Raw genomic sequence first — 54,055 nt, forward strand, 5'->3', positions numbered from 1 at the left:
AGCACGACCCGGTGATCACATGCGGCATGAATCCGCTCTCTGCCGGTCAGGCGGCCGGCACCGAGGCCAGGCGGCTGCGCTGCGGCTCGCTGCGGTACCGCGAGGGCTTGCCGTCGATTCTGCAGATCCGCCACATCAGCCGGGCAGATCTGCTTTTCATCAGGCCGGTGTCGTAGGCCAGCATCCGGACGTCGGAGAACATGTCGCGCAACCACTTCCGCGATTCCGGTGACCTGAAGAACACTTCCTTCTTTACGGTCCGGGGAACGCCGAATTCCTGCCAGAACGCCTTGGGCGGGATCAGTATCGCGTTGGCCAGCACCCGCATGGTGACCGGGAACCACATCGAAACCCAGAACCGCTGCCACCTGGTCAGTCGTGGTAGGCGCTTGCGCAGGAATTCGTGGGCGAACGAAATGTGGCGAGCCTCCTCGGCAACGTGGATGGCCATCACCCGCTCCATGATCGGGTGCAGCACCTTGCCCTCGCGCAGAATCTGCTTCTGGGTGTGGTCGATGGGCTCCTCGCCGGCGAGGACCCCGATGAAGAACGGCACCGGCAGCGGGCCGGCCACCAGGGGAATCAGCGGGGAAATCCAGCGCAGCCGCCGCGGCATCCCGGGCACGTCGGCGCCGATGCGGTTGACCATCTCCTGGAACATCATGGTGTGATTGCACTCTTCGACCGACTCGTGCACGCAGTACCGATATTCCGGTGACCCGTTGGGCATCCAGAAGGTGTAGTTCATCAATCCGCGAATCAGGATGGACTCGAAGTGCAATCCCACCTTGGCCACGTTGGCTTGGCGCCACATCCCGATCTTGATCTTCGATTCGTCAGGCTGGGCCTGATACCACCGGTGCCGGCCCAGCGGATCCGTGGCGGGCAGAATCCACCGGGGATCGTTGTCGACGACGGCGAACTCCGGTGAATCCCAGTCGATATCGGTGTACGGGTTGAAGTTGCGCCGGACCGACCCGTCGGAAAGCGTGGTGAGCATCTCGACGTATTCGGCGTCGTCGCGAACTTCCATGCCGCGGCGCCAGCGGCGAACCATGCGCGTCCTAGCCATTTGAGCCTCCCCGTCGAGGTACCCACCGGACGTATCAATTAATACGGTACCGCCGGTACTGGGAATTATCCAGACCCGCGCCCGGCAGTACCCGAACCGCCTCACAGCGCGCCGGTGGGCGCTCACTACCCTTGGTGCCCATGGCCGAACAACTTTCTACTCCCCTCGATATTCCCGCCGACCTCAAACCGCGCGACGGCCGCTTCGGCTGTGGCCCGTCCAAGGTGCGGCCCGAGCAGCTCCAGGCCCTCAGCGCCACCGGCAACAAGGGCTGGGCGGACGTGTTCGGCACCTCGCACCGGCAGGCGCCCGTCAAGAACCTGGTGGGCCGGGTACGACAGGGGCTGTCCGAACTCTTTTCGGTGCCCGACGGCTACCAGGTCATCCTCGGCAACGGCGGCGCCACCGCCTTCTGGGATGCCGCCGCCTTCGGCCTGATCGACAAGCGTTCCCTGCACCTGGCCTTCGGGGAGTTCAGCGCCAAGTTCGCCGCCGGCGTGGCCAAGAACCCGTTCGTCGGCGACCCCATCGTCATCAAGTCGGACCCGGGCACCGCGCCCGCACCGCGGAGCGACCCGTCCGTCGACGTCATCGCCTGGGCCCACAACGAGACATCGACCGGCGTCGCGGTGCCGGTGCAACGTCCCGCCGACTCCGGGGACGCACTGGTGGTCATCGACGCCACCTCCGGCGCCGGCGGGCTGCCCGTCGACATCACCGACGTCGACACCTACTACTTCGCGCCGCAGAAGAGCTTCGCCAGCGACGGCGGGCTGTGGCTGGCCGTCATGAGCCCGGCGGCACTCGCACGCGTCGACGCCATCGCCGCATCCGGCCGCTGGGTCCCGGACTTCCTGTCGCTGCCCATCGCGGTGGAGAACAGCGTCAAGAACCAGACCTACAACACCCCGGCGATAGCAACCCTGGCGCTGCTCGCCGAACAACTCGACTGGCTCCTGGGCAACGGCGGGTTGGATTGGGCGGTCAAGCGCACCGCGGACTCCGCGCAACGGCTGTATTCGTGGGCTGAGGATCGGCCCTTCACCAGCCCGTTCGTCACCGATCCCGCGCTGCGATCGCAGGTGGTGGGCACCATCGACTTCGCCGACGGCGTGGACGCCGCCGCAGTCGCCAAGACGCTGCGCGCCAACGGAATCGTCGACACCGAGCCGTACCGCAAACTCGGCCGCAACCAACTGCGCATCGCAATGTTCCCGGCAGTGGATCCCGACGACATCAGCGCCCTGACCGCCTGCATCGACTGGGTGGTCGAGCGGCTCTGAGAATCGCCGGCCGGCCGACGCCGGGCGTGTCAGCGCGGTCATCGCCGGTCGGCACATTAGAGTGCGGACTACCGGGTCCGGCGCCGGCCTGCACGGATCCTGCGAGGAGAAGGCATGCGGGACCTCAAAGTCGTCGAGCTCGACGCGGACGGCAAACACATCCTCTGCGAGGACGCGGACTCGACCGAAAAGTTCACCCTCCCGGTCGACGACCGGCTGCGGGCCGCAATGGACGGCGAGCCGATTCCCCCCGAACAGTCAACGCTCGACATCGACCTGGCGAACCTGCTCAGCCCCAAGGAGATTCAGGCCCGCATCCGCGCCGGAGCCACCGTCGAACAGGTGGCGGCCACCTCGGGCTCAAGCATCGACAGAGTCCAGCGGTTCGCCAACCCGGTGCTCCTGGAACGTTTCCGCGCCGCCGAGCTCGCGGCCGCGGCCCATCCGGTCCTGACCGACGGACCCGCGGTGTCGACGTTGCGGGACATCGTGACGGCCGCGCTGCACGCACGGGGCCTCGGCGCCGACCGGCTGAGCTGGGATGCCTGGCGCGACCCGGACAACCGCTGGACTGTGCAGATGGGGTGGCAGGCGGGCCGGTCGGACAACCTCGCGCATTTCCGCTTCACTCCCGGTTCACACGGCGGCACCGTCACCGCCCTCGACGACGCGGCCAGCGAACTGATCGACCCCGCCTTCAAGCCCCGCCAGCTGGCGCCGGTAGCCCGCCTGACATCCGATCCCACCGCGCAACCGGTGCCTTCGACGGCACCGGCTCCGGCACCCGGCGCTACGGTCGAAGCGGCAGATCCGCACCCGGAGAATCGCCGGGGCAAGCCGGTCGTTCCGGCGTGGGAAGAGGTGCTGCTCGGCGTGCGTTCGAGCGGCCAGCGCTAACCCGCGCCGCCCGCGCTAGCCGGCGCCGCCCGCGATCAGGACCAACAGGGCCACCCACGCGGCGGTCACGCCGACACCGGCCCCCAGCACAAACCACCGCCGGACCAGGGTTCGCCGCCATCCCCACACCGTCGGCGCCAGGCCGCCGACAGCCACAACGTTCAGGCCGACGGCCAACAGTGGATGCACCCGGATCAGGCCGAGGCTCAGTACCACGATCACCGCCCCGACCACCGCGGCAACGAAGCCGGCGACCGCCAAACCCGTTCCCCACGGGACGGACTCGTCGTTCACGCCGGGAGTCTAACTCGACGCCGCCACCCTGCCCCGCTCGTAGAACGCCACCGCGGCCGCGGTGGCGACGTTCAGCGAGTCGGTGCCCCGCGACATCGGTATGCGTACCGCCATGTCGGCGATCCGCAATGCTGCCGCAGTCAGGCCGGGCCCTTCGGCGCCGACGAGTAACGCCACCGGGTCCCCGGCGACGGCGGCCATGGCGTCCGGGAGCGAATGCGCGTCGGCCCGCGGAGTCATGGCCAGCAACCGAAAGCCGAGTTCCCTGATCCGCACCAGGTCGGCCGGCCAATCGGCGGCCCGGGCAAAAGGCACCAGCAGCGCATGACCCATGGACACCCGAACCGCGCGGCGGTAGAGCGGATCGGCGCAGCCACTGCCGAAGATCACCGCGTCCACCCCCAGGGCGGCCGCGTTGCGAAAAATCGAACCCAGGTTCTCGTGGTCGTTGACGCCTTCGAGTACGACGACGGTACGGGTGCCGGCGAGCACTTGGGCGACGGTGGGTTCGGCGACGCGGCTCGCCGCGGCCAGCACGCCACGGTTGAGGTGGAACCCGACGGCCTGCGCCATCACCTGCGCCGACGTCCGGTAGTAGGGCGCGCGGGTGCCCGCCAGGGAGTCTTTGAGCTCGGACAACCGGCGATCGGTGCCCAGCAGTGCGCGCGGAGAGAACCGCGATGCCAGCATCCGTTGGACCACCAGGACGCCCTCGGCGATCACCAGGGCTTTGCCGGTCGGCAAATCCGGGCGGCGGTCGATGCTGTTCAGGTCACGAAAATCATCTAGACGCGGATCATCGGGGTCGCAGACGTCCTGGACGTCGATGTCCGGGCCGGTCACGGGCTTTCATCGACCAGCGTCGACATCAGATCGGCGGCGGCGCGCAGGGTTTCCCGCTGTGCGCCGCTCAGCGTCGCCAGTCGCTCGGTCAGCCATTCCTGGCGCGCCCGCCTAGCCGCCCTGACCAGTTCGGCCCCGGCCGTCGATACCGAGACCAGCACTTGCCGGCCGTCGCCGGGGTGCGGCGCGCGATCGACGAGGCCTTCGTCTACCAGGGACGCGATCACCCGGGTCATCGAGGGCGGCCGGACCCGTTCCCGGACAGCCAGGGAGCCGGGGGTCATCGCGCCCTCGTGTGCCAGCGTCGTCAGCGCCGACAGCTGGGACAACGAAATCGGGGCTGACGGGTTCCGGAATCGGAGCCGACGTGCCAGCCGCATGACGGCCAGCGACAGGTCGGCGGCCAGCCGCGCATCGCTATCGGGCACAGCGTGAGGCTACAACGGAAGCCGGGCGGCCGACCGCGAGCGCCCCGAACCGTCGGCGCGCTATGTTGAACGGCGATGAGTGCAGAGTCCACCGACGCTGCGGGAGCGGCAGCTGCCCCGGCACCTCCGGCGTTGCCGCGGGTACTGCTGGAAGTGTGGCCGGTGGTGGTGGCCGGCGCTGTCGGCTGGGTGGTCGCCGCGGCACTGGCCTTCCTGGTGCCCGGCCTGCAGAGTTGGCGCCCGGTCACGCTCGCCGGCCTGGGTGTCGGATTGCTCGGCACCGGAATCTTCACCTGGCAACTGGCCGCCGCCCGCCGCGGCTCCCGCGGCGCTCAGGCCGGACTTGAAACCTATCTCGACTAGACCCCGGAGGACCCATGGCAAGCCCGCTCCTACAAGCCTCTATCGACATCGACGCTCCCCCCTCGAAAGTCTGGGCGCTGGTGTCCGACTTGCGCCGAATGCCGCAGTGGAGCCCGCAGTGCCGTTGGATGCGCCAGTTCGGCCCGTTGCGGGCCGGCGCGCGCACATTCAACCTCAACCGTCGCAACCGGCTGTTCTGGCCCACCACCAGCACGGTGCTCGAGGTCGTCCCGGAGAAGAAGCTGGCATTCCGGGTCAACACCAATCGAAGTGTCTGGACCTACGAGCTCGAACCCCTCGGCAAGGGCACCCGCCTCACTGAAAGCCGGCACGCGGAGAACGGTGTCTCGGCAGTCTCGGCCTTGACGGTCAAGGCGGTGATGGGCGGAACCGATATTTTCGAACACGAATTGGTCGACGGTATGAACACGTCGCTGGCCCGGATCAAGGCCGCGGCCGAGGACGGGTAGAAGGTACGCGGAGCGGAGCAGGTGCGTTCACTCTGCGCCCAGGGCGCGGCCTACCCGCACTTCTGCGCCACCAGCGCAGAATCAGTGGCCAAGGCTCGCGTCCAACGGTGTAGCCTCGTCGGTCGCGTCTTCGGTCGCGTCTTCGGCGGCCGGCTCGACCTCGGCGGGCGCCGGTGCCGGACCCTGCTCGACGTCGAATAGGCCGTCGTCGTACGGCTCGTACATCGGCGATCCGATAGTCGGCGGGGCCGGCGTGTCGGAGTGGGCGCCGCACCCGTAGCGCTTGTCGACGACGTGTCCGTCCGCGGAAAATTCGTTGCCGCACACCCCGAACATCGCGCCCAGGGATCCCGCGAGCGGCAGAAAGAAGCCGCAGTCCGCGCAGATTCGCTTGGTCGATCTCGACATCGCCGTGTCCGGGCCGTAGTCGCCCTCGTGCCACCGTTCGGCAGCATCCGCGCGTCCCAGGGCGCTCAGCACCCAGCGCTTGCCCAACCCCAGTTCGGCGGCGGTTTCGTCCACCTGCGGATCGCCGCTGGCGATGTAGCCCGGCACCAGTCGCGGGTCGTCGGCGGCGGGCGCCAGCAAGTCTCCGGGACCGAGGTCGCCCGGACGCATCCGCTGCTCCCACGGCAGCCATTCGGGTGCCAGCAGAGCCGTCGGCCCGGGTATCAGCGCGATCTCGCTGACGGTGGCACGGCCGGCGCCGGAACAGGTGGCGACGACGACCGCCCACTGCCACCCTCGATATCCCGGCAGCTGCGCGGCGAACCGATGCGAGGCGGTGTTCCGGTCTTCGACGTCCACACCGAGGTGTTCGCCGACGGCTTCGGCGCTGCTGAACTCCACGGCAGCAACCCTGGCCTGCTCGGCCGCGTCCCTGAGCACCCCCGCGAGCTCATCGGGCCAGTCGGCCAGGACGGCCCGAGCCGCCAGGGCTGCTGGAGCCGTCGGGGCTGCTGAGGAGGACTCTTCGACAGGTCCGGTCACGCTGTCACCTCGGTGTCACCCCGCTCATCGATGGTTGCTTCAGTGTTGCTTCGGTGTTGCTTCGGCGTCGCGCGGATGGATTTCCTACGGTGCCGACACCCAATACTGCACGAAGACACGTCCGACGAGCCACACCGGATGCCTCCACCGGGGCCCGGCATAGGACAGAATCGAACTGTGCCCGGTCCGCGACGTGATCACCCGGGCCGCATGGCTCCGTTTCCGGGCCGGCGGCCGGGCAATGGTGCACGCGGCGCATCCGGTGCGCGCGGATCGCACGGGCCCGTTCGGGACCACCCCGGCAGGGCTGGTCATCAGGCCGGCGATCCCGGCCAGCGTCGATACCGCCGCCCACCGCCGATGCCCAGCTCGAACCGGTATTTGCCGCCGCTGGAGGACGAGGAGCCGGTCGGCGACGACACGCCGACGCCGCCGCGGGGGTTCGCCGGTGGCGAACGCATCACCGTCACCCGCGCCGCCGCGATGCGCAGCCGCGAGATGGGTTCGCGGATGTACTCGATGGTCCAGCGAGCCGCGACCGCCGACGGTGCCGACAAATCCGGGCTCACCGCGCTGACCTGGCCGGTCGTCGCCAAGTCCGCCGTGGACGCCGCCATGGCGGTCGCCCTGGCCAATACGCTCTTCTTCGCCGCTGCCAGCGGCGAAAGCAAGTCCAAGGTCGCGCTGTACCTGCTGATCACCATCGCACCGTTCGCCGTGATCGCCCCGCTGATCGGTCCGGCGCTGGACAAGCTGCAGCACGGCCGGCGAGTCGCTTTGGCGTTCTCATTCGCCCTGCGCACCGTGCTGGCACTGGTGCTGATCATGAATTACGACGGCGCCCACGGCAGCTTTCCCTCGTGGGTGCTGTATCCCTGCGCGCTGGCGATGATGGTGTTCTCGAAATCGTTCAGCGTGTTGCGCAGCGCGGTCACCCCCCGGGTGATGCCGCCGACCATCGATCTGGTGCGGGTCAATTCCCGGCTGACGATGTTCGGCCTGCTCGGCGGCACCATCGGGTTCGGCGCACTCGCCGCCGGTGTCGAGTTCGCGGGTACTCACCTGTTCGAACTCCCGGGGGCGCTGTTCGTCGTCGTCGGGGTCACCGTCGCGGGAGCCCTGCTGGCGATGCGGATTCCGAGCTGGGTCGAGGTGACCGCCGGCGAGGTCCCGGCCACCCTGAGCTACCACCGGGACAGCGATTCAATGCGGCACCGGGTCCCCGACGAACCCCGAAGGCCCGCGGGAAAGCTCCGTCAGCCGTTGGGCCGCAACATCATTACGTCGCTCTGGGGTAACTGCACCATCAAGGTGATGGTGGGCTTCCTGTTCCTCTACCCGGCGTTCGTCGCCAAGGCCCACGACGCCGGCAGCTGGGTGCAGCTGGCCATGCTGGGGACCATCGGCGCGGCCGCGGCGGTCGGCAACTTCGCCGGCAACTTCGCCAGCGCGCGGCTGAAACTGGGCCGGCCGGCCGTGCTGGTGGTGCGCTGCACCCTGCTGGTCACCGCGTTCGCACTCGCCGCCGCAGTGGCCGGCAACCTAATCGCGACCGCCGTCGCAACCCTGATCACCTCCGGGGCTAGCGCCATCGCGAAGGCTTCCCTGGACGCGTCGTTGCAACACGATTTGCCCGAGGAGTCGAGGGCGTCGGGGTTCGGTCGATCCGAATCGACCCTGCAGTTGGCCTGGGTGCTGGGCGGGGCGGTCGGCGTGCTGGTCTACACCGAACTCTGGGCGGGCTTCACCGTGGTCAGTTCGATTTTGATTCTGGGTCTGGCCCAGACCCTCGTCAGTTTCCGGGGCCATTCGTTGATCCCGGGCCTCGGCGGCAACCGTCCCGTCATGGTCGCCAGGGAGGGCACCCGCCGCGGCCCGGCGGTGGTTCGCCGATGACGCGGCGCAAAGCGGTGCTGCTCGCGGTGGTCACCGCGCTGGTGGCAGTCGCTGCGGGCACCGGGGTTTGGTCAGCGGTATACCGGCCCGGGCCGCACTTCCCGGAGATCAGCGTCTATTCCAACGGGCACTCGACGCGCGTCGGGCCGTACCTGTACTGCAATGTGCTCAACCTCGATGACTGCCACTCTCCGATGACCCAGGGCGAATTGCGGGCCAGCAAGCGCCATCCGGTGCAATTGTCGGTGCCCGAGTCCATCGCCGGCGCACCGTGGCGCCTGCTGCGGATCTACCAGGACCCGACGGCCACCGCCGACACGCTGTTCGGGCCCAACTCCAGGCGTGCCGTCACCATCCCCACCGTGGATCCGCACCGCGGCCAACTGACCGGGATCGTCGTGCAACTGCTGACCCTGGTAGTCGACAACGGCGGCCTGCGCGAGGTGCCGCACGCCGAATGGTCGGTCGCCCTGAGCTACTGAGCCGCTACCGGCGATCCGGTTTCGTACGGCATCGTCGGCTAAACCCCGCTCCCAGCCGGCACCCGCTCCCCCTCGACGGGCGGACCCGGCGGCGTTCCCGCACCGAACGGACTGCCCCCCAACGCCTCTCGGTCATGCGGAGTCAGCCAGCACGCCGGCTCCGGACCCTTTGGCACGATGGCGGTCGGATTGATGTCGGTGTGCACCATGTAGTAGTGCCGCTTGATCTGGACGAAGTCCACGGTGTCACCAAAACCCGGCGTCTGGAACAGGTCTCGGGCATAGGCCCAGAGCACCGGCATCTCCGACAGCTTCGTTCGATTGCACTTGAAGTGCCCGTGGTACACCGGATCGAAACGGACCAGCGTGGTGAACAGCCGGACATCGGCCTCGGTGATGGTGTCGCCGACCAGATAGCGCTGATCCGCCAACCGATCGCTCACCCAGGCCAGGGCGGCGAACAGCCGGTCGTATGCCGTGTCGTAGGCCTGCTGCGATCCCGCGAAGCCGCACCGGTACACACCGTTGTTGATCTCGGTGTAGACCCGCTTACTCACCTCGTCGATCTCGTCCCGACGGCCTTCGGGATACAGCTGAGGCGCACCCTCGCGGTGATACGCGGCCCACTCGGTGGAGAAGTCAAGAGTCATCTGCGCGAAGTCGTTGGTGACCACGGCCCCGGTAGCCACGTCGACGATCGCCGGGACGGTGATGCCCTTGGGGTAGTCGGAGTCCCGCTTGAAGTAGGCGTCCTGCAGGCGCGGGATCCGCAGCACCGGGTCGAGACCGCCCGGGTCCAGATCGAACGTCCAGCTCCGCCGATCATGGGTCGGGCCGCAAAAACCAATGGAGAGAACCGGTTCCAACCCCAGTAGGCGCCGGACGATGATCGCCCGATTCGCCCACGGGCAAGCCCGAGCAACCACCAGCCGGTAGCGCCCCGGCGCTACCCCGAAGCCGTCACGCCCGTCAGCGGTGATGCGGGTGGTGATGTAGTTGGTGTCGCGATTGAATTCGCCCTTGCCCACGTAGTCGGCCCTACCCACCATCCTGCCCTCGCCGCCTACCCGCTGTCCCAGGCCTGGCCCGCCGGAGCAGTTGATTTCATTCTGCGCTCACGGCGTAGCCCACTCGCACTTTTACGCCCAGGGCGCAGAGTCAACGGCCAAGGCGCACACCCCTACGCCTCGAATTCGCGCGCCACGGCCTTGACCACCTCGGAGATCTGGCGGGCGGTCTTGCGGTCCGGGTAGCGCCCCTTGCGCAGCTCCGGTTGGACCGTGCTTTCCAGCAGGGTGATCATGTCCTCGACCATCCCGTGCAGTTCGTCGGGGCTGTGTTTGTGTTCGGCCGGTGCTTCCCGGCGCGACGCCTCGCGCCTGGTCCTCGACAGACTCGGCGGCGGGTCGATCAAGGTCAGGCTCAGCGCCTGCGGTCCGCGTCGACCCGAGGCCACGCCGAACTCGACACGCTGGCCGGCTTTGAGGCCCTCGACTCCATCGGGCAACGCCGATGAGCGGACGTAAACGTCCTCGCCGTCCTCCTGCGACAGGAAGCCGAACCCCTTCTCGGGGTCGTACCACTTCACTTTGCCGGTTGGCACTACTCTCACCTGCTTGTCTGACGAATGGGGTAGAGCACAGAGACGCGCCCCGCCTGCACAGGACGCGATGACGATCACAGATCCTACTCGGCCGTACGCGGATCGGCTTACCCATTGGCCGGTAGGCTGGCAACGATATGCGTCGCGCCCTGAACGTTATTCGGCTGGCACTCAGTCGCCTGTGGCCGGCCCCGGGTTACCTGCGGGCCGCGCTGGGTTCGGAGATCGGCCCGGCCGACCCGCAAGATTGGCGGACCCCATGACGCTGACCGCCTTGGGCATACCGGCCATGCCGGGACCCACCCGAGTGCGTCCTGGCGCCACGGCCCCGGCAGACGGCCCCTTGATCGACACCTACGGCCGGGTCGCCACCGACCTGCGGGTCTCGCTGACCGACCGCTGCAACCTGCGATGCAGCTACTGCATGCCCGAAGAGGGGTTGAACTGGTTGCCCGGCAGGGAATTGCTGCGATCCGGCGAACTGGCCAGGCTCATCCAGATCGCGGTGATCCGGCTGGGCGTCACCAATGTGCGGTTCACCGGCGGGGAACCGCTGCTCGCCCGCCATCTCGAAGAGGCGATTGCCACCGCGGCCGCTCTCACACCGCGCCCGGAGATCTCGCTGACCACCAATGGCGTCGGGCTCGCCCAACGGGCTACCGCTCTGGCCGCGGCCGGCCTGGACCGGGTGAACGTGTCGCTGGACAGCATCGACCCCGCGCACTTCGCCGCCATCACCCGCCGCGACCGCCTCGGAGACGTCCTGGACGGCCTGGCCGCGGCGAAGCAGGCCGGTCTGACACCGGTGAAGGTCAACGCCGTCCTCGACCCCACCACCGGCCGCGAGGATCTAGTCGAGCTGCTGCGCTTCTGCCTGCACCACGGCTACCAGTTGCGGATCATCGAGCAGATGCCGCTCGACGCGGGGCACCGGTGGAGTCGCGACGCCTCGGTGAGTGCCGACGACGTGCTGGCGACGCTGCGACCGCACTTCCGCCTACAACCCGATCCGGCACCTCGCGGCTCGGCGCCGGCCGAACTGTGGCTCGTCGACTCGGGGCCCGGTACACCGGCCGGAAAGGTCGGGATCATCGCCTCGGTTTCGCATGCCTTCTGCTCCACGTGCGACCGCACGCGGCTTACCGCCGACGGCCAGATTCGCAGCTGCCTGTTCTCCACCGAGGAGACCGATCTTCGCGGGCTGTTACGAGGCGGCGCCGACGACGACGCGATTGAGGCCGCCTGGCGTGCGGCGATGTGGGCCAAGCCAGCCGGCCACGGCATCAACGACCCGAGTTTCATCCAGCCCGACCGCCCGATGAGCGCCATCGGTGGCTGACGAATCCGCCCCCGTCGAGGTGACGGTCCGCTACTTCGCAGCCGCACAAACGGCCGCCGGGCTGGAGTCGGAAATCGTGCCGGTAACAGCCGGGAACACGGTGGCAGATTTGACAGCGATCCTGGCCAAACGCAGCACGAAAATGGCGACGGTCCTGGACCGCTGCTGCTACCTGCGCAATGGATTTGCCGTTCAAGACGACACCGCAGTGTTATCCGCCGGCGATACTGTTGACGTACTTCCACCGTTCGCCGGTGGCTAACAAACGTGATATGCGTCACATAACGGATCGATAACAACCAGGACACAACCGCATCTCAGGTGCTATGACCAGCGGAAACGCTGGCTCTTTCTGGTGCTTTTCCCGTCGTCGGTGACCAAAGCGCGAGTTTTTTCCATGCGTGACGGGACCGCTGGAAACCGCTACCTTCTTCACAGGCCCGTCAGCCACACCCGAACGACGAGCCCTCCCCTCACTCAGATCGCGCCTAGCTCCATCCAGTGAGTCGGGGGATTCCGACCCGCGGATGGAGGCGGGGGACCCACCAGGTCCACCGAGTTCGGCCCCGGGGCCTTACCGGCCCCTGGGGTGAAGCCATGCCGCGCAATGGAGTGCGTCGTGGCCGGGTGACCTCTCTTACCCGAACCCGACAGCTGACCCCGCAGGCGTAGACACGAGAGGAAATTCCACCAGCATGAGCGGACGGCATCGCAAACCCACCAGCTCCGGCGTCAGCGTCGCCAAGATCGCCCTCACCGGCACAGTGCTCAGCGGTGGCGCAGTCGCCATGGCCGCGCAGGCCTCCGCGGCAACCGACGCCGAATGGGACGCAGTAGCCCGCTGCGAGTCCGGCGGCAACTGGGCCATCAACACCGGCAACGGCTACTACGGCGGCGTGCAGTTCGCGGCCGGCACCTGGGCGTCGCACGGTGGCGGGGAGTTCGCCCCGTCGGCACAGCTGGCCACCAAGGAACAACAAATCGCGGTGGCGGAGCGGGTGCTGGCCACCCAGGGCCGCGGCGCATGGCCGGTGTGCGGCACCGGGCTGTCCGGCCCGACCCCCCGCAACGTGCTCCCCGAACCGGCCGACTTCGAGCCCGGTGACGAGCCGATCGACGCCCCGGCCGACATGCCGCCGGCCGACCTCCCGGCTCCCGAGGTAGAGCCGGCCGGCTTTGAGATGGCCCCCGAGGACCTGCCGCCCGCGCCCGAAGACCTGGCACCAGCGCCCGAGGACCTGCCCCCGGCGCCCGAAGACCTGGCACCAGCGCCCGAGGACCTGCCGCCCGCGCCCGAAGACCTGGCACCGGCGCCCGAGGACCTGCCCCCGGCGCCCGCGGTAGAGCCGGCGGGCTTCGACATGGCGCCCGAAGACCTGGCACCAGCGCCCGAGGACCTGCCCCCGGCGCCCGAAGACCTGGCACCAGCGCCCGAGGACCTTCCTCCGGCGCCTGAGGATGTTGCGCCCCTGCCCGAGCTAGAGGCGGTTGGCTACGACAACTCGCCCGCCCCCGAAGAACTCATCGTCACCTCCGAGGACCTACCCGGCCCGGTGGACCTGGTTCCGGTGCCCGAGGACCTGCCCGCGAACATCGCCGAGGGTGTTCAGCCGGGTGATGTGCCGGAGTCCGATGACGTCGCCGGCCGGCCGGTGGAAATCACCGATACCTCGACCGTGGGCTACCACGAGGAGCTCTGGCAGGCGATCGTCGGACAGGAAATCACTGGCAACGACGCGCTCGATGCGTTCGCCGCCGGCCCCGAGGCCTGAGACTTCGGAACCCGAACCCCCGATAAACCGACCGGTCATCGACTTCCCGGGTACCGATGACCGCTGGGTCTGTTTGAGCATTGCCGCTGGGTCTGTTCGAGCGTCGCCGCGTTGGAGCCCCGCGCCGGTTATTTCATCTAGCCTCGGCGCGAGCTCGCCGCTTCGCACACTACCGAACATCCGTTCGAGTCGAATATTCTGGATCCGCCGCAATTGCGGGCGGCCGATGATGCCGCACTGGTGGCGGCGATAGCGGGGTCCGCGCGGGTGGAGGCCGCGGTTGCTGCTACGGCACACCGATCCCCTCTGCACCCTCAACGACCCAGAGCCGGTTCTGCTGGCACCCGGGAGCATGAAGTCCGTGAAGTCACCGCGGCCCCCGCCGGCCGTGAAACCAGGGCGTTGACTGTGAATCGTCGGCATTGACTGTGACGCTACGGCTTTCACTGTGAAGCCAGGGCGGAAAATTTGCGAAAATCCCGCCGTAGACTCACTCTCAACGCCATGTGTTCACAGTCAACGCCATGTGTTCACAGTGAAAGCCATGTGCTCACAGTCAACGCCCAGGTTTCACTCTCGATGCCGCCAGCTCGCTTCCGACGCCCAGTTCGCCCTCGCAGTCGCCGGCCGCCGGTATGGTCGCCGGGGCGAACGCGTCCGACGACCCCGCGCACGACCACCGCACCCCCGCACCCCCGCACCCCCGCCGCCGACGCACCCGCACCGCCGACAAAGCCCACCGCATCGCAACCGAACGCGCCCTCAACGACGCCCACGCCCCCACACGCAACGAACCCCCACCATTTTGACCAGACGACCCCGGCCGGATCCCCGGTCGGGGTCAGGCCGAACCCACCCATTCGTCGGAGCCGTCGTCGAAGAACTGGTGCTTCCATACCGGTAGCCGTTCCTTGATGGTGGCCACCAGCTCCGCGCAGGTCGTGAAAGCGGCGTGCCGATGGTCGGCGGCCACCGCGACGGTCAGAGCGGCATCCCCCACATTCAGGACGCCGACGCGGTGGCTGGCCGCGACCGCCCGCACGCCACCTGCCGCCGCGACAACCTCGGCGACCGCCTCGGCCAGGACATCGGACGCCGACGGGTGCGCGGAGTAGTCGAGTCGCACGACCTTCCGGCCACCGTCGTGGTCACGGACCGCACCGACGAACCCGACGATGGCGCCGGCGGATCGATGGCTCACCAATTCTTCGTGCTCAGCGAGCAGGATCGGCTGGTCGGTCACCGCCGCGCGCAGGACGTCCGTCATCGCGGATGGTCTCCCCCGGCGAGTTGCGACAGCGCGTGGTCGAGCACGTCGTCCAACACCCCGAGCCCGTCTCGCACCCCACCGGGCGACCCCGGCAGATTGACGATCAGCGTCCGGCCGGCCACCCCGCACACTCCGCGCGACAACACCGACGTCGGTACTTTCGGCAGACCGGAGCGGCGGATCGCATCGGCCAGCCCGGGGATCGCATAGTCCAGTACGGCCATCGTGTGTTCTGGCGTGCTGTCGGTGGGCGAGATACCGGTGCCACCGGAGGTGATGATCAGGTCGACACCTTCTTCGAGAGCGTCGTCAAGCGCGTCGGCAAACGGGCGGCCATCGGCGATCACACGTGGCGCATCACAGGAAAACCCCCGCTGCACAAGCCATTCAGCAACGATGGGTCCGCACTTGTCATCGTAGGTACCGGCAGCGGCACGGGTGGAGGCAATGATGACTCGCCCGGACCGGCTCATGGCCGCACCCAGCTTCCGCTACGGCCACCCTCTTTGCGGAGCACCCGAACATCGTCGATGCGCGCCGCCGGGTCCACCGCCTTGATCATGTCGTACAGGGTCAGCGCCGCCGCACTGACCGCGGTCAATGCCTCCATCTCCACCCCGGTGCGGTCTGTGCTGCGCACGGTCGCGGTGACCTCGATATCCGACTCGGCAACGGTGAATTCAACTCCGACTCCGGTGAGGGCAAGCTGATGGCACAGCGGAATGAGGTCGCTGGTGCGTTTGGCCGCCAGGATTCCCGCTACTCGAGCGGTGGCCAGCGCATCGCCCTTGGGCAGCCCCCCACTGGAAATCAACGCGACCACGTGCGCGGTGGTCCGCAACGTGCCCGCGGCAACGGCAATCCGCCGCGTCGTCCCCTTCTCGGTGACGTCAACCATGTGCGCGGCGCCCCGCTCATCCACATGAGACAGCGTGGGCGGGCGGACCTCAGGGGACCCAACCGGCCCAGTCATACCGACGAGCTACCAGGTGGTATCCGTTATCGGATGAAGATAGGGAAGTTCGTCGGTGGGAACCGGGAACACCACGTCACCAAACGGTGAGAGTGCACCGGAACGGTCGCTCGCGAGTTCGCTCACAGCGTGATCGCCGGGGCCTACAGAGGGCCATCCCGGGTCCACGTACTTTGCCTTGCCTGCGTCAGCCACGCCTCCCATTCTGACAGGTCCGACGACAGTCCGCGACGGTAGGGCCGGGGTCGGGCCTACGCTGAATCTGCAATGACCGACCATCCCCCGGATACCCCCCTGAAATCCTGGCTCGCCGAGCTGCCCGACGAAGCTTTGATCCGGCTGTTGGAGCTGCGGCCCGACCTCGCCCAGCCGCCGCCCGGCAGCATCGCTGCCCTGGCCGCGCGCGCCCAAGCACGCCAATCGGTGACGGCCGCCACCGATGAATTGGATTTTCTGCGGCTCGCGGTCCTCGATGCCCTGCTGGTACTGCAGGCCGATGCCCAGCCGGTTCCCGTTGCCAAGCTACTGGAGCTGATCGCCGGCGCGGTTCCCGACGTGGACATGCGAGCCGCACTGGAAGACCTCAAGCATCGCGCGCTGGCCTGGGGGGAGACCGCCGTGCGAGTGGCCGCCGATGCCCGGTGGGCCCTACCGTGGTATCCCGGGCAGGTCATCCTCGAGGACCGCTCCCAGACCGCGGATCAGATCGCCGCGATGATCGACCCACTCGCCCGACCCCTGCGCGAAATCCTCGACGTGCTGGCCCAAGGTTCCCCGCTGGGCCGCACCCGCGATGCGGCACCCGACGCTCCGCCCGATCATCCGGTGCCGCAACTGCTGGCCGCGGGCCTCCTGCGCCGCGTCGACACCGAGACGGTGATCCTGCCCCGACATGTCAGGCAAGTCCTGCGCGGCGAGACCCCCGGCCCCATGCGATTCACCGAACCCGATCCGGCGGTCTCGAACACCGATCCCGCCGACGTCGACGCCGCGGCCGCAGGCGCAGCGATCGATCTGCTACACCAAATGGATATTCTTCTCGAAGCCCTCGGCGCCACACCCGTTCCCGAGTTACGCAGCGGCGGCATCGGTGTGCGCGAGCTCAAACGACTGACCAAGGCAACCGGCTTGGACGAGCCGCGCCTGGGCCTGATCCTCGAAGTCGCGGCGGCAGCCGGGCTGATCGCCAGCGGCATCCCCGACCCCGAACCAGCCCGCGCAGACGGACCCTGTTGGGCGCCCACTCCCGCAGCCGATCGATTCAGCGCATCGGATGCGGCCGACCGCTGGGCCCTGCTGGCCACCACCTGGTTGGTCTTGCCCAGCCGCCCGGCCTTGATCGGCAGCCGAGGGCCGGACGGCAAACCGTATGGCGCCCTGAACGATTCACTGTTCTCCACGGCCGCACCTCTGGATCGACGGCTGTTGTTGAGCATCCTTACCGCCCTACCCGAGGGCGCGGGCGTGGACGCCACCGCCGCCTCGGCGGCAGCGATATGGCGACGCCCACGCTGGGAACGGCGCCTGCAACCCGAACCGGTCGACGCGCTTCTTTCCGAGGCCCACGCGCTCGGCCTGGTGGGGCGCGGGAGCATCAGCACTCCCGGTCGCACCCTTGCGGAACACGGCGATGACACCGGCACCGTCGTCGCGGCGATGACACGTGCGCTACCCAAACCGATCGACCACTTCCTCGTCCAGGCCGACCTCACAATCGTGGTGCCGGGCCCGTTGACCCGCGACCTGTCCGACGACTTGTCCAGTGTCGCCACAATCGAATCAGCCGGTGTGGCAATGGTTTACCGCGTCACCGAGCAGTCGGTCCGGCACGCGCTCGATATCGGAAAAACCCGAGAGTGGCTGCACGCTCTATTCGCGGACCATTCCAAAACCCCAGTGCCGCAAGGGCTCACCTATTTGATCGATGACGTCGCGCGCCGCCACGGACAGCTTCGTATCGGCCAGGCAGCCTCGTTCATCCGATGTGCCGACCCCGCGCTGCTGGCCCAGACGGTCGGGACGCCTGACTTCGCGGACTTGCAGCTGCGGGTCCTGGCGCCCACGGTCGCGGTGTCACCGGCTCCGACCGCCGAGGTGCTGGCCGTGCTACGGGCTGCGGGATTGGCTCCCGCGGCCGAGGACTCCACGGGGGCTATCGTCGATCTGCGAGCCGGCGGTGCGCGGGTTTCAGTGCCGCCGCCTCGCCACCCCCATCGGTCGCAGCCCACACCCGGCAGTGACAGCCTGCACGCCATCGTCGCCGTCTTGCGGACGGTGACGGCGGCCCCATTCGGAAACGGCCGTGTCGACCCCGCGGTTGCGATGTCGTTGCTGCAACGGGCTGCCAGGGCCGGGGAAACAATGTTGATCGGCTACCTTGATGCCGCCGGGGTGGCCACGCAACGGATGGTGTCGCCGATTCTTGTCCGGGGAGGCCAGCTGGTGGCCTTCGATTCCTCGGCCGGCAAAGCGCGCGACTTCGCCATCCACCGCATCACGTCGGTGGTGCCGGCCGGCGAGCAATGACGACAAGGAGCGGCGCAGGTGACTCACGCCGGCGACGATGCAGAGCGAAGCGATGAGGAGGAGCGGCGCAGGTGACTCACGCCGGCGACGATGCAGAGCGAAGCGATGAGGAGGAGCGGCGCAGGTGACTGACTCCCCGCTGATCGTGCAGTCCGATAAGACGGTGCTGCTCGAGGTGGACCACGAGCTGGCCGGCGCGGCACGGGCGGCCATCGCGCCGTTCGCCGAGCTGGAACGCGCACCCGAGCACGTGCACACCTACCGGATCACGCCGCTGGCGCTGTGGAACGCCCGTGCGGCCGGTCACGACGCCGAGCAGGTGGTCGATGCGCTGGTCAGCTTCTCCCGCTACGCGGTTCCCCAGCCGCTGCTGGTCGACATCGTCGACACCATGGCCCGCTACGGCCGCCTGCAGTTGGTCAAGCATCCCGCGCACGGCCTGACGTTGGTGAGCCTGGACCCAGCGGTACTCGCCGAAGTGCTGCGCAACAAGAAGATCACCCCGATGCTGGGCTCCCGCATCGACGACGACACCGTGATCGTGCACCCCAGCGAACGCGGCCGGATCAAGCAGATGCTGCTCAAAATCGGCTGGCCCGCGGAGGACCTCGCCGGCTACGTCGACGGCGAGGCACATCCGATTTCCCTGGAGCCCGACGGCTGGGAGCTCCGCGACTACCAACAGCTGGCCACCGATTCGTTCTGGGCGGGCGGATCCGGGGTGGTGGTGCTGCCGTGTGGCGCCGGCAAGACCCTGGTCGGCGCGGCGGCGATGGCCAAAGCACAGGCCACAACGCTGATCCTGGTCACCAATATCGTCGCGGCCCGGCAGTGGAAGCGCGAACTCGTCGCGCGCACCTCGCTGACCGAGGACGAGATCGGCGAATACTCCGGTGAGCGCAAGGAGATCCGCCCGGTCACCATCTCCACCTACCAGATGGTCACCCGCCGCACCAAAGGCGAATACCGGCACCTAGAACTCTTCGACAGCCGGGACTGGGGCCTGATCATCTACGACGAGGTCCACCTGCTCCCGGCGCCGGTCTTCCGGATGACCGCCGACCTGCAGTCCCGGCGACGACTCGGCCTGACCGCCACGCTGATTCGCGAAGACGGCCGCGAGGGTGACGTGTTCTCCCTGATCGGCCCTAAACGCTATGACGCGCCGTGGAAGGACATCGAGGCGCAGGGCTGGATCGCACCGGCGGAATGCATCGAGGTTCGGGTCACCATGACCGACAGCGAGCGGATGACCTACGCGACGGCCGAGCCGGAGGAGCGCTACAAGCTCTGCTCGACGGTGCACACGAAACTCGCTGTGGTGAAATCGATTCTGAAAAACCACCCTGGAGAGCAGACGCTGGTGATCGGGGCGTACCTCGATCAGCTCGACGAACTCGGCGCGGAGTTGGACGCCCCGATTATCCAGGGCTCCACCAAGACCAGGGAGCGCGAGGCGCTGTTCGACAGGTTCCGCACCGGGGAAATCTCCACGCTGGTGGTGTCTAAGGTCGCCAACTTCTCCATCGACCTTCCCGAGGCCGCTGTGGCGGTGCAGGTTTCGGGCACGTTCGGATCCCGCCAGGAGGAGGCCCAACGGCTGGGGCGGTTGCTGCGCCCCAAGGCCGACGGTGGCGGGGCGGTCTTCTACTCGGTGGTGGCTCGCGACAGCCTGGACGCCGAGTACGCCGCACACCGGCAACGATTCCTTGCCGAACAGGGCTACGGCTACATCATCCGGGACGCCGACGACCTGCTGGGACCTCCGGTCTAGGAATCGGCTTGCACCCCACATCGACGACGAAAGGGCGGGCTTGAATGGATATCACCGGTGTCGGAATCTGGAGCAGTCAGCTGCGCTACGGAAATGCGGCCGAATCAGCTGATGCCGCAGCGGAGTTGGATGAATTGGGGTTTCCGGCACTGTGGATTCCCGACGTCGGCGGGCCGGTTTTGGACGCTGTGGGCCGCCTGCTCGGCGCAACCGGAAACACGGTGATCGCCACCGGGATCCTGAACCTCTGGATGCACTCCCCCGCTGAGGTCGCCGCGTCCTACGCAGCGCTGACGGCCGCGCACGGCGACCGCTTCCTGCTGGGCATCGGCGTAAGCCACGCGCCGCTGATCGACGCCAAAGCGCCCGGCAGGTACCGCAAGCCGCTGGCGGCAACCGCGGAGTTTCTCGACGGCCTGGACGCCGCGACTCAACCCGTGCCCACCGAACGGCGGGTGCTGGCCGCACTGGGCCCGAAAATGCTGGCGCTGTCGGCATCTCGCGCTCACGGCGCCCACCCCTATCTCGTCACACCGGAGCACACCGCGTCCGCCCGCGCCGCGCTGGGCGCGGGGCCGTGGCTGCTGCCGGAACAGACCGCCATCCTCTGTGACACCGTCGAGCAGGCGCGGGCTATCGGAACCGATTGGCTGCGAGGCTATCTGGCGATGCCCAACTACGCCAACAATCTGCTGCGCATCGGCTTCTCCGAGGAGGACATCAGCCAGGTCAGCGACCGGCTGCTCGACGCGGTCATCGTATGGGGCGACGAGGAGGCGATCCTGCGGCGGGTCGGCGAACACCGGGCCGCTGGCGCGGATCATGTCTGCGTCCAGCTTCTCACCGACGACCCGCGGACCTTCCCGCGTGAGCAATGGCGCCGGCTGGCCGCCGCGCTGGGACACTGACATCCGAAAGCCCCCGAAACATCGCTGTCTCGGGGGCTTTCGCGCCTGACGGCGGTTAGGTCAGCGAGGCCGGCGGCAGGAACCGGTCGCCGTATTTGCCAGCCAACTCACGGGCCCGGGCGACAAAGCCTTCCTTGCCCTTGCCCAGCGGACCTTCGTAGCCGACGATGTACTGCGCGCTGCCGCCGGTCCACGGCGGGAACCCGATGCCCATGATGGATCCGATGTTGGCGTCGGCCGTGGACGTCAGCACGTTCTCGTCGAGGCATTTCTGAGTCTCCAGCGCCTCTGCGAACAGCATGCGATCGATCATGTCCTGCAACGGCGGTGTCGAGGAACCCGAGCCGAACGTCTCCCGCAGGCCCGGCCACAGCCCGGAGCGCTTGCCCTCGGGGTACTCGTAGAAGCCGGCGCCCTTGAGCCGGCCCGAGCGACCCACCTCGATCATCTTCTCCACCACGGCTTCGGCCGGGTGCGCCTCGTACTTGCCGCCGGCATCCTCGATGCCCTTGCGGCTGGCCACCGCGATCTTGTGCATCAGCTCCAGGTTGAGTTCGTCGGACAGCTGCAGCGGCGGAGCCGGGTAGCCGGCTTGCGATCCCGCCTGCTCGATGCTGGCCGGCTCCACACCCTCGCCGAGCATCGCCAATGCCTCGTTGACGAAAGTGCCGATCACCCGCGAGGTGAAGAAGCCGCGGCTGTCGTTGACCACGATCGGGGTCTTGCCGATGGCCAGCGTGTAGTCGAACACCCGGGCCAGCGCCTCGTCGGATGTCTTCTCACCTCTGATGATCTCCACCAGCGGCATCTTGTCGACCGGCGAGAAGAAGTGAATCCCGACGAAATCCTCCTGGCGCTTGACACCGGTTGCCAGACCGGTGATCGGCAGCGTGGAGGTGTTCGACCCCAGCAGCGCGTTGGGTTCGACGACGTCCTCGATCTCCTGGAACACCTTGTGCTTGAGTTCCTGGTTCTCGAAAACGGCTTCGATGATGAAGTCGACGCCCTTCAGGTCGGCCGGGTCGCCGGTCGGGTGAATCCTGCCCAGCAGGGCGTCGCTGCGCTCCTGGGTGGTGCGGCCCCGCTCCAGTGCCTTGGCTTCCAGCTTCTCGGAGTAGCCCTTGCCCTTTTGGGCCGCCTCGGCCGAGACGTCCTTGAGCACCACCTCGTAGCCGGCCTTGGCCGATACGTAGGCGATGCCGGCGCCCATCATGCCGGCGCCCAGCACACCGATCTTGTTGATCGTGGTCTTGCCGACACCGTCGGGCCGCGACCCGCCGCCGTTGATGGTCTGCAGGTCGAAGAAGAACGCCTGGATCATGTTCTTGGCGACCTGGCCGGTGACCAGCGAAGTGAAGTAGCGGCTCTCGATGCGGCTGGCAGTGTCGAAGTCGACCTGGGCGCCCTCGACCGCTGCGGACAGGATCGCCTTGGGGGCCGGCATCGGCGCACCCTTGAGCTGCTTGCGTAGCAGCGCCGGGAAGGACGGCAGGATCGCGGCCAGGCCCGGTGACGACGGAGTGCCGCCGGGGATCTTGTAGCCCTTCTTGTCCCACGGCTGTTCGTGGGAGTCGGGGTTGGCCTTGATCCACGCCTTGGCGGCCGGCACCAGCTCCTCGACCGTCGGCAACACCTCGTCGACCAGGCCGACGTCCTTGGCCTTGGCCGGCCGGAAGCGGGTGCCCTGCGCCAGCACGGACATGAACGCGTTCTGGATGCCGAGCATCCGCACCGTGCGGGTGACACCGCCGCCGCCGGGCAGCAGGCCCAGCGTCACCTCGGGCAGACCGAGCTGGCTGCCCTTGACGTCGGCGGCGATGCGGTGGTGGCAGGCCAGCGCGATCTCCAGGCCGCCGCCCAGGGCGGCGCCGTTGATCGCGGCGACGACGGGCTTGCCCAGCGTCTCCAGCGTGCGCAGCTGCCGCTTCACGGTCTCCACGGTGTCGAACGAGTCGCCCGCATTCTCCGGGCCGGCATGGATCATCGACGTCAGGTCACCGCCGGCGAAGAAGGTCTTCTTCGCGCTGGTGATCACCACACCGGTGATCGAATCCTTCTCGGCCACAAGGCGGTCCACCGCCTTGCCCATCGACTCGATGTATGCCGCGTTCATGACGTTGGCCGAACCCGACGGGTCGTCCATGGTCAGCGTGACGATACCGTCGGCATCCTTGTCCCACTGAATTGTATTGTCAGCCATTACTGTTCGAAACCCTCTCAGACTCGTTCGATGATCGTCGCGACACCCATGCCGCCGCCAATGCACAGCGTTATCAATGCGCGCCGGGCGTTGCGGCGCTCCAGCTCGTCGACCATGGTGCCCAGGATCATCGCACCGGTGGCGCCCAGCGGGTGGCCCATGGCGATCGCTCCGCCGTTGACGTTGAGCTTCTCGTCGGGAATGTTGAGGTCCTTCTGGAACTTCAGCACCACCGAGGCGAACGCCTCGTTCAGCTCGAACAGGTCGATGTCGTCGACGGTCAGCCCCGCGCGGTCAAGCGCCTTGCGGGTGGCCGGGGTCGGGCCGGTCAGCATGATCACCGGGTCGGCCCCGCTGGTCGCGGTCGCCACGATGCGGGCGCGCGGGGTGGCGTTGATGGCCGCCCCCGCCTTTTCGGTGCCGACCACTACCAGCCCGGCGCCGTCGACGATCCCGGAGCTGTTGCCGCCGGTGTGCACGTGGTTGATCTTCTCGACGTCGTGGTACTTCTGCAGTGCCACGTCGTCGAAGCCGCCCATGGCCGCGAGCGCCTCGAAGGCCGGCTTGAGCTTGCCCAGGCCCTCCTTGGTGGTGTCGGGGCGCATGTGCTCATCGTGGTCGAGGATCAGCAGCCCGTTCTGGTCGCGGACGGGCACCACGGACTTGGCGAAGTAGCCACCGGACCAGGCCTCGGCGGACTTCTCCTGGCTGCGCAGCGCAAAGTTGTCGACGTCGTCGCGGCTGAAGCCCTCGATGGTGGCGATCAGGTCGGCGCCGATGCCCTGCGGGACGAACATGACGTCATAGTTGGTGGCCGGGTCCAGCCCCATGGCGCCGCCGTCGGATCCCATCGGCACCCGGCTCATCGACTCGACGCCGCCGGCGAGCACCAGGTCGTCCCAGCCGGAGCGCACCTTCTGCGCGGCGGTGTTGACGGCTTCCAGCCCGGATGCGCAGAACCGGTTGAGCTGTACGCCACCGGCGGTGACCGGCATGCCGGATGCCAGAACGGCGGCGCGGGCGATGTCGCCGCCCTGGTCCCCCACGGGCGACACACAGCCCAGGATCACGTCGCTGATCAGGTCCTCGTCGAGGTCGGGGTTGCGCCTGCGCAGTTCGTCGATCAGGCCGACGACCAGGTTGAGCGGCTTGACTTCGGTCAGCGCACCGTTTCGTTGCTTGCCACGCGGTGTGCGGATCGCTTCGTAGATGAAGGCTTCTTCGGACATATCGAATTTTCCTCTTCCAAAAGTGGAGGGTGCGGAACCGTTTCTTAGACTAGGCCCAGTACAGGCACCCTAACAGGGGCATCGGCCAACCTGTTGGTTGGTAGGGGGTTTGCGGGTCGCAGGTCCCGGCAGGCCCTAAGCTCGGCCCCCATGACCGTGCAGCGGCTGCTGCCCTACGCCACCACTGTGTTCGCCGAGATGTCGGCGCTGGCCGCACGCATCGGCGCGGTCAACCTCGGACAGGGCTTTCCCGACGAAGACGGCCCACCGGAGATGTTGCGAGCCGCCCAGGAGGCTATCGCCGACGGGGTCAACCAGTACCCGCCCGGCCTCGGCATCGCTCCGCTGCGCCGGGCCGTCGCGGCCCAGCGCCGGCGCCGGTACGGCATCGAGTACGACCCCGACACCGAAGTCCTGGTGACGGCCGGGGCCACCGAAGCCATCGCCGCCGCGGTAATCGGGCTGGTCGAACCCGGCTCGGAGGTGCTGCTGATCGAGCCGTTCTACGACTCCTACTCGCCGGTGCTGGCGATGGCCGGCGCCCGCCGGGTGGCGGTGCCGCTGGTCGCCGACGGCCTCGGTTTCGCCCTCGACGCCGGGGCGTTGCGGGCGGCCGTCACACCGCGGACCCGCGCGCTGATCCTCAACTCGCCGCACAATCCGACCGGCGCGGTGTTCGGTCAGGCCGAACTGCGTGCCATCGCCGACATCGCGGTAGCGGCGGATCTGCTGGTGATCACCGACGAGGTCTACGAACATCTGGTGTTCGACGGCCGCACCCACCGGCCGCTGGCCGGCTTCGACGGCATGGCGCGGCGCACCGTCACCGTCTCCAGCGCGGCCAAGATGTTCAACTGCACCGGCTGGAAGATCGGCTGGGCTTGCGGCCCAGCCGAACTCATCGCCGGGGTGCGCGCTGCCAAGCAGTATCTGACCTATGTGGGCGGGGCACCCTTCCAGCCTGCCGTGGCCCTGGCGCTGGACACCCAGGATGCCTGGGTGGCGGCCCTTCGCGCCTCGATGCTGGCCAGACGGGATCGGCTGGCCGCCGGGCTGGCCGACATCGGCTTCTCGGTACACGACAGCCACGGCACCTACTTCCTGTGTGCCGACCCGCGACCACTCGGGTACGGCGACAGCACCCGATTCTGCGCCGAACTACCCCGGAAGGCCGGCGTCGCCGCCATCCCCATGTCGGCCTTCTGCGACCCGGCCGCCGAACATACCGACCTGTGGAATCACCTGGTGCGCTTCACCTTCTGCAAACCCGAGGACACCCTTGACGAGGCGATCAGGCGATTGGCCGCACTACGCGGCTGACCCGGCCGGATGCGTGCCTACCCGGCCGAGGCCAGCACCTGCTGCCGCAACCCCTCCGTCGCCACCCGGAGAAGCTTGTCGCGCACCCGGTTGACTACGAACTCGGGCAGCAGCGCCGAAGTCTCGATGGTGACGGTGAACCGCACCCTGGTCCGGTCATCGGACTCCCGGGTCAGGCGGTACTCGCAGTGCTGGGCGTGCTGCCGCCTGGTCTCCAGCGCGTCCCACGCCACCCAGTCCGGCCCCCAGTGGTACTCAATAGTCTCCTTCTCGACGACCCCGGCAAGCTTGACGACAACCTTCACCCGGCGCGGACGCCCATCGGGCCAGGTGTCAATGACCTTGGCCCGCTTGTGTACAGACGACCACGACGGCAGCGCGTCCATGTCGGCAATTGCGTCCATGATCGTCGACAACGGAGCGTCGATCACGACCTCGGAAGATGCGTGTACGGCCATTGTCTTCCAAACTAGCAACCAGGACGGGTTGCGGTCGGGGAAACCCCGCAACTACTCCGCCGCCTATTCCGCGTCGGCGCGTTCACCCATCACCCGCCTGCGCAACCCGTCGACGGCGGCCTCCAGCACATGCTCGCTCGCCCGCTTGACCAGGAATCCCGGGATCGGCCCGGCCGGCTCGACGGTGATGTCGAACCGCACCCGGGTCTCATCGGCGCCTTCCGGTTTCAGGTTGTACTCGACATGCTGCCCGTGCTGCTGGGCCGTCTCCGCCGCGTCCCACACAACCCAGTCGGGCCCCCAGTGAAACTCGAGGATCTCTTCCTCGGCGAGTCCGAAGATCTTGAGCGTCGCCCTGACGTGGTGAGGCTTGCCGTCCGGGTAATAGTCGAGCACTTCGACACTTCTGTGCAGCGGCGACCACTCCGTCAGGGTGCCGACGTCCGCCAGCGCCGCCATGACTACCTCGGGGGGCGCTTCGACGATGAACTCACGCGATGCTTTTACGGCCACTACGTCTACGCTAGCAACGGCGGCCGGGCACCCGGAACCGCGTGAAAACTCTGCTACTTGCCCTTCTTCACCTTCAGCACCTGGGCGCGCAACTCCTTGGTAGCCGAATCCATGGTCCCCTTGATGGCTCTTTTGAGGACGAACCCGGGCAGCGGGACATTGGGGTCGACGGCGATGTCCATCCTCACCAGGGTGTTTTCCCCCTTGGGCATCAGGGTGTACTTGCCGTCCTGGGATTTCTGCTGGCTTGAGCTGACCAGCGTCCACGACACCTCGTTGTCGCTCCAGGTGTAGGCCGCCACCATTTCATCGACGATGCCGGCCGTCTTCACCTGCATCTTCACCTTGCTCGGCCGACCGTCGTCCCCGGTCTCAAGGATCTCGGCACTCTGATGCGGCCCTGACCATTCGGGCATCGTCCCGAAATCAGCTATGACATCCACGATTTCCGCCGGGGTGGCTTCGATGACGATCTCACGGGATTCTTTGATTGCCATGTCCCGAACGATATCGAAATATTGTCTTGGCGGGAATAGGGACGGCGTCGGCGAAGCCCCCGAAAGGCGGGTCGGTAGGCGTACCGTCGGAGTTGTGACGGACTCGACCTACACCATCGGCGACTACCTTCTCGACCGTCTCGCCGAGCTTGGCGTCACCGAGGTCTTCGGTGTGCCCGGCGACTACAATCTGGCGTTCCTCGACCATATCGTCGCCCATCCCGCGTTGCGCTGGGTGGGCTGCGCCAACGAACTCAATGCCGGCTACGCTGCCGACGGTTACGGCCGTCTGCGCGGAATGTCAGCTGTGGTAACCACATTCGGGGTTGGGGAGCTCTCCGCAGCAAACGCGATCGCGGGAAGCTACGCCGAACATGTACCAGTTGTCCATATCGTCGGCAGTCCCTCCAAGGACGCTCAGGCGACCCGCCGTGCTCTGCATCATTCGCTGGGCGACGGAGACTTCGAGCACTTCCTGCGAATCAGTAGCGAAATCACTTGCGCACAGGCCAATCTCGTTCCCGCAACGGCTCGCCGGGAAGTCGACCGGGTGTTGTGTGAGGTGCGCGAGCACAAGCGGCCCGGATATCTGCTGATGCCCGTCGACGTCGCACGCTTCCCCACCGAGCCTCCCGACGCCCCGCTTCCGCGCTACACCGGAGGTACCAGCCCGCGCGCCCTGTCCGCCTTCACCGAGGCCGCGGCCACCCTGATCGGTGACCACCGATTGACGGTTCTGGCGGACCTGCTGGTGCATCGCCTGCAGGCCGTCGGCGAACTCGAAGCGCTCCTGGCTGCGGATGTGGTGCCGCACGCGACGTTGATGTGGGGAAAGAGCCTGCTCGATGAGAGTTCCCCGAACTTCCTGGGCATCTACGCCGGCGCGGCAAGCTCCGAGCGGGTCCGCACGGCGATCGAGCAGGCACCCGTGCTGGTCTCGGCGGGTGTTGTGCTCACCGACCTGGTCAGTGCCTTCTTCAGCCAGCGGATCGACCCGGCCCGCACGATCGACGTCGGCCAGTATCAGAGCCGGGTAGCCCAGGAGGTGTTCGCGCCGGTGGACATGACGGCCGCGCTCGGGGCGCTGGCCACCATTCTGAGCGCCCGCGGCATCCGGTCGTCGGCGGTGGAGTCCGAACCGGCCGCACCGGCCACCCCCACGCCGGGTCGCGGTGCGCAGCTAACCCAGCGCATGTTGTGGGACCGGCTCTGCGCGGCCCTCACCCCGGGGAACGTGGTGCTGGCAGATCAAGGCACATCGTTTTACGGCATGGCTGACCATGTGCTTCCGCACGGGGTCACATTTATCGGTCAACCACTGTGGGGCTCAATCGGATACACGCTGCCCGCGGCGTTCGGCGCCGGCGTTGCCCATCCCGACCGCAGAGTGGTCCTGCTGATCGGCGACGGGGCCGCGCAGCTGACGGTGCAGGAACTCGGTTCGTTCTTCCGCGAAGGGCTGTCGCCGGTCATCGTCGTGGTCAATAACGACGGCTACACCGTTGAACGTGCGATCCACGGGCAGGCGGCCCCGTACAACGACATCGCCGAATGGCGCTGGACCGACCTTCCGCAGACGTTGGGGGTGGAGAACAATCTCGCGTTCCGGGTGCAGACCTACGGCGAGCTCGACGACGCCCTCACCTCCGCCGCCGAGCACCGAGACCGCATGGTGCTGGTCGAAGCGGTGCTGCCACGACTCGAAATCCCACCGCTGCTTGCCCAACTCGTCGGCCCGATGGCACCGTCGCAGGCCCGCGAATGAACGTCGCCGCGCCACTCGAACCTATAGCGGCTTGAACTGCGAAATAAGCCATCTGTCAACTGTTTTGACCAGGGTCACCAGTACGCTTCCAGACGTCAGCACCGGTTCCGGCTGATCTTTGCTGCGGGTGGCCTGTTCGATGAACAGCAGTGCGACAGCAGAGTCGGGGCGAAATTCCGAGAGCGCACCCCGGAGGACCTTTGCAGTCGTGTTCACCGAATTCTGCTGGGCGGCAGGGGCTACCGTCTGTTTGGTGAAGTTGTCGTAATAGGAGGAGAAGTCGCCGGTCAGATGCGATCTCGCAGCGGAGAAATCACGTTCCAGGGTGTCGGCGGAATACGTCAGGATAGCGACCGTCCCCGCACTGGCAGCCGCGATCGCCTCCCGGGCAGCCGCGTCGTCGACTGCACGGTCCGGTCGGTATGTGTAGAAATAAACGAGTCCCAGTGCCGCCGGCGGAACCACCAGAGCCAGCACCGACAACGTCATACCCAGCCGTCGGAGCCATCGTCCGGCGGCCTTCGACCGCTCCTTGGCGGTCACGGTAGGAACTCGACATTCGACATCTTGAGTTGGCCGTCTTCACGGGTGACCGTGACGATGACCCGGTAGTCCCGCGGGTCCTGTTCGACGCCTGCGGCATCGGTCACCTCCGACCTGCTGACGACCAGCACCACCGCCGACATCGGAGTCAGCGTGTCCCGTTCGACCGCGGCATGCCGGACAGCCCCGTGCGTGGTCACCCTGGACTCCCGCACGGTCTTGGTGAAATCGTCGGCTGTTTCCAGGAAGCGCTCCCTGAAAGCACCGGTGGCGAGGTCCAGGATGCGTTGGGCACTCCGTTCGGCGTGCGCGAAGTCCAGGGAAGTCAACGCCGCGACGCCCCGGTTCGCCGCCGTCGCATATTCCCCGATCAGCTGGCGCGCGTGCTCGGCGCTGCGGTGCAGGACGGCCATCTCCACGCTGGCGCCCAGCGCGAACAGGGAGATGAAAGCCGCTATGACGACCGCGACTGACGTCAGTCGCGCGCGGACAGTACCCAAGGGTTTTCCCATGAACGTGCGCTCGCCGGCTCGGGTGGCGGGCTGGTCGGTCAAACCGGTACTCCTCTGCCAGCTCGGCGATATCGGCGGGCAACCACTTGATCGTTCCAGAACCGCCGACACGTCCGCGACGCGGTATGCTAGCTGCTAAATGTTTCCTGATTGTAAACATTTGGGAACGTCGCCGGCGCACTGCGGCGGACAACCTGAAGGAGGGATGATCCACATGCCGACACGACAACGACGTCGCGTCGCACTGGTACTCGCAAGCCTGCTGGCTGCGACCGGGATGGCTTTCACGGTGCCTGCGGTGAGCCACGCCCGCGGCGACCAAGACACCACGCAGATCGGTCTGCCGCCGCTGATCAAACGCTACGGCGCGATTGCCTACTCGCACGACGGTGCGGCCGGCAAAGCACGTCGGCACGTCAGCAAATTAGGGGCCGAACAGCTCGCTCTGGAGCGCTGCGGTGCTCCCAACTGCATAGTGGTCAGCACCTTCACCCGATGCGGCGCGGTGGCTCACGACGGCACGACCTACCACGGCGGCATCGGCCTTACCCGTCGCGACGCCGAGCGGCACGCAATCGACATGCTCGGCGGTGGCTGGGCCGTCGACTGGGCGTGCAACTGATCGACGGTCGCCTCACGACCCCGACTCGGCTTTCCGGCCCCGAAAGTCAACGGCGAGCACACACATGCCCCGCCCGAGGTTCTCGACACCGCTTCTACACTCCTGACTATCGGTACTAGCGGAGGAGAACGACGGTGGCCAGTGAGACCTACCTGCGGGGACGACAGATCCGCTCCGAAGTCCTGGGCAAGGAGCACGTCGACAAGGCGATCGGCGAAGCCGACGACTTCACCGGGCCGCTGCAGGATCTGCTCACCGAGTACTGCTGGGGTGCGGTTTGGGGACGCGACGGGCTGACCCGCAAGACCCGCAGCATGCTGAATCTGGCGATGACGTCGGTGCTCAACCGGCCGCACGAACTTCGCACCCACATCCGGGCCGCCCTGGCCAACGGTGTGACCCGCGACGAAATCCGCGAAATATTCCTGCAGGTGGCCGTCTACGCCGGTGTGCCGGCGGCCGTGGACAGCTTCCGCACTGCCGGTGAAATGTTCGCCGCGCTCGAGGATGCCCCGGGGCCGTCGGGGCCGTCATAGCCGTCTGGGCCGTCGGGGCCGGCTCAGCCGACGAGTTCGACGATCGTCGCATTGGCAGTGCCGCCGCCCTCACACATGGTCTGCAGGCCGAAGCGAATTCCGTTGTCGCGCATGTGATGCACCATTCGCGTCATCAGCACGGCACCGGAGGCGCCCAGCGGGTGACCCAGGGCGATGGCACCGCCCAACGGATTCAGCCGGTCCGGATCCGCGCCGGTTGCGGCGAGCCAGGCCAGCGGCACCGGCGCGAACGCCTCGTTGACCTCGAAGACACCCACGTCGTCCAGCCGGATTCCGGACTTGGCCAGCACCTTCCGGGTAGCTGGAATCGGGCCGGTCAGCATCAGCACCGGGTCCGCCCCGGTTACCGCGCCCGCCCGGTAGCGGACGATCGGCGTCAGACCCAGATCCATGGCAAGTTCGGAGGTGGTCACCAGTAACGCGGCCGCGCCGTCGGAAATCTGCGACGAGTTGCCGGCGTGGATCACTCCGTCGGCGGCGAATGCCGGTTTGAGTCCAGACAGCTTTTCCACGCTGGTCCCGCGGCGAACGCCCTCGTCGGCATCGACGACAACGGCATCCCCGGGAAACACCGGCACGATCTGATCGGTGAAGGCGCCGGCGTCCTGGGCCGCCGCGGCCCGCTGGTGCGACTGCGCGGAGTATTCGTCGAGCCGGGCCCGGGACAGTCCCCACTTCTCGGCGATCATCTCGGCAGAGATTCCCTGGTTGAACGAGAAATCGTCATAGCGGGCAAGAACTTTCGGCCCGTACGGCATGCCGGTCGCCCTGGCCGAACCGAGCGGAACCCGGCTCATCACCTCGACGCCGCCGGCCACCACGACATCCTGCTGGCCCGACATCACCGCGTGCACCGCGAAGTCCAGGGCCTGCTGGCTGGATCCGCAGGCACGGTTGACCGTCGTACCGGGGATGCTCTCCGGCCAGCCTGCCGCCAGGACGGCCCAGCGACCGATGTTGCCGGCCTGATCGCCAACCTGCGAGACACATCCCCAGATCACGTCGTCGATGATCTCCGGGCCGACACGGGCACGTTCCAGCAGCTCGCTGAGCACCACGGCGGACAGATCGGCGGCGTGCATCTGCGCCAGCGCACCGTTGCGTTTTCCCACCGCGGTGCGAACCGCCTCGGCGATCACCACTTCGCGCATGCCCAGCTCCCGTCTCACGCGGCCGTCCTCCGGTCCGCTCGCCAGCCCTCCCGCTCGCCAGCCCAGCCCGCTCGCCAGCCCAGCCCGCTCGCCAGCCCAGCCTCCCCCTCTCGCCGAGCGTGTACCTACTGCGGAAAAAACGCCCAAAACCCGCAGTAGTTACACGTTCGGCGAGCGGGACGGGTGCTCAGCGCCCGGCGAGCGGGAGTCGACACCCGACGCCCGGCGCCCGCTGCCAACCACTCAGCGCGCAGCAAGCCTAGTAGCTTCGGGGCAGCTTCAGCACGTGCGAGCCCAGGAAGTTCAGGATCATCTCCTGACTGACCGGCGCGATCTTCATCAGCCGCGCCTCGCGGAAATAGCGTGCGACGTGGTACTCCTCGGCGTATCCCATGCCCCCGTGGGTCTGCAGGGCCCGATCGGCGGCGGCGAATCCGGCATCGGCACACAAGTATTTGGCCGTATTGGCCTCGCGCCCGCAGGGTCTGCCGCTGTCGTAGAGCCAGGTGGCCTTGCGCAGCATGAGCTCGGCGGCATCGAGGCGGGCCAGCGAGTCGGCCAGCGGGAACTGCACGCCCTGATTCATGCCGATCGGACGGCCGAAGACCTCCCGCTCGTTGCCGTATTTCACCGCCTTCGCCAGCGCCACCCGGCCGATACCCAGCGCCTCGGCTGCGATCAGCATCCGCTCCGGGTTCAGGCCGTCCAGGATGTACTGGAATCCCTGACCCTCCTGACCGACCCGGTCTTCGACGGGCACTTCGAGGTTGTCGATGAACAACTCGTTGGAGCTGACGGCATTGCGGCCCATTTTGCGGATCGGCCGGATTTCCACCCGGTCGCGGTCGAGATCGGTGAGGAACAGGGTCATGCCGTCGGTCTTCTTGGTGACCTCGTCATATCCGCGGGTGCGGGTCAGCAGCAGGATCTTGTCCGACTCCAGCGCCTTGGAAATCCACACCTTCCGGCCGTTGACGACGTAGCGGTCGCCGTCCCTTCGGGCGAACGTGGTAATGCGCGAAGTGTCCAGGCCGGCACCGGGTTCGGTCACCCCGAAACAGACGTGGGATTCCCCGGTGGCAACCCTGGGCAGGGTGCGCGCCTTCAAGTCGTCGGACCCGTGCACCACGACCGGTTGCATGCCGAAGATCGACAGGTGAATGGAGCTGGCCGCGTTCATCGCCCCACCGGATTTGGCGACTTCCTCAAGCAGGATGGTCGCCTCGGTGATGCCGAGACCGTGACCGCCGTATTCGGCCGGGATCGTCAGCCCGAGCCACCCGCCGTCGGCAATGGCGCGGTAGAACTCGACCGGAAACTCGTGGGTACGGTCTTTCTCCGTCCAGTACTGGTCGTCGAACTTCGACGCCAGCTCGGCCACGGCCCGACGAATCAACCGCTGATCTTCGGTGAGTTCGAAATTCATTCCACCCCCGGGCATTCAGCCATCTCCCTCCGTCGTCCAGGTCGCCGCACACGAGGCTTCCAGTAGATCACCTTGTCGGTCGCGCCTGCAGGCGTCCGGCAATTGGGGCGGGCATCGGGAACACCCTGGCCGCCGACGGCAACGACCACCTGAATTAGGGTTCGGTCTCATGGACGGATTCCACGGGCGCGGCGCGGTGGTCACCGGCGGGGCCAGCGGTATCGGCCTGGCTACAGCCACCGAGTTCGCCCGCCGGGGTGCGCGGCTCGTCCTTGCCGACGTCGATGAGCCCGGTTTGGAGCGGGCCGTTGCCCAGCTACGCGGTCAGGGATTCGACGCGCACGGCGTGCTCTGCGATGTCCGGCACCTCGACCAGGTGATGAGCCTGGCCGACCAGACCGTCCGGCTGCTCGGACAGGTCGACATCGTGTTCAGCAATGCCGGAGTAGTCGTGGCTGGCCCGATCGCGCAGATGACGCACGAAGACTGGCGCTGGGTGATCGACATCGACCTGTGGGGCTCGATCCACACCGTGGAGGCCTTCCTGCCCAGGCTGCTCGACCAGGGCACCGGCGGCCACCTGGTGTTCACCGCCTCATTCGCGGGCCTGGTGCCCAATGCCGGACTGGGGGCGTACGGCGTCGCCAAATACGGAGTGGTCGGCCTGGCCGAAACCCTGGCCCGCGAGGTGAAGGGCACCGGTATCGGGGTATCGGTGCTGTGCCCGATGGTGATCGAAACCCCGCTGGTGACCAACTCCGAACGTATCCGCGGCGCGGATTCCGCACGTGCCTCGACACCCGACGCGGCGGGCCCGGGAGGTTCGATCGGAGCGCTCCCCCCGCAGGACGACACCGTCGGCGTCGACGATCTTGCGCGCATGGCCGCCGACGCCGTACTGGCGAACCGCCTCTATGTACTGCCGCACGAAGCGTCCCGCGCGTCTATCCGCCGCCGTTTCGAACGCATCGACCACACCTTCGACGAGCAGGCCGCGCAGGGCTGAGACAGGCAGGGGACGGGAGGCGCCGCCGAGTATGGCTGAGGCAACGGGGCATCGGTCGGGAACGATCGCCGTCCCCGGCGGGAACGTCTGGTTCCAGCGGGTCGGCGGCGGGCCGGGCCGGCCACTGTTGGTGGTGCATGGCGGGCCGGGTTTGCCGCACTACTATCTGAGTTCGCTGGAACTCCTGGCAGACGAGCGCGAGGTGATTTTCTGGGATCAGCTCGGTTGCGGCAACTCCGAACGTCCATCCAACCCCGACCTGTGGACCATGGCGCGCTCGGTGGACGAAATGCGCTGTGTCATAGATGGACTCGGACTCGACGGGTTTCACCTCTTCGGCAATTCTTGGGGTGGAATGCTGGCGCAGCAGTATGTGCTGGATGCGCCGTCGTCCGCGGCAACACTCACCATCTCCAACAGCACCGCGTCGATACCGCTGTTCGCCGACAACGTGATCCGGCTGAAGGCCGAGCTGGACACCGCGACCCGCGATGCCATCGACCGCCATGAAGCCGCCGGCACCACCGACTCCGCCGAGTATCAGGCCGCGATCACCACATGGAACGAAACCTACCTGTGCCGTGCCCGGCCCTGGCCCAGCGATCTCTGGCTGGCGTTCCAGAACATGGGGGCCGAGATATTCGCAACGATGTTCGGCCCGAGTGACCTCAACATCGTCGGGACCATCCGAGACTGGGACGTGGTCGATCGGCTCACCGAAATCAGACTGCCGGCAATGCTTCTCGCCGGACGATACGACCAGTGCTCCCCGGAGCACATGCGCGACATGCACCACCGCATTGCTGGTTCGCGCTTCGAGTACTTCGACAACAGTTCCCATCTCCCGTTCATCGAGGAACCGCGACGATTCGACGCGGTGATGCGCGGGTTCCTACGCTCGCACGACGGTCACCGGCGGGCGCCAGAGGGGTGGCATGGCTGACTCCGGGCCGCCTTCGCGGGACTCGTCCAGCGCGGCGCCGCCGCCGGCAACCGCCGATGTGGACGCCGCGGCCCGCCATTTCGGCTTCCACTTCGACACTGAAACCCGGAGCGACATACAGGCTTTCGCCCGGCTCCTGTTGGATTCCTATGGACGGGTCGACGCACTGTACGACCGGGTGGCAAACCGGCGTCCGCCCGAACGCACCTACCGATTCCCCGCGGCCGGCGACAACCCGCTCGGTGCCTGGTATGTCACCACCGAGGTATGCGACGGTGCCGACGGCCCCCTGGCCGGGCGACGGGTGGCGATCAAGGACAACATCGCCGTCGCCGGAGTTCCGATGGCAAGCGGCTCGCCCGCGGTCGAGGGATTCATCCCGGCCGCCGACGCCACCGTCGTCGAGCGGTTGCTCGGCGCCGGTGCGTTTATCGCGGGCAAGGCTGTGTGCGAGGACCTGTGCCTGTCGTCGTCGAGTTTCACGTCCGCATCCGGGCCGGTACGCAATCCGTGGGATCCGGACCGGGAAGCAGGAGGATCGTCCAGCGGTTGCGCCGCTCTGCTGGCCGCGGGCGCGGTCGAGTTGGCAGTCGGCGCCGACCAGGCCGGCTCGATCCGCATCCCGGCGGCACTGTGCGGCATCGTCGGCTTCAAACCCACCTACGGGTTGATCCCCTGCACCGGCGCGATGCCGCTGGATCGCGGCATCGATCACCTCGGCCCCATGGCGCACTCCGTTGCCGACGCGGCGTTGCTGCTGAACGTCCTGGCGGGTGCCGACGGGCGGGACTCTCGTCAGCGGCCGGGGTCGCCCGGCATCGACTATTCGGCGGCGCTCACCGGTGACGTGGCGGGCATGCGGGTGGGAATCCTGGCCGAGGGCTTCGGCCATGGTGGTGCACAGTCCGAAGTCGACGAGCTGATCCGGGCTGCCGCACACCGGTTCGCCGAAATCGGTTGCACGGTGCGAGATATCAGCGTGCCGCAGCACCTCGACGCCGCGCACCTGTCCACGGTGATCTGCACCGACGGGGGAATCCACCAGATGTTCGACGCCAATGGTTGCGGCTTCGGGGTCGAGGATCCAGGCGACCCGGATTTGTTGCGACACTTCGGCACCCGGTGGCGCGAGACCACCGACCAACTGGCCACCGTGGTGAAAGCGACCGCTATCGCCGGCCACTACGGACTCACCGTGCTGGGTGCGGCAACGTATGCGAAGGCGCGTGCCCTGGTGCCGTACGTACGAGCCGGCTACGACCGCGCGCTCGCCGAATGCGACGTACTGGTGATGCCGACGACCCCGGTTACCGCCCAACCGCTACCGGAGGATTCTCGAGCCCTGAGCCCGGCCGTCGGCAAGGCCGCGAACACCGCGCCGATGAACGTCACGGGTCATCCCGCGATCTCGGTGCCCGCCGGACTGATCCGGGGTCTGCCCGCCGGAATGATGATCGTAGGCAAGCGATTCGACGACACTACCGTGCTCAAGGTTGCCGACGCGTTCGAATCCCTGCGCGGCGGGTTCGCACCGGCGCCGGGCGAATGTTAGCTGTGCTGGACGGCAGCCCGGTACGCCGCCCCGCTAGTTGACCGGGACGTTGAGAATCGGACGTTGCACACCGGCACCCGGGCCGTCGAAATGCCACCACTCTCCCGAATACACTTTCAACCCACCATAATTCATTGCATCCCGCAGGCGGGTGCGGTTCTGCTGTGCGACAGTGCTGACGCCTTCGGTGGCGAACGCCTTTGCCCGATCGGTGAAGTTGTCGAAATCCGTGCCCATGTCGGCCAGGCAGAATCCGGCCCCCAGCCGCTCGCCAGGGCAGCCGTGGTGCGGATCGGTGAAGGTCACGTCGACCGATCGCGCGGCGACGTGGCTGGTGGCGTACGGGCCCGGACGGGCCACCCAGGCCGGGTTCGGCACCACCTGGTACATCTTGACCTGGACGTCATGCGGGCGGTAGCAGTCCCAGAAGACCAGTAGCTGCCCCTGCGGACGCAGTAGGGTCGCGGCGGCATCCAGGCCCCGCGCCATCGATTGGTGCACCAGACAGCGGGCGTCGGCCGGATACAGCTGTGTTCGGGTGAAGTTGTTTGCGGTGGCGTAACGCAGGTCGACCAGCGCGTCGGGAACGACGGTACGCACGTCGACGAGCCCGGCAGCGGCCGCTTCGGCACTCACCGGGGGCACACCGGGACCGGCGGGAAACGGGGGCCGCAGGGCCCAGCCGGTTCCGGCCAACCCCACCTCGGCCGCGGCGCCGGCCGTTCGCGGTTGTCCTCCGCACACCGCGAGCAGGCAGGCTGCGGCAGCGATCAGCACGGTCTTTCCGAATCGGAACATGGCCCCATTGTCACCGGCGCCGCGCACGAACCCGGTAGCGGCACGGCATCGCCTCGCTACCGGGTCCGGGGGATAGAGTCGCGCCGTGCCCAAAATCAGCGCCTCGTCGGTGGAAGAGCACCGCGAGCAGGTCCAGCAGCGCGTTTTCGAAGCGTTCGCGACGATGATGTCCGAGCACAGTTTCGAAGCGATCAGCATGGCAAAGCTGGCGGCCGCCGCGGGCATAGGGCGTACCGCGATCTACCACCATTTCGCCGACAAGGAAGCGGTGGTGGTCGCTTTCGCCTCCCATGAGACCAGCCGCTACCTCGCGGGGTTGCAGCAGGACCTCGCCGGGGTGACCGACCCGACCGAGCGCATGCGGATCTACGTCCGTCGTCAACTCGACACCGGCCGCCAGTTCCACATGGGGCTGGGGTCGCAACTGTACGGCTCACTGTCCGTGGACACCATGCGCGAGATCCGCGACCACGTGGTGTCGGTCGAGAACGTGTTGCGGTCGATCCTGACCGACGGCGCGGCCAACGGACAATTCGTGATCGACGACGAGGCCGCCACCATGTCGCTGGTGCATGCGTGCCTGGTTCCCCGCAACTTGCCGACGGCAACCGTCGAACATTTCGTGCTGCGAGCTCTCGGGACCGCGGGGTAGGACGGACGTCACAGCGGTTCGCCCGCGATGCTGTGCTATGTTTCTGACAGGTTGTCAATATCGTTTTGACACGTTGTCAACGGTGGCCGGGAGCGGCCATCGGGAGTGAGGAGCAGAAGCATGGCAGTGCACGCGACCGAGGCCACCGGGCCCCTCTCCGTGGCCATGAAGGCGGGTTCGAAGGCCGAACACGAAGCCGCAGAACATTCGTCCTATGTGTCCGAACTGCTCAGCGGGGGCATCAACCCGACCGGCTACGTCGATTACCTACTGCGGTTGCGGATGATCTACGAAGCGCTCGAACAGGCGGTGCGCGCGCGCCGGGACGACCCACTGGTTGCCGCGGTCTACGACCCCGCCCTGGAGCGGCTCGAGGCCATCGACGCCGACTTGGAGCACTGGGCGCCCGGCGTTTCGCGCGACATCGACTCCCCCGCCGCGCGGGCGTACCGTGAACGGCTACTCAACGCCTCCTGGGGCGGTGCGCTGGTGGCGCACCACTACACCCGCTACCTCGGCGACCTCTCCGGCGGTCAGGCCATCGGCAGGATCCTGGACCGCACATTCGATCTGGACGGTGCCGGCCTGTCGTTCTACGAATTCCCGATGCGGCCCAAGCCGTACAAGGACGCCTACCGCGCCAAGGTCGACGGCCTGGGGCTGGAGGGCGACGACATCGAGCGCGCGGTCGAAGAGGTCAAGGTCGCCTTCAGGCTGAACCAAGCACTCTTCGAAGAACTCGCGGAGAACCTGTCGGCCTATCAGCCCGCGGCCTGTTCCGCCTCGGCGTAGCGCACCCGCCGCGTTCAGTGCGGCAGTCGGGTGTGGGTGTGGTGATCGGTCACCGATTCGTAGATCGCGATGAAGATCGCGGCCGCGCCGACACCGGCGAAGAACGGTAGCCAGGCGATCCCGCCATTGGTGTTCTGGTACTCGAAGTGACTCGCCAGCCATGAGCCGGTCAGTCCACCGAGGGCACCGAGCACAATCGTCATCATCGCGCCGATATGTTGTTTGCCCGGCATCACCAAGCGTGCCACCACACCGATGATCGCACCCACGACGACGGCCAGGATTATCGTTCCAACCATTTTCCGCTCCTGTCACCGCGGCGCCCCCGGCAGGCGCCTCATGCAACTTAGGGTTCCCCGAAACAGGGGTTGACTAACATCCCCGCAGCGGTGGGGTGCCGCCGGGCCGTCTGACGGTCGGGCGCGCCGGGCAATCCCGCGGCGCGCCGTCAGCGCGACGATCCGTGCGAGCCACCGCGACCCGACCGGATATAAGTGGACTCTAGTCCGTTTAGTGTCTACTATGGGTCACATGGTTTCTGCGACAGCGAAAATGCGCGATGGGTATACCCCGATGGCGGTGTCAGCGTTCCGGTTCGTCTTCGGGCTGCTGTTCACCATGCACGGCGCCCAGAAGGTGTTCGCCTGGCCGGTGGGAATCGGCAATGGCGGGCCAATCCCGGCCGGGACATGGCCGTTCTGGTACGCCGGCGTCATCGAGCTCGTTCTCGGGACGTTGCTGCTGATCGGCTTGTGGACGCGCCTGGCGGCATTCATCGCTTCCGGGGAGATGGCAGTGGGCTACTTCACCGAGCACCAACCGTCCGCGTTCTGGCCAATCGAGAATGGCGGCGAAGAGGCCGTCATGAACTGCTTCGCGTTCCTGGTTCTGGTGTTCATCGGTGGCGGCGCCGTCGCGGTGGACGCGGTGCGTCAACGCAGAACATGACCGGGAAGAGTCTCCGGTGGCCAGGGGCGGGACCGAACCGCCGACCTTCCGCTTTTCAGTTCGCAGGCGGACATGGTTCCCCAGGTCGCCGAACTATGCGCCACTCCTCTGACCTGAGCTTTCAGTGTGTTGGACTATCAGTCGGGGTGCAGCTCTTGGGACAACTCCGTGACACATCGGTCGGCGGCGGGTCCGCGCCGACCGTTTCCGCCTATCGTCCATCGGGCAAGTTCAGCCATCCTCACCTCCATTGCGATTTTTTCGATTATCACTACCATGAGGGCATGGCTACTACCCCCGCTCCGGAGAAGCTGTCGAGGAAGGGGACGGTCCTTCCTCCGGCGGACCTGCGGGAGCTGTCGGACCTGTCAAAGTTCTTGGACCAGCACACCGAGCCCGCAGTACTACTGGGGCCCGACGGTGAGCAGATCCCACTGCCTATCGAGGTCTACGACGTACTCGTCCGGGTCGTCACCGCGATGGGCAGGCAACAGGCGGTGACCCTTGCCCCTATAGAGCAGCGCCTGACAACCCAGCAGGCCGCCGACCTGCTCGGCATTAGCCGCCCCACCCTGATCAAGCTGATCGACAAAGAAGAGCTGCCCTGTGAGAAGCCCAGCGGGAGCCGTCACCGCCGCGTGCTGCTCAGCGATGTTCTCGACTACCAGAACCGCCGCAGCGCGAAGCGAGATGAGTTGTTGACCAAGCTCGTTCACGATGCCGAGGGTGCTGGGCTCTACGACACACCCGGCGAACGCTACCAAGAGGCCGTACGTCAAGCGCGGACGGAACGTCTCGAAGAGTCCTGATGTCCGGTTTCCGCGTGGTGCTGGACACCTGCGTGCTGGTCCCCATCGTTAAAGCGGACCTGCTGCTCACACTCGCGGCACGCCAGGCATTCCATCCGCTTTGGAGCTGCACCATCTTGCGCGAGTTGTCGCGAGCTATCGTGATCGCCAACCCGACGATGACCGAAGAGCGCGCCACCGTACGAATTATGGACATGAATGCGGCTTTCGAGGATGCCTTGGTCGAGGGGTGGGAGCCCATCGAGGACTGCGTCCCGGGGATCCCCGACCCCAATGATCGTCATGCGGTTGCCGCCGCAATCCGTGGCAACGCAGCAGCAATCGTCACCGACAACACCAAGCACTTCCCCGACGAGGCACTTCGCGAATGGGGACTGCACGCCGTCACCTCCGACGATTTCCTACTCGATCTACTCGATCTGAATCCAATCCGAATGTTGGGCTGCCTCATCGAGATGTCTGACAAGCGAAGGAATCCGCCGACAACGGCCGACGACCTCATTGCGGCGTTGGAGCGTGCAGCACTACCGAAGTTCGCCGGCAAACTGCGTTCGATCCGCGACGACGTTCACGTCCCCGGGTGGCGAAAGTAGTGGCGGCATGTCGGTCCTGACGTAGGTGGGCCATCGCGGGAGTCGCTGTGGTGAAACGTCCAAGGATCACTACCGAGAGGAATACCGCGATGGCCCTGGATCAGTCTGCCTTGCTCGAGGTGCTCGATGCATTGCGCACCGCCGATGCCGGCGAGTGAATCACGCAAGCCGCCGAAACGATCTACCGGGCTCTCATCGAGGAGGAGTCGAACTCCTCTGGGCTGGGTTGCAGACCCTCGGCCAACGCCGGGGCCACATACTTGCGGATGGTCTTGCGGTCGATGCCCAGTGCCTCACTGATCTGCACCTGGGACCGGCCGGCGTTCCAATGCCGGAACATCTCGTCACGTTCCACGATCTCCTCGCCACTCAAGGCTCCTTCCAGGCCCCCTCGCGGGGCGCCCGACCGGAGCGAACCCGAGCAGCACCCCAACCTCCGCCCGAAACGCCCCAAGGGGTGGGGAATTACATGACCGCCGACACTACGCCACTCCTACGCCAGCCTGGCCAGAAAGCCCGGCGCTGACCTTCGCTACGTACAGACAACCCTGGGCCACTCGACGCCGACTGTCACCGCGAACATCTACAGCGACCTCTACTCCGACGAGCTGGACCAGGTCGCAACGAACCTCGATCAGCTCCACGCGACCGAGATTCACTCACCGAAGACCGGACAAGAACCGGACAAAGAAAACTGACAACCGAGTGCGAGACCCGTGTCGACGCAGGTGAAGATGAGTGGCCAGGGGCGGGATCGAACCGCCGACCTTCCGCTTTTCAGGCGGACGCTCGTACCGACTGAGCTACCTGGCCGGAAGCCGGAAGGCAGCGTGTGCCTCGCCGTGCCGGCGACCCTGACGGGACTCGAACCCGCGACCTCCGCCGTGACAGGGCGGCGCGCTAACCAACTGCGCCACAGGGCCTTGCTGTGTTGCTGCTCCACGGTATCCGCGGGAGTACCCCCTACGGGATTCGAACCCGCGCTACCGCCTTGAAAGGGCGGCGTCCTAGGCCGCTCGACGTAGGGGGCCAGAACCGAATCTCTCCGGGGCACTCGCAACGCGATCAACGTTGGGAGCCAAGATAGCTTAGGGCACCCCGGGCCGAATCCTCAAACGAGCAGCGAGCCGGCAACCAGTATTGTGAGTCTCCGCGCCCCTATAGCTCAGTTGGTAGAGCTACGGACTTTTAATCCGCAGGTCGTAGGTTCGAGTCCTACTGGGGGCACCGAACACGCGCCCTACCGGTACCGACTACCGGCAATAGGCCCCGCCACACACACAACGTCGGGGGGCCCGCAGAGCCCGAACCCGCTTGGCTATGCTTCCCGATGTGAACGATGAGGCCCAGCCAAAAGCACCCGTAGCCCTGGTGACGATGGAAATCCGTCACCCCTCCACCGACGCGCTCACCGAGTCGTCGCGTCGGGAAGTCAAGCAAGCCCTCGCCGCAGACCTCCCGATCGAGCGCCAGGCGCAGGACGTTCAGTGGGGCACGACCGCGGCCGGCCAGCCCCCACAGCCGGTCGCCGACCGTTTCGTCCGCTACTCGGACCGCAACAACACCACCGCCGCGTCGCTGAAGAACCAGGCGATCGTCGTCGAGACCACCGCCTACACCAATTTCGACGCCTTCCTGGAGATCGCCAAGCGCGTGGTCGACGCTCGCTCGCAGGTTTCGCCGATCGTGGGCATCGAGCGCATCGGCCTGCGCTTCGTCCTCGAGGTCCGGGTTCCCGCCGGTGTCGACGGCCGGATCGAATGGACCAACTGGATCGACGAGTCGCTGCTCGGCCCGCAGCAGTTGAACCCCGGAGGACTGGCCCTGGCCGAATGGCAGGGCGCGGCGGTGTACCGGGAGCCGCAACCGGGCAGGGCGCTGATCGTGCGCTACGGCCCGGCCACCGGTCAAGCGCTGGACCCCAGCTATCACCTGCGCCGGGTGGCTCCCACCCATGCCGGGCAGTTCTTCCTGATGGACATCGACAGCTTCTGGACGCCGCCATCCGGCGCGATCCCGGAATACAACAGGGAAGCGCTCATCTCGACCTACCAGGATCTGTACCGGCCGGCGCAGACGATATTCCAGGACGTGCTCACCTCACGGCTGAAGGAAGAGTTGCTGCGCACCGAGGGGGCGTAGGACGCGCGCTCTCGTTCGACTACCGCGGCGGCGGCCCCTACCGGGCCAACACCCCTACCGGGCCGCTCAGCCTTGCGGGCAGTAGTGCATTGAATTGCCCCGCTCCTCCACGGGCGGCAGGTTGCGCGCGGGTGTCTGCGGCAGTGGCGCGTCGGCCGCGATGCGCCCCGCTGCGCGGTCGATGCCCGCGCGTGCCCGGGGATGCTTGCGGTACCGGCTGGGAACCAGGGCGAACACCGACCGGACCACATCGCCCAAACGGCGGTGCAGCCATTCGTCGCGGCCCGACCACGTGTAGCCCATTAGCTCGCGCACGCTCGGGTCATACAGGCCGACCGTCACCCAGACGAACAACGGCGCGATCAGCTTGCGCTGCAGGGCCCACACAGCGTCGGGAATCATCTCGGCGAACGGCGGTTTGGGCAGTTCGGTCAGATCGAGCACCGAACGCGCGGCGAAATTGTCCTCCAGCACATTGCGGCACATGTGATCCCAGTAGGTCTGGAACTCCTCCCAGGAGCCCGGCACCGGCCGCATGCTCATGCCGTACATCCGGTACCACTCAACGTGCTCGTCGAAGAGCTGGCGCTTCTGCGCCTCGGTCAGCCCGCCGCAGAATCGCTCGGCCACGATCATGGTGCCGACGAAGAAGGTGGCGTGCGCCCAGTAGAAGACTTCCGGATTCAGTGCGTGGTAGCGACGTCCCTGCGCGTCGACACCCTTGATGTCGACGTGGTAGTCGCGTACCTCCGCACCCGTCGTCGGGGCGCGTTCGCCGTCGAAAACCACTCCCCCGATCGGGTACAGCGAGCGCATGAGCCGGGGCCAGCGTTCCTTGAAGAACGTCGAGTGATCCTCGACCGCGGCACCCAATTGGGGATGCATATTCTGCATCGAGCCCGCCCACGGCCCCTGCAGCATGCCGCGCCAGTCTCCGAAGTACTTCCAGGTCAACGAATCCGGGCCGAGCGGCATCGGCGGCGAGTTGTAACCCGCCACCGACATCGGGCAGCCACCGGCCAGCCCGGCCGACCCTTCGGGCGCCGGCACCGCCGCCGCGCCATTGGCTCCGGCAACAGCTCCGGCGACGACACCGCCGCCAGCGGTGGCCATCGGACAGGCGAGGGACGTATCTTGAGTCACGGGCAACTTCCTCGATTGTCAGCATGTTCTGACTACATGCGTTGTCAAATGGTATCAGGAGCACAGGTGCAGGTGGGTCAACGTCGTGGTCGCTGGTCGGGCGTCCCATTGGCGGACCGTCATGCCATGCGACACGACAAGCTGGTCTCCAGCGGAGTTCAACTACTCGGCTGCGACGACGGATCGGGACTGACCGTGCGTGCGGTCTGTCGCCACGCCGGCCTCACCGAACGCTACTTCTACGAGAGTTTCACCGACCGCGAGCACTTCGTGCGCGCCGTCTACGACCACGTCTGCGCCAGCGCGATGACCGCGCTCACCTCCGCGGAAACCCCCCGCGAGGCCGTCGAGCGGTTCGTCGCACTGATGGTCGACGACCCGGTGCGCGGCCGCGTACTGCTGCTGGCCCCTGCGGTGGAACCGGTGCTGACCCAGTCCGGGGCCGAATGGATGCCCAACTTCATCGAGCTGCTCCAGCGCAAGCTGTCCCGGATCGGCGACCCGGTGGTGCAGAAACTGGTCGCAACCAGTTTGATCGGAGCGCTGACCGGGCTGTTCACCGCCTATCTGAACGGACACCTGGGCGCCAGCCGTCGGCAGTTCATCGACTACTGCGTGGAGATGCTGCTCAGCACCGCGGCCACCCATGTGCCGCAGATGCGCCTCGATTGACGTGGGCCGAACGGTGAAGCGGCACACCGCAGGCCCAACTTGATGCTACTCATAGACACAGATATATTGGCGGCTACTCAAAGACAGATAACTGGAGGGCGCCATGTCAGCCGCGCTGACCGACCTGCAGCTGCTGCACGAACTTGAACCGGTCGTCGAGAAGTTACTCAACCGGCACATCGACATGCACAAGAGCTGGAACCCGCACGACTACATCCCATGGTCGGACGGCAGGAACTACTACGCCCTGGGCGGCCAGGAGTGGCACCCGGAGGAGAGCCCGCTGTCCGAGGTCGCTCAGGTGGCGATGGTGCAGAACCTGGTGACCGAGGACAACCTGCCGTCGTATCACCGCGAGATCGCCATGAACATGGGCCAGGACGGCGCCTGGGGCCAGTGGGTGAACCGGTGGACGGCCGAGGAGAACCGGCACGGCATCGCGCTGCGCGACTACCTGGTGGTGACCCGATCGGTCGACCCCGTCGAACTGGAACTGCTGCGCATGGAAGTGGTGAACCGAGGCTTCAGCCCCGGCCAGAACTTCCAGGGTGGACTCTTCGCCGAGAGCGTTACCGACTCCGTCATCTACGTCAGCTTCCAGGAGCTGGCCACCCGGGTTTCGCACCGCAACACCGGCAGAGAGTGCCAGGATCCGGTCGCCAGCCAGCTGATGGCCAAGATCTCGGCCGACGAGAACCTGCACATGATCTTCTACCGCGATGTCAGCGAAGCCGCGTTCGACCTGGTGCCCAACGACGCGATGAAGTCGCTGCACATGATCCTGCACAACTTCAAGATGCCCGGCTTCCAGGTTCCCGAGTTCCGGCGCAAAGCGGTGGTCATCGCCGTCGGGGGTGTCTACGACCCGCACATCCACCTCAACGAGGTGGTCCGGCCCGTGTTGAAGAAGTGGCGCATCTTCGAGCGCGAGGACTTCACCGGCGAGGGCGCCAGGATGCGCGACGACCTCGCCGTGCTGGTCAAAGAACTCGAGCTGGCCTGCGAGAAGTTCGACGAGTCCAAGCGGCGTCAACTCGAACGGGAGCTGCGCACCGGCAAGAAGGTCCACGCCTACGAACTGCACAAGACCGCCGGCAAGCTGACCATGAGCCGCCGGTAGCCACCTTGCGGATCGGCCCGATCGAGCTGGCCAGCCCGGTTGTCCTGGCTCCGATGGCGGGCGTGACCAACGTCGCCTTCCGCACGCTGTGCCGCGAATTCGGCGAGCTGCCCCAGACACCGCAGGCACCGCAGCGCCAGTCGAACCCCCGGACCGTCAACGGGCTCTACGTCTGCGAGATGGTCACCGCACGGGCACTCACCGAGCGCCACCCGGTCACCCTGCACATGACGGCGTTCGCCCCGGAGGAATCCCCGCGTTCCCTGCAGCTCTACACCGTCGACCCGGACACCACCTACGCGGCGGCCAGAATGATCGCCGACGAGGGGCTGGCCGACCACATCGACATGAATTTCGGCTGCCCGGTGCCCAAGGTGACCCGACGCGGCGGCGGGGCGGCACTGCCGTTCAAGCGGCGGCTGTTCGGCCGGATCATCGCCGCCGCGGTGCGCGCCACCGCCGGTACGGCCATCCCGGTGACCGTCAAGTTCCGCATCGGCATCGACGACGAACACCACACCCATCTCGACGCGGGGCGCATCGCCGAATCCGAGGGCGCCGCGGCGGTGGCGCTGCACGCCCGCACCGCCGCCCAGCGCTACTCCAGCACCGCGGACTGGAATCAGATCGCGGCCCTCAAACAGCAGGTGCGCACGATCCCGGTGCTCGGCAACGGCGACATCTACGACGCCAGCGACGCCCTGGCCATGATGGCTTCGACCGGTTGTGACGGCGTGGTCATCGGACGCGGCTGCCTGGGCCGGCCGTGGCTGTTCGCCGAGTTGTCGGCCGCGTTCAGCGGACGTCCGGCCCCGGTTCCGCCGACCCTGGGCGAGGTGGCCGACATCATTCGGCGTCACGGCGCGCTGCTGACCGCCCATTTCGGCGAGGACAAGGGCATGCGCGACATCCGCAAACACGTCTCCTGGTATCTGCATGGCTTCCCGGCCGGCCCGGAGCTGCGGCGGGCACTGGCGCTGGTCAAGACGCTCGACGAACTCGACGAGCTACTCGGCCGACTCGATGCCGACAGCCCTTTCCCGGCAGTCGGCAGCGGCCCGCGCGGCCGGCAGGGCTCGCCGGCCCGGGTGCTATTGCCCGAGGGCTGGCTGGACGACCCCGACGAGTGCCGGGTGCCCGAGGGCGCCGACGTCATGCACTCCGGCGGCTAGGTCCGGACAGTTAAGCGCTCTTCGCGGGGTGTCAGTGGGTTGTGAGCCCAACCGAGACAGCGGTGAAATCGCGTTGTCGCGCAGAAATCAGTACTATATGAGGCTTAATTGTATTCGCACGGCGTCGGCGCTCAAAGCACCGCGTTGACCTGCGCAGACAGCTGCGCGCACATGTCGTGGACGCGCGCATCAGACATTCGGAGGCCGGCAGGAAATGACCAAGGTCGATGCCTCCCACCCTCGCGAGCCCAATCGAACAGGTGGCCACGCAGACGGTCCGCTGAGTGTAGCCGACCTACTTGCCCGGCTCGGTGCACCCACGCCGGCGCGTCCGGCACGTCACCGCGAGGTCCGGGAACCGGACACCGGATCACCGGCCCGCGGCGACGGTGACGACAAGTGCGACACCCTGGCCATCCCGGTCCCCGCCTATCTGCTTGAGCGCAAGTCCGAACTGCCCGACCTCGGTGCACCCGAACACCAGCGCCCAGCGGGAAGGCAGCGCCCAGCGGGAAGGCAGCGCCCAGCGGGAAGGCAGCGCCCAGCGGAGAGGCAGCGCCCAGCGGAGAGGCAGCGCCCGGGCAACAGGCCGCCGCCGGCCAGACAACACCACAAGCGCGGCTGGCGCCCACTCCTGATCGCCGCACGCTCGGTAGCGGCCCTGATCGCCCTGCTGTCATTGGTGCTGACCGGCGGTGCATACGAATGGAGTGCTTCGAAGAACCATCGGTTGAACACCGTGAACGCACTGGATCCACAGTCAGCGGACATCATCAACGCCAACGGGCAGCACGGCGACGAGAACTTCCTCATCGTGGGGATGGATTCGCGCCTGGGAGCCAACGCCGATGTCGGCGCCGGCGACGCCGACGATGCCGACGGCTCCCGGTCGGACACCATGATGCTGGTCAATGTTCCCGCCGACCGGTCGCGGGTGGTAGCGGTGTCTTTCCCGCGCGACCTGGCGATCAGCCCCATCCGGTGCGAATCCTGGGATCCGGAGAACGGCAAGTACGGACCGGTCTACAACCGTAAGACCAGGACAACAGGGCCCCGATGGGTCTACACCGAGACCAAACTGAACTCGGCATTTTCCTTCGGCGGCCCCAAATGTCTGGTCAAGGTCATCCAGAAGCTGTCGGGCTTGAGTATCAACCGCTTCATCGCTGTCGATTTCGTCGGCTTCGGCCGCATGGTCGAAACGCTCGGCGGCGTCGAAGTGTGCAGCACGACCCCGCTGATGGACGCCGAACTGGGCACGGTGCTCGCACATGCGGGCCGCCAGATGGTCGACGGAACGACCGCGCTGAACTACGTGCGCGCGCGTCAGGTCACCACCGAGACCAACGGCGACTACGGCCGCATCAAGCGTCAGCAACTATTCATGTCGTCGCTGCTGCGCTCGATGATCTCCGAAGACACGCTGATGAACCTCACCAAGCTCAACAACGTCGTCAACCTGTTCATCAACAACAGCTACGTCGACAATGTCCAGACCAAAGACCTTGTGGCGTTGGGCAGATCGCTGCAGCACATGGCGGCCGGGCATGTCACATTCATCACCGTTCCCACCGGCGTGACCGATGAGGACGGCAACGAACCGCCGCGGACGGCGGACATGAAAGCGCTGTTCACCGCGATCATCGACGATGACCCGCTGCCCGACGAGAACGACCAGAACGCAAGCAGGTTGGGATCCACCCGAACGACACGGCCCACGCCCTCACCGTCTACGGCCGGCAAGCCCGCGACGCAGAGCCTGTCCGAGGAAACCCGCCAGTTGGAGCTGACCACGACATCGCCGAACAAGATCACGGTGCAGGTCTCCAACGGCACCCCCACCGTCGGCCTGGGTGCTCGCGCCACCAAAGAGCTACGGCACAACGGCTTCAAAGTCGACGACCCCGACGACTACCCCAGCGCACTGAAGACGACCACGGTGTTCTACTCACCCGGCAACGAGCAGGCCGCGGCCACCGTCGCCGCAACATTCGGCAAATCGAAGCTGGTGCGAGTCACCGGCCTCGGGTCAACCGTGCAGGTCGTCCTCGGACCGGATTTCACCTCGGTGGGCACTCCGCCGGGTAGCGGCTCCACGGTGACCATGCAGATCAACAGGAACTCGACCAGCACACCGACCGAACTTCCCGAGGACCTGACAGTCACCAACGCCGCCGACACCACGTGCAACTAGCCCCGCCGACGTGATGCGCGACCCCCGACCCGATGGTCAGAACGTAGGCTAACCAAATGCGAACCGCTTACCAGGAGCAGCTCTCGGAACTTTCCGAGCGACTCGGGCAGATGTGCGAACTCGCCGGGATGGCGATGGAACGGGCCACCCAGGCCCTACTGCAAGCCGACTTGCTGCTGGCCGAACAGGTGATCTCCGACCACGAACAGATCTCGAAGCTGAGCACCCAGGCCGAGGAGAGCGCATTCGTTTTGCTGGCCCTGCAGGCGCCGGTCGCCGGCGACCTTCGCTCAATCGTCAGCGCCATTCAGATGGTGGCCGACATCGACCGGATGGGTGCGCTGGCCCTGCACGTCGCAAAGATCGCCCGGCGCCGGCACCCTCAGCACGCACTACCCGAGGAAGTCAACGGCTATTTCGCTGAAATGGGCCGGCTTGCGGTCGAATTGGGCAACAGTGCCCAGGAGGTGCTGATATCGCGGGATCCCGAGAAGGCCGCCCGGATCCGCGAAGAAGACGACGCGATGGACGACCTGCACCGGCACTTGTTCAGCGTGCTGATGGACCGGGAATGGAAGCACGGCGTGGCGGCTGCCGTTGATGTGACGCTGCTGGGCCGGTTCTACGAACGCTTCGCCGATCACGCGGTCGAGGTGGCGCGAAGAGTCATCTTCCAGGCGACGGGCAAGTACACCGAAAGTGAGCAGATGTCCCCGCCGGCTCAGCCGAACCGGCCGGAGATGTAGTCCTCGGTCGCCTTCTTCGCCGGATTCGAGAAGATCTTCTCGGTGTCGTCGATCTCCACCAGACGGCCGGGCCCACCCACGGCATCCAGGTTGAAGAACGCGGTCTGGCCGCTCACCCGCGCGGCCTGCTGCATGTTGTGGGTGACGATGACGATGGTGTAGTCCTGCTTCAACTCACTGATGAGTTCCTCGATCGCCATGGTCGATATGGGATCGAGCGCCGAGCATGGTTCGTCCATCAACAGCACGTCCGGCTGCACCGCGATAGCCCGCGCGATGCACAGTCGCTGCTGCTGCCCGCCGGACAATCCGCCGCCGGGTCTGTCCAGCCTGTCCTTGACCTCGCCCCAGAGATTCGCACCCCGCAGCGAATGCTCGGCGGCCTCTTCGAGGACAGCACGGTTGCGCACCCCCTGCAACTTCAGGCCCGCTACCACGTTGTCGCGAATGGACATGGCGGGGAAAGGATTCGGCCGCTGAAAGACCATTCCTATCGCGCGCCGCACCCCAACCGGATCGATGCGCGCTCCATAGATGTTCTCGTCGTCCAACAACACGCTGCCGTCGACCCGGGCACCGGGGATCACCTCATGCATCCGGTTCAGCGTGCGCAGCACGGTGGTCTTGCCGCATCCCGAAGGACCGATGAAGGCGGTCACGCTGCGCGGCAACACCGACAGCGAAACATCGGCCACCGCATGAAACGACCCGTAATAGATGTTGACATCTTTGAGGTCCAGCCGTTTGGCCACGTGATTGCGCACCTGCCTTCCACGAGTCGGGGGCAAAGATCTCGACGACGGCCCGGGCGCCTGTCTGCCTTCAGGAGCCCGGTCGGGCGCCGGTCGCCGCTCACCGCAGTGCGTCGATCGCGGCGACCAGACGCTCCTTGACCTTATCTGGCAGCGGAAGGTAGCCCGCGGCCGAAAGACCCTCCTGTCCCCGGCCGGCGGCGGCGGTGAGGAAGGACTTGATCGCGGCGGCGGTGTCCCCGTCGTATCCCTTCGAACACACGATCTCGTAACTGGCCAGCACCAGCGGGTAGGACTTGGGATCCTCGGCGGTGTAGACCGGTGTCAATTCCAGCACCAGATCGTTGCCATGCCCGGCGACCGTCACGGCACGGATCGCGTTCCCGGCGGTCGCCTCGGTCAGCCGCACGACACCCTTACCCGTCTCGAGCCGGGCAAACGGGATCGAAGCGTGGTCGGCGGAGCTCTTCCCGACGTAGCCGATGGCTCCGGGAGTCGACCGCACCGCCTCGATCACTCCGGCCGACCGCTGAGCCCCCTCCCCCACCCCGCCCTGGAACTCGATGCCCACTCCCCATGTCCAGCTTTGCGGCGCCGCGGCTGTCAGGTATTTCTGGAAGTTGTCGGTTGTTCCCGACGAGTCTTCCCGATAGATCGGCGTGATCGTCGTGCCGGGCAGCTTCACACCGGGATTGAGCGCCGCCAGGGTCGGGTCGTCCCAGCGCAGGATGCCTCCGCTGAATATCTTCGCCAGCGCATCGGAATCAACAACCAGATCCGGGATGTCGGCCAGGTTGTACACGATGGCGATGGGCCCCAAGGACAGCGGCAGATCCCAAGCCGGATTCCCGCCGCAACGGTCGGCGGCCGGCGCGAGTTGTTCGGCGACCAACGGCGAGTCCGATCCGGCGAAGTCCACGTGGCCGGCGATGAATTGTTCGCGCCCCACTCCGGATCCGGTGGCTTCGTACGACACCTGCTTTCCGGGACACAATTGGCCCCACGTCGTGTTGAACAACGCCATGGCTTTCTGCTGCGCCGTCGATCCCTCGGCGGTCAACCGGTCCTTCCCCAGGCACGATTCCCGGCCGGCAGCACCCCCGCTGGCCGAGGTCGATACCCCGCCGTCGTCATCGCTGCCACAGGCGGTCACCACCGAACCGAAGATCAGCGTCGCCACCGACGCCATCGCCACTGTCCTTCCTGCCGAGACGAGTTTCATCGATCACACTCCCTGGACACTTCTTGGATCGCGTACGCGGTATCGACGCTGTACACGGAGAATCCCGCATTTTCGTACGTCGGCACCGCCGCGGTGTTGTCGGACTCCACATAGAGCATGGCGGCCGGGTCGGCTTTGGCGGCCAGTCGCCGCGCCAACGACTCCAGGCCGATTGCCGTCAACGTCTGACCCAGGCCACGGCCCTGAGCAGCCGGATCGACGCCGAGCACATATACCTCGCCGAGCCCGTCCGGGTCGGGATGAACTTTGGTCCAGTGAAACCCCAGCAGCCGGCCGTTGATTTCCGACGCGGTGCCCGCCGCGGCCTCCGGAGCATTCGAGAAGGCCAGGAACAGACCCGCCGGATCGAACCACTGCTCCCGGCGCCGCTCATCGATGTCGCGCTCGGTCCACCCGCCCTGCTCCGGGTGGGAGACAAACGCGGCGTTGTTGACCCGGAGCAGCTCGGCGTCGTCGGCGGAGCCCGCGTAGGTGCGGATCCGCAAGCCGCGCAGGCGGTCTGGATTCACCGGTGCGAGGGCATCGCGCAGCGCACATCGCATCTGCAACAGTTCGCGTACCGCGACCAAACCCACCGAAGCCGCCGTCGCCCGGGCAGCGTCAAGCGTGCCGTGCGCCCAGAACCGGTTCCGGCCTGCGGTGTTGTCCAGTGCCGCGCGAGCCAGTTCGGCGCCGACGCCACATCGCCGGGCCTCCGGGTGCACCACCAATTCCGCCATCGCAGCGGCGGTGTCCCGCGACGGGCTCAGGTTGAGGTAGCCGACGATCACGTCGCCGGCATTGTCATCGGTCGCCAGCAAAT

At 66.9% G+C, this 54,055-nt stretch carries 56 protein-coding genes, 5 tRNA genes, 2 pseudogenes and 1 riboswitch (1 of these 64 cut by a window edge); of the genes and pseudogenes, 32 read left to right on the top strand and 31 right to left on the bottom strand.

Features of this window, described 5'->3' with window-relative positions; all coding sequences use genetic code 11:
- Nucleotides 1-46 precede the first annotated feature (46 nt).
- Nucleotides 47-1,072, bottom strand: a complete 1,026-nt coding sequence (locus tag ACK5M9_RS14345; protein ID WP_416893823.1) for an AurF N-oxygenase family protein — start codon at nucleotides 1,070-1,072, stop codon at nucleotides 47-49.
- 140 nt (nucleotides 1,073-1,212) lie between these two features.
- Between ACK5M9_RS14345 and serC the strand changes: the two genes are divergently transcribed.
- Together serC and sepH are read left to right on the top strand one after the other, a co-directional pair.
- Complete coding sequence (gene serC, locus ACK5M9_RS14350; RefSeq protein WP_416893824.1) at nucleotides 1,213-2,355, top strand: phosphoserine transaminase; 1,143 nt, start codon at nucleotides 1,213-1,215, stop codon at nucleotides 2,353-2,355.
- A gap of 114 nt (nucleotides 2,356-2,469) precedes the next feature.
- Entirely contained in the window at nucleotides 2,470-3,252 is a 783-nt protein-coding gene (gene sepH / locus ACK5M9_RS14355) for a septation protein SepH (RefSeq protein ID WP_416893825.1), read from the top strand.
- 15 nt (nucleotides 3,253-3,267) lie between these two features.
- Here the strand turns inward: sepH and ACK5M9_RS14360 are convergent, their stop codons facing one another.
- The 3 genes from ACK5M9_RS14360 to ACK5M9_RS14370 are packed head-to-tail and all read right to left on the bottom strand — an operon-like array spanning nucleotide 3,268 to nucleotide 4,817.
- The gene (locus ACK5M9_RS14360) at nucleotides 3,268-3,546 is read right to left on the bottom strand and encodes a DUF2537 domain-containing protein (RefSeq protein WP_416893826.1); all 279 of its coding nucleotides are present in this window, start codon (nucleotides 3,544-3,546) and stop codon (nucleotides 3,268-3,270) included.
- 9 nt (nucleotides 3,547-3,555) lie between these two features.
- Nucleotides 3,556-4,389, bottom strand: coding sequence for a TrmH family RNA methyltransferase (locus tag ACK5M9_RS14365; protein ID WP_416893827.1), 834 nt, complete (start codon nucleotides 4,387-4,389; stop codon nucleotides 3,556-3,558).
- Nucleotides 4,386-4,817: a MarR family transcriptional regulator gene (locus ACK5M9_RS14370; RefSeq protein ID WP_416893828.1), complete on the bottom strand. Its 432-nt coding sequence runs from the start codon at nucleotides 4,815-4,817 to the stop codon at nucleotides 4,386-4,388. The genes ACK5M9_RS14365 and ACK5M9_RS14370 overlap by 4 nt, the downstream gene beginning before the upstream one ends.
- Nucleotides 4,818-4,892: 75 nt before the next feature.
- Between ACK5M9_RS14370 and ACK5M9_RS14375 the strand changes: the two genes are divergently transcribed.
- Together ACK5M9_RS14375 and ACK5M9_RS14380 are read left to right on the top strand one after the other, a co-directional pair.
- Nucleotides 4,893-5,180: a DUF2530 domain-containing protein gene (locus tag ACK5M9_RS14375; RefSeq protein ID WP_416893829.1), complete on the top strand. Its 288-nt coding sequence runs from the start codon at nucleotides 4,893-4,895 to the stop codon at nucleotides 5,178-5,180.
- 14 nt (nucleotides 5,181-5,194) lie between these two features.
- Entirely contained in the window at nucleotides 5,195-5,650 is a 456-nt protein-coding gene (locus ACK5M9_RS14380; protein ID WP_416893830.1) for an SRPBCC family protein, read from the top strand.
- 81 nt (nucleotides 5,651-5,731) lie between these two features.
- Here ACK5M9_RS14380 and ACK5M9_RS14385 read toward each other — a convergent pair whose 3' ends face one another.
- Nucleotides 5,732-6,586 carry a DUF3027 domain-containing protein gene (locus tag ACK5M9_RS14385; protein WP_416893881.1) on the bottom strand — a complete coding sequence of 285 codons (855 nt, stop codon included), beginning with the start codon at nucleotides 6,584-6,586 and terminating at the stop codon, nucleotides 5,732-5,734.
- Nucleotides 6,587-6,850: 264 nt separating this feature from the next.
- Between ACK5M9_RS14385 and ACK5M9_RS14390 the strand changes: the two genes are divergently transcribed.
- A complete protein-coding gene (locus ACK5M9_RS14390) occupies nucleotides 6,851-8,536 on the top strand; it encodes an MFS transporter (RefSeq protein WP_416893831.1) in 1,686 nt (561 codons plus the stop codon).
- Entirely contained in the window at nucleotides 8,533-9,018 is a 486-nt protein-coding gene (locus ACK5M9_RS14395; RefSeq protein WP_416893832.1) for a DUF2771 domain-containing protein, read from the top strand. Before ACK5M9_RS14390 ends, ACK5M9_RS14395 begins: the two co-directional genes overlap by 4 nt.
- Nucleotides 9,019-9,056: 38 nt before the next feature.
- Here the strand turns inward: ACK5M9_RS14395 and ACK5M9_RS14400 are convergent, their stop codons facing one another.
- Nucleotides 9,057-10,067 carry a glutathione S-transferase family protein gene (locus tag ACK5M9_RS14400; RefSeq protein WP_416893833.1) on the bottom strand — a complete coding sequence of 337 codons (1,011 nt, stop codon included), beginning with the start codon at nucleotides 10,065-10,067 and terminating at the stop codon, nucleotides 9,057-9,059.
- Between the two features lie 131 nt (nucleotides 10,068-10,198).
- Entirely contained in the window at nucleotides 10,199-10,621 is a 423-nt protein-coding gene (locus tag ACK5M9_RS14405) for a cold-shock protein (RefSeq protein ID WP_416893834.1), read from the bottom strand.
- A gap of 259 nt (nucleotides 10,622-10,880) precedes the next feature.
- On the opposite strand from ACK5M9_RS14405, the gene moaA reads away from it, so the two are divergent.
- The 3 genes from moaA to ACK5M9_RS14420 all read left to right on the top strand — a co-directional run bounded on the left by moaA (nucleotide 10,881) and on the right by ACK5M9_RS14420 (nucleotide 13,732).
- The gene (moaA, locus tag ACK5M9_RS14410) at nucleotides 10,881-11,960 is read left to right on the top strand and encodes a GTP 3',8-cyclase MoaA (RefSeq protein WP_416893835.1); all 1,080 of its coding nucleotides are present in this window, start codon (nucleotides 10,881-10,883) and stop codon (nucleotides 11,958-11,960) included.
- Entirely contained in the window at nucleotides 11,953-12,222 is a 270-nt protein-coding gene (locus tag ACK5M9_RS14415; RefSeq protein WP_416893836.1) for a MoaD/ThiS family protein, read from the top strand. The genes moaA and ACK5M9_RS14415 overlap by 8 nt, the downstream gene beginning before the upstream one ends.
- A gap of 213 nt (nucleotides 12,223-12,435) precedes the next feature.
- A riboswitch (cyclic di-AMP (ydaO/yuaA leader) is annotated at nucleotides 12,436-12,646 on the top strand.
- Between the two features lie 9 nt (nucleotides 12,647-12,655).
- Entirely contained in the window at nucleotides 12,656-13,732 is a 1,077-nt protein-coding gene (locus tag ACK5M9_RS14420) for a transglycosylase family protein (protein WP_416893837.1), read from the top strand.
- An 841-nt stretch (nucleotides 13,733-14,573) separates the two neighbouring features.
- Here ACK5M9_RS14420 and ACK5M9_RS14425 read toward each other — a convergent pair.
- Genes ACK5M9_RS14425 through ACK5M9_RS14440 form a run of 4 tightly spaced genes read right to left on the bottom strand, consistent with a single transcriptional unit; the run spans nucleotide 14,574 to nucleotide 16,179 of the window.
- Nucleotides 14,574-14,999, bottom strand: a complete 426-nt coding sequence (locus tag ACK5M9_RS14425; RefSeq protein WP_416893838.1) for a molybdenum cofactor biosynthesis protein MoaE — start codon at nucleotides 14,997-14,999, stop codon at nucleotides 14,574-14,576.
- Complete coding sequence (locus ACK5M9_RS14430) at nucleotides 14,996-15,475, bottom strand: MogA/MoaB family molybdenum cofactor biosynthesis protein (protein ID WP_416893839.1); 480 nt, start codon at nucleotides 15,473-15,475, stop codon at nucleotides 14,996-14,998. Before ACK5M9_RS14430 ends, ACK5M9_RS14425 begins: the two co-directional genes overlap by 4 nt.
- Entirely contained in the window at nucleotides 15,472-15,975 is a 504-nt protein-coding gene (moaC, locus tag ACK5M9_RS14435) for a cyclic pyranopterin monophosphate synthase MoaC (RefSeq protein ID WP_416893840.1), read from the bottom strand. Before moaC ends, ACK5M9_RS14430 begins: the two co-directional genes overlap by 4 nt.
- Before the next feature lie 9 nt (nucleotides 15,976-15,984).
- Entirely contained in the window at nucleotides 15,985-16,179 is a 195-nt protein-coding gene (locus tag ACK5M9_RS14440) for a hypothetical protein (RefSeq protein WP_416893841.1), read from the bottom strand.
- Nucleotides 16,180-16,242: 63 nt separating this feature from the next.
- On the opposite strand from ACK5M9_RS14440, the gene ACK5M9_RS14445 reads away from it, so the two are divergent.
- From ACK5M9_RS14445 to ACK5M9_RS14455, 3 genes are all read left to right on the top strand, one after another.
- Nucleotides 16,243-18,501, top strand: a complete 2,259-nt coding sequence (locus ACK5M9_RS14445; RefSeq protein WP_416893842.1) for a helicase-associated domain-containing protein — start codon at nucleotides 16,243-16,245, stop codon at nucleotides 18,499-18,501.
- Nucleotides 18,502-18,625: 124 nt separating this feature from the next.
- Nucleotides 18,626-20,275 (top strand): DNA repair helicase XPB, encoded by a 1,650-nt coding sequence (locus ACK5M9_RS14450; RefSeq protein ID WP_416893843.1) that lies wholly within the window; start codon nucleotides 18,626-18,628, stop codon nucleotides 20,273-20,275.
- A gap of 44 nt (nucleotides 20,276-20,319) precedes the next feature.
- Nucleotides 20,320-21,183, top strand: coding sequence for an LLM class F420-dependent oxidoreductase (locus ACK5M9_RS14455; protein ID WP_416893844.1), 864 nt, complete (start codon nucleotides 20,320-20,322; stop codon nucleotides 21,181-21,183).
- A gap of 55 nt (nucleotides 21,184-21,238) precedes the next feature.
- Here the strand turns inward: ACK5M9_RS14455 and ACK5M9_RS14460 are convergent, their stop codons facing one another.
- Both ACK5M9_RS14460 and ACK5M9_RS14465 read right to left on the bottom strand, forming a co-directional pair.
- A complete protein-coding gene (locus ACK5M9_RS14460; RefSeq protein WP_416893845.1) occupies nucleotides 21,239-23,383 on the bottom strand; it encodes a 3-hydroxyacyl-CoA dehydrogenase NAD-binding domain-containing protein in 2,145 nt (714 codons plus the stop codon).
- A gap of 17 nt (nucleotides 23,384-23,400) precedes the next feature.
- Nucleotides 23,401-24,612 (bottom strand): acetyl-CoA C-acetyltransferase, encoded by a 1,212-nt coding sequence (locus ACK5M9_RS14465; RefSeq protein WP_416893846.1) that lies wholly within the window; start codon nucleotides 24,610-24,612, stop codon nucleotides 23,401-23,403.
- Between the two features lie 150 nt (nucleotides 24,613-24,762).
- On the opposite strand from ACK5M9_RS14465, the gene ACK5M9_RS14470 reads away from it, so the two are divergent.
- Nucleotides 24,763-25,932, top strand: a complete 1,170-nt coding sequence (locus ACK5M9_RS14470; protein WP_416893847.1) for a pyridoxal phosphate-dependent aminotransferase — start codon at nucleotides 24,763-24,765, stop codon at nucleotides 25,930-25,932.
- A gap of 17 nt (nucleotides 25,933-25,949) precedes the next feature.
- Here the strand turns inward: ACK5M9_RS14470 and ACK5M9_RS14475 are convergent, their stop codons facing one another.
- From ACK5M9_RS14475 to ACK5M9_RS14485, 3 genes are all read right to left on the bottom strand, one after another.
- On the bottom strand, nucleotides 25,950-26,390 hold the full coding sequence (locus tag ACK5M9_RS14475; protein ID WP_416893848.1) for an SRPBCC family protein: 441 nt from the start codon (nucleotides 26,388-26,390) through the stop codon (nucleotides 25,950-25,952).
- Nucleotides 26,391-26,453: 63 nt separating this feature from the next.
- Entirely contained in the window at nucleotides 26,454-26,903 is a 450-nt protein-coding gene (locus tag ACK5M9_RS14480) for an SRPBCC family protein (RefSeq protein ID WP_416893849.1), read from the bottom strand.
- A gap of 53 nt (nucleotides 26,904-26,956) precedes the next feature.
- Nucleotides 26,957-27,400: an SRPBCC family protein gene (locus ACK5M9_RS14485; RefSeq protein WP_416893850.1), complete on the bottom strand. Its 444-nt coding sequence runs from the start codon at nucleotides 27,398-27,400 to the stop codon at nucleotides 26,957-26,959.
- Between the two features lie 94 nt (nucleotides 27,401-27,494).
- Here ACK5M9_RS14485 and ACK5M9_RS14490 point away from each other — a divergent pair, with 94 nt between their 5' ends.
- The gene (locus ACK5M9_RS14490; protein ID WP_416893851.1) at nucleotides 27,495-29,165 is read left to right on the top strand and encodes an alpha-keto acid decarboxylase family protein; all 1,671 of its coding nucleotides are present in this window, start codon (nucleotides 27,495-27,497) and stop codon (nucleotides 29,163-29,165) included.
- A gap of 21 nt (nucleotides 29,166-29,186) precedes the next feature.
- Here ACK5M9_RS14490 and ACK5M9_RS14495 read toward each other — a convergent pair whose 3' ends face one another.
- Nucleotides 29,187-29,708 carry a twin-arginine translocation pathway signal gene (locus ACK5M9_RS14495; RefSeq protein ID WP_416893852.1) on the bottom strand — a complete coding sequence of 174 codons (522 nt, stop codon included), beginning with the start codon at nucleotides 29,706-29,708 and terminating at the stop codon, nucleotides 29,187-29,189.
- Nucleotides 29,705-30,262, bottom strand: coding sequence for a hypothetical protein (locus tag ACK5M9_RS14500; protein ID WP_416893853.1), 558 nt, complete (start codon nucleotides 30,260-30,262; stop codon nucleotides 29,705-29,707). Before ACK5M9_RS14500 ends, ACK5M9_RS14495 begins: the two co-directional genes overlap by 4 nt.
- A 172-nt stretch (nucleotides 30,263-30,434) precedes the next feature.
- Here ACK5M9_RS14500 and ACK5M9_RS14505 point away from each other — a divergent pair, with 172 nt between their 5' ends.
- Nucleotides 30,435-30,842, top strand: a complete 408-nt coding sequence (locus ACK5M9_RS14505) for a DUF4189 domain-containing protein (RefSeq protein ID WP_416893854.1) — start codon at nucleotides 30,435-30,437, stop codon at nucleotides 30,840-30,842.
- A gap of 134 nt (nucleotides 30,843-30,976) precedes the next feature.
- Nucleotides 30,977-31,378: a carboxymuconolactone decarboxylase family protein gene (locus ACK5M9_RS14510; protein WP_416893855.1), complete on the top strand. Its 402-nt coding sequence runs from the start codon at nucleotides 30,977-30,979 to the stop codon at nucleotides 31,376-31,378.
- A 23-nt stretch (nucleotides 31,379-31,401) separates the two neighbouring features.
- Here ACK5M9_RS14510 and ACK5M9_RS14515 read toward each other — a convergent pair whose 3' ends face one another.
- Both ACK5M9_RS14515 and ACK5M9_RS14520 read right to left on the bottom strand, forming a co-directional pair.
- The gene (locus tag ACK5M9_RS14515; protein ID WP_416893882.1) at nucleotides 31,402-32,550 is read right to left on the bottom strand and encodes a thiolase family protein; all 1,149 of its coding nucleotides are present in this window, start codon (nucleotides 32,548-32,550) and stop codon (nucleotides 31,402-31,404) included.
- 259 nt (nucleotides 32,551-32,809) lie between these two features.
- Nucleotides 32,810-33,976 (bottom strand): acyl-CoA dehydrogenase family protein, encoded by a 1,167-nt coding sequence (locus ACK5M9_RS14520; RefSeq protein WP_416893883.1) that lies wholly within the window; start codon nucleotides 33,974-33,976, stop codon nucleotides 32,810-32,812.
- 169 nt (nucleotides 33,977-34,145) lie between these two features.
- On the opposite strand from ACK5M9_RS14520, the gene ACK5M9_RS14525 reads away from it, so the two are divergent.
- The 3 genes from ACK5M9_RS14525 to ACK5M9_RS14535 are packed head-to-tail and all read left to right on the top strand — an operon-like array spanning nucleotide 34,146 to nucleotide 37,477.
- Nucleotides 34,146-34,982: an SDR family NAD(P)-dependent oxidoreductase gene (locus ACK5M9_RS14525; protein ID WP_416893856.1), complete on the top strand. Its 837-nt coding sequence runs from the start codon at nucleotides 34,146-34,148 to the stop codon at nucleotides 34,980-34,982.
- A 31-nt stretch (nucleotides 34,983-35,013) separates the two neighbouring features.
- On the top strand, nucleotides 35,014-35,925 hold the full coding sequence (locus ACK5M9_RS14530) for a proline iminopeptidase-family hydrolase (protein ID WP_416893857.1): 912 nt from the start codon (nucleotides 35,014-35,016) through the stop codon (nucleotides 35,923-35,925).
- Nucleotides 35,918-37,477 (top strand): amidase, encoded by a 1,560-nt coding sequence (locus ACK5M9_RS14535; protein ID WP_416893858.1) that lies wholly within the window; start codon nucleotides 35,918-35,920, stop codon nucleotides 37,475-37,477. The genes ACK5M9_RS14530 and ACK5M9_RS14535 overlap by 8 nt, the downstream gene beginning before the upstream one ends.
- A 33-nt stretch (nucleotides 37,478-37,510) precedes the next feature.
- On the opposite strand, the gene ACK5M9_RS14540 is transcribed toward ACK5M9_RS14535, so the two are convergent.
- The gene (locus ACK5M9_RS14540; protein WP_416893859.1) at nucleotides 37,511-38,275 is read right to left on the bottom strand and encodes a M15 family metallopeptidase; all 765 of its coding nucleotides are present in this window, start codon (nucleotides 38,273-38,275) and stop codon (nucleotides 37,511-37,513) included.
- Between the two features lie 85 nt (nucleotides 38,276-38,360).
- Between ACK5M9_RS14540 and ACK5M9_RS14545 the strand changes: the two genes are divergently transcribed.
- Together ACK5M9_RS14545 and ACK5M9_RS14550 are read left to right on the top strand one after the other, a co-directional pair.
- Nucleotides 38,361-38,927: a TetR/AcrR family transcriptional regulator gene (locus tag ACK5M9_RS14545; RefSeq protein WP_416893860.1), complete on the top strand. Its 567-nt coding sequence runs from the start codon at nucleotides 38,361-38,363 to the stop codon at nucleotides 38,925-38,927.
- 120 nt (nucleotides 38,928-39,047) lie between these two features.
- The gene (locus tag ACK5M9_RS14550) at nucleotides 39,048-39,719 is read left to right on the top strand and encodes a heme oxygenase (biliverdin-producing) (protein ID WP_416893861.1); all 672 of its coding nucleotides are present in this window, start codon (nucleotides 39,048-39,050) and stop codon (nucleotides 39,717-39,719) included.
- 14 nt (nucleotides 39,720-39,733) lie between these two features.
- Here the strand turns inward: ACK5M9_RS14550 and ACK5M9_RS14555 are convergent, their stop codons facing one another.
- A complete protein-coding gene (locus tag ACK5M9_RS14555) occupies nucleotides 39,734-40,018 on the bottom strand; it encodes a GlsB/YeaQ/YmgE family stress response membrane protein (RefSeq protein ID WP_416893862.1) in 285 nt (94 codons plus the stop codon).
- A gap of 232 nt (nucleotides 40,019-40,250) precedes the next feature.
- Between ACK5M9_RS14555 and ACK5M9_RS14560 the strand changes: the two genes are divergently transcribed.
- Nucleotides 40,251-40,667 carry a DoxX family protein gene (locus tag ACK5M9_RS14560; protein ID WP_416893863.1) on the top strand — a complete coding sequence of 139 codons (417 nt, stop codon included), beginning with the start codon at nucleotides 40,251-40,253 and terminating at the stop codon, nucleotides 40,665-40,667.
- Between the two features lie 17 nt (nucleotides 40,668-40,684).
- On the opposite strand, the gene ACK5M9_RS14565 is transcribed toward ACK5M9_RS14560, so the two are convergent.
- Nucleotides 40,685-40,757 (bottom strand) — tRNA-Pro (locus ACK5M9_RS14565).
- A 194-nt stretch (nucleotides 40,758-40,951) separates the two neighbouring features.
- Between ACK5M9_RS14565 and ACK5M9_RS14570 the strand changes: the two genes are divergently transcribed.
- On the top strand, nucleotides 40,952-41,476 hold the full coding sequence (locus ACK5M9_RS14570) for a helix-turn-helix domain-containing protein (RefSeq protein ID WP_416893864.1): 525 nt from the start codon (nucleotides 40,952-40,954) through the stop codon (nucleotides 41,474-41,476).
- Nucleotides 41,476-42,069 carry a PIN domain-containing protein gene (locus ACK5M9_RS14575; RefSeq protein ID WP_416893865.1) on the top strand — a complete coding sequence of 198 codons (594 nt, stop codon included), beginning with the start codon at nucleotides 41,476-41,478 and terminating at the stop codon, nucleotides 42,067-42,069. Before ACK5M9_RS14570 ends, ACK5M9_RS14575 begins: the two co-directional genes overlap by 1 nt.
- 214 nt (nucleotides 42,070-42,283) lie before the next feature.
- Here the strand turns inward: ACK5M9_RS14575 and ACK5M9_RS14580 are convergent.
- Nucleotides 42,284-42,427 (bottom strand): annotated as a pseudogene (locus ACK5M9_RS14580) (integrase); the annotation flags it as partial.
- A 124-nt stretch (nucleotides 42,428-42,551) separates the two neighbouring features.
- On the opposite strand from ACK5M9_RS14580, the pseudogene ACK5M9_RS14585 reads away from it, so the two are divergent.
- Nucleotides 42,552-42,767: pseudogene (locus tag ACK5M9_RS14585) on the top strand (site-specific integrase); the annotation flags it as partial.
- 41 nt (nucleotides 42,768-42,808) lie between these two features.
- Here the strand turns inward: ACK5M9_RS14585 and ACK5M9_RS14590 are convergent.
- From ACK5M9_RS14590 to ACK5M9_RS14600, 3 genes are all read right to left on the bottom strand, one after another.
- Nucleotides 42,809-42,882 (bottom strand) — tRNA-Phe (locus tag ACK5M9_RS14590).
- Between the two features lie 36 nt (nucleotides 42,883-42,918).
- Nucleotides 42,919-42,992 (bottom strand) — tRNA-Asp (locus ACK5M9_RS14595).
- A gap of 34 nt (nucleotides 42,993-43,026) precedes the next feature.
- Nucleotides 43,027-43,099: transfer RNA gene (locus tag ACK5M9_RS14600), tRNA-Glu, on the bottom strand.
- 124 nt (nucleotides 43,100-43,223) lie between these two features.
- Here ACK5M9_RS14600 and ACK5M9_RS14605 point away from each other — a divergent pair.
- A tRNA-Lys gene (locus ACK5M9_RS14605) sits at nucleotides 43,224-43,296 on the top strand.
- 93 nt (nucleotides 43,297-43,389) lie between these two features.
- Nucleotides 43,390-44,211, top strand: coding sequence for a TIGR04255 family protein (locus tag ACK5M9_RS14610; RefSeq protein WP_416893866.1), 822 nt, complete (start codon nucleotides 43,390-43,392; stop codon nucleotides 44,209-44,211).
- 66 nt (nucleotides 44,212-44,277) lie between these two features.
- Here ACK5M9_RS14610 and ACK5M9_RS14615 read toward each other — a convergent pair whose 3' ends face one another.
- Entirely contained in the window at nucleotides 44,278-45,324 is a 1,047-nt protein-coding gene (locus tag ACK5M9_RS14615) for an oxygenase MpaB family protein (RefSeq protein ID WP_416893884.1), read from the bottom strand.
- Nucleotides 45,325-45,420: 96 nt separating this feature from the next.
- Between ACK5M9_RS14615 and ACK5M9_RS14620 the strand changes: the two genes are divergently transcribed.
- From ACK5M9_RS14620 to phoU, 5 genes are all read left to right on the top strand, one after another.
- Nucleotides 45,421-46,026 carry a TetR/AcrR family transcriptional regulator gene (locus ACK5M9_RS14620; RefSeq protein WP_416893867.1) on the top strand — a complete coding sequence of 202 codons (606 nt, stop codon included), beginning with the start codon at nucleotides 45,421-45,423 and terminating at the stop codon, nucleotides 46,024-46,026.
- 103 nt (nucleotides 46,027-46,129) lie between these two features.
- A complete protein-coding gene (locus ACK5M9_RS14625) occupies nucleotides 46,130-47,146 on the top strand; it encodes an acyl-ACP desaturase (RefSeq protein WP_416893868.1) in 1,017 nt (338 codons plus the stop codon).
- 5 nt (nucleotides 47,147-47,151) lie between these two features.
- Nucleotides 47,152-48,318 carry a tRNA dihydrouridine synthase DusB gene (gene dusB / locus ACK5M9_RS14630; protein ID WP_416893869.1) on the top strand — a complete coding sequence of 389 codons (1,167 nt, stop codon included), beginning with the start codon at nucleotides 47,152-47,154 and terminating at the stop codon, nucleotides 48,316-48,318.
- Nucleotides 48,319-48,532: 214 nt separating this feature from the next.
- Nucleotides 48,533-50,512, top strand: a complete 1,980-nt coding sequence (locus tag ACK5M9_RS14635) for an LCP family protein (RefSeq protein ID WP_416893870.1) — start codon at nucleotides 48,533-48,535, stop codon at nucleotides 50,510-50,512.
- 56 nt (nucleotides 50,513-50,568) lie between these two features.
- On the top strand, nucleotides 50,569-51,258 hold the full coding sequence (phoU, locus tag ACK5M9_RS14640) for a phosphate signaling complex protein PhoU (RefSeq protein WP_416893871.1): 690 nt from the start codon (nucleotides 50,569-50,571) through the stop codon (nucleotides 51,256-51,258).
- Here the strand turns inward: phoU and pstB are convergent.
- The 3 genes from pstB to mshD all read right to left on the bottom strand — a co-directional run.
- Nucleotides 51,234-52,010, bottom strand: a complete 777-nt coding sequence (pstB, locus tag ACK5M9_RS14645; protein ID WP_416893885.1) for a phosphate ABC transporter ATP-binding protein PstB — start codon at nucleotides 52,008-52,010, stop codon at nucleotides 51,234-51,236. The genes phoU and pstB overlap by 25 nt on opposite strands.
- Nucleotides 52,011-52,110: 100 nt before the next feature.
- On the bottom strand, nucleotides 52,111-53,232 hold the full coding sequence (gene pstS / locus ACK5M9_RS14650; RefSeq protein WP_416893872.1) for a phosphate ABC transporter substrate-binding protein PstS: 1,122 nt from the start codon (nucleotides 53,230-53,232) through the stop codon (nucleotides 52,111-52,113).
- A protein-coding gene (gene mshD / locus ACK5M9_RS14655) for a mycothiol synthase (RefSeq protein WP_416893873.1) crosses the window boundary here: on the bottom strand, nucleotides 53,229-54,055 show its 3' portion. It continues 145 nt past the right edge of the window; only the last 827 of its 972 coding nucleotides appear in the window; its start codon lies beyond the right edge, outside the window; the stop codon is at nucleotides 53,229-53,231. Before mshD ends, pstS begins: the two co-directional genes overlap by 4 nt.

Origin of the sequence: Mycobacterium sp., assembly GCF_047975165.1 — a bacterium.
Classification (GTDB): domain Bacteria; phylum Actinomycetota; class Actinomycetes; order Mycobacteriales; family Mycobacteriaceae; genus Mycobacterium.

Bases quoted from the DNA above. Each gene is read 5' to 3' on its own strand.
- ACK5M9_RS14345 (WP_416893823.1), bottom strand. From the start codon at position 1,072: ATGGCTAGGACGCGCATGGTTCGCCGCTGGCGCCGCGGCATGGAAGTT.
- serC (WP_416893824.1), top strand. From the start codon at position 1,213: ATGGCCGAACAACTTTCTACTCCCCTCGATATTCCCGCCGACCTCAAA.
- sepH (WP_416893825.1), top strand. From the start codon at position 2,470: ATGCGGGACCTCAAAGTCGTCGAGCTCGACGCGGACGGCAAACACATC.
- ACK5M9_RS14375 (WP_416893829.1), top strand. From the start codon at position 4,893: ATGAGTGCAGAGTCCACCGACGCTGCGGGAGCGGCAGCTGCCCCGGCA.
- ACK5M9_RS14380 (WP_416893830.1), top strand. From the start codon at position 5,195: ATGGCAAGCCCGCTCCTACAAGCCTCTATCGACATCGACGCTCCCCCC.
- ACK5M9_RS14390 (WP_416893831.1), top strand. From the start codon at position 6,851: ATGGCTCCGTTTCCGGGCCGGCGGCCGGGCAATGGTGCACGCGGCGCA.
- ACK5M9_RS14395 (WP_416893832.1), top strand. From the start codon at position 8,533: ATGACGCGGCGCAAAGCGGTGCTGCTCGCGGTGGTCACCGCGCTGGTG.
- ACK5M9_RS14400 (WP_416893833.1), bottom strand. From the start codon at position 10,067: ATGGTGGGTAGGGCCGACTACGTGGGCAAGGGCGAATTCAATCGCGAC.
- moaA (WP_416893835.1), top strand. From the start codon at position 10,881: ATGACGCTGACCGCCTTGGGCATACCGGCCATGCCGGGACCCACCCGA.
- ACK5M9_RS14420 (WP_416893837.1), top strand. From the start codon at position 12,656: ATGAGCGGACGGCATCGCAAACCCACCAGCTCCGGCGTCAGCGTCGCC.
- ACK5M9_RS14425 (WP_416893838.1), bottom strand. From the start codon at position 14,999: ATGACGGACGTCCTGCGCGCGGCGGTGACCGACCAGCCGATCCTGCTC.
- ACK5M9_RS14430 (WP_416893839.1), bottom strand. From the start codon at position 15,475: ATGAGCCGGTCCGGGCGAGTCATCATTGCCTCCACCCGTGCCGCTGCC.
- moaC (WP_416893840.1), bottom strand. From the start codon at position 15,975: ATGACTGGGCCGGTTGGGTCCCCTGAGGTCCGCCCGCCCACGCTGTCT.
- ACK5M9_RS14440 (WP_416893841.1), bottom strand. From the start codon at position 16,179: ATGGGAGGCGTGGCTGACGCAGGCAAGGCAAAGTACGTGGACCCGGGA.
- ACK5M9_RS14445 (WP_416893842.1), top strand. From the start codon at position 16,243: ATGACCGACCATCCCCCGGATACCCCCCTGAAATCCTGGCTCGCCGAG.
- ACK5M9_RS14455 (WP_416893844.1), top strand. From the start codon at position 20,320: ATGGATATCACCGGTGTCGGAATCTGGAGCAGTCAGCTGCGCTACGGA.
- ACK5M9_RS14460 (WP_416893845.1), bottom strand. From the start codon at position 23,383: ATGGCTGACAATACAATTCAGTGGGACAAGGATGCCGACGGTATCGTC.
- ACK5M9_RS14465 (WP_416893846.1), bottom strand. From the start codon at position 24,612: ATGTCCGAAGAAGCCTTCATCTACGAAGCGATCCGCACACCGCGTGGC.
- ACK5M9_RS14470 (WP_416893847.1), top strand. From the start codon at position 24,763: ATGACCGTGCAGCGGCTGCTGCCCTACGCCACCACTGTGTTCGCCGAG.
- ACK5M9_RS14475 (WP_416893848.1), bottom strand. From the start codon at position 26,390: ATGGCCGTACACGCATCTTCCGAGGTCGTGATCGACGCTCCGTTGTCG.
- ACK5M9_RS14485 (WP_416893850.1), bottom strand. From the start codon at position 27,400: ATGGCAATCAAAGAATCCCGTGAGATCGTCATCGAAGCCACCCCGGCG.
- ACK5M9_RS14505 (WP_416893854.1), top strand. From the start codon at position 30,435: ATGCCGACACGACAACGACGTCGCGTCGCACTGGTACTCGCAAGCCTG.
- ACK5M9_RS14515 (WP_416893882.1), bottom strand. From the start codon at position 32,550: ATGCGCGAAGTGGTGATCGCCGAGGCGGTTCGCACCGCGGTGGGAAAA.
- ACK5M9_RS14520 (WP_416893883.1), bottom strand. From the start codon at position 33,976: ATGAATTTCGAACTCACCGAAGATCAGCGGTTGATTCGTCGGGCCGTG.
- ACK5M9_RS14525 (WP_416893856.1), top strand. From the start codon at position 34,146: ATGGACGGATTCCACGGGCGCGGCGCGGTGGTCACCGGCGGGGCCAGC.
- ACK5M9_RS14530 (WP_416893857.1), top strand. From the start codon at position 35,014: ATGGCTGAGGCAACGGGGCATCGGTCGGGAACGATCGCCGTCCCCGGC.
- ACK5M9_RS14535 (WP_416893858.1), top strand. From the start codon at position 35,918: ATGGCTGACTCCGGGCCGCCTTCGCGGGACTCGTCCAGCGCGGCGCCG.
- ACK5M9_RS14540 (WP_416893859.1), bottom strand. From the start codon at position 38,275: ATGTTCCGATTCGGAAAGACCGTGCTGATCGCTGCCGCAGCCTGCCTG.
- ACK5M9_RS14550 (WP_416893861.1), top strand. From the start codon at position 39,048: ATGGCAGTGCACGCGACCGAGGCCACCGGGCCCCTCTCCGTGGCCATG.
- ACK5M9_RS14555 (WP_416893862.1), bottom strand. From the start codon at position 40,018: ATGGTTGGAACGATAATCCTGGCCGTCGTCGTGGGTGCGATCATCGGT.
- ACK5M9_RS14560 (WP_416893863.1), top strand. From the start codon at position 40,251: ATGGTTTCTGCGACAGCGAAAATGCGCGATGGGTATACCCCGATGGCG.
- ACK5M9_RS14570 (WP_416893864.1), top strand. From the start codon at position 40,952: ATGGCTACTACCCCCGCTCCGGAGAAGCTGTCGAGGAAGGGGACGGTC.
- ACK5M9_RS14575 (WP_416893865.1), top strand. From the start codon at position 41,476: ATGTCCGGTTTCCGCGTGGTGCTGGACACCTGCGTGCTGGTCCCCATC.
- ACK5M9_RS14610 (WP_416893866.1), top strand. From the start codon at position 43,390: ATGCTTCCCGATGTGAACGATGAGGCCCAGCCAAAAGCACCCGTAGCC.
- ACK5M9_RS14615 (WP_416893884.1), bottom strand. From the start codon at position 45,324: ATGGCCACCGCTGGCGGCGGTGTCGTCGCCGGAGCTGTTGCCGGAGCC.
- ACK5M9_RS14625 (WP_416893868.1), top strand. From the start codon at position 46,130: ATGTCAGCCGCGCTGACCGACCTGCAGCTGCTGCACGAACTTGAACCG.
- ACK5M9_RS14635 (WP_416893870.1), top strand. From the start codon at position 48,533: ATGACCAAGGTCGATGCCTCCCACCCTCGCGAGCCCAATCGAACAGGT.
- phoU (WP_416893871.1), top strand. From the start codon at position 50,569: ATGCGAACCGCTTACCAGGAGCAGCTCTCGGAACTTTCCGAGCGACTC.
- pstS (WP_416893872.1), bottom strand. From the start codon at position 53,232: ATGAAACTCGTCTCGGCAGGAAGGACAGTGGCGATGGCGTCGGTGGCG.